Origin of the sequence: Streptomyces sp. Isolate_45 (assembly GCF_024721315.2) — a bacterium.
GTDB lineage: Bacteria > Actinomycetota > Actinomycetes > Streptomycetales > Streptomycetaceae > Streptomyces.
On sequence record NZ_JANFAK020000076.1, the window covers coordinates 1 to 40,643 of the forward strand.

At 71.8% G+C, this 40,643-nt stretch carries 39 protein-coding genes and 1 tRNA gene; 16 read left to right on the top strand and 24 right to left on the bottom strand.

The features are described 5' to 3' along the window. The 6 genes from NOD94_RS23280 to ssd all read right to left on the bottom strand — a co-directional run. Positions 1–212 (bottom strand): TadE family type IV pilus minor pilin (locus NOD94_RS23280; RefSeq protein WP_281208003.1); only part of this gene is annotated, 212 nt, incomplete at its 3' end. Continuing rightward, positions 199–396, bottom strand: a complete 198-nt coding sequence (locus NOD94_RS23285; protein ID WP_281208004.1) for a DUF4244 domain-containing protein — start codon at positions 394–396, stop codon at positions 199–201. The genes NOD94_RS23280 and NOD94_RS23285, both read right to left, overlap by 14 nt. A gap of 56 nt (positions 397–452) precedes the next feature. Next, entirely contained in the window at positions 453–1,232 is a 780-nt protein-coding gene (locus NOD94_RS23290; protein WP_281208005.1) for a type II secretion system F family protein, read from the bottom strand. Next, the gene (locus NOD94_RS23295) at positions 1,232–2,092 is read right to left on the bottom strand and encodes a hypothetical protein (protein ID WP_281208039.1); all 861 of its coding nucleotides are present in this window, start codon (positions 2,090–2,092) and stop codon (positions 1,232–1,234) included. Before NOD94_RS23295 ends, NOD94_RS23290 begins: the two co-directional genes overlap by 1 nt. A gap of 20 nt (positions 2,093–2,112) precedes the next feature. Next, on the bottom strand, positions 2,113–3,261 hold the full coding sequence (locus NOD94_RS23300; protein ID WP_281208006.1) for a TadA family conjugal transfer-associated ATPase: 1,149 nt from the start codon (positions 3,259–3,261) through the stop codon (positions 2,113–2,115). After that, on the bottom strand, positions 3,258–4,436 hold the full coding sequence (gene ssd / locus NOD94_RS23305; RefSeq protein ID WP_281208040.1) for a septum site-determining protein Ssd: 1,179 nt from the start codon (positions 4,434–4,436) through the stop codon (positions 3,258–3,260). The genes NOD94_RS23300 and ssd overlap by 4 nt, the downstream gene beginning before the upstream one ends. A gap of 491 nt (positions 4,437–4,927) precedes the next feature. On the opposite strand from ssd, the gene NOD94_RS23310 reads away from it, so the two are divergent. After that, a complete protein-coding gene (locus NOD94_RS23310; protein WP_281208007.1) occupies positions 4,928–5,785 on the top strand; it encodes an HAD-IB family hydrolase in 858 nt (285 codons plus the stop codon). A 519-nt stretch (positions 5,786–6,304) separates the two neighbouring features. Here NOD94_RS23310 and NOD94_RS23315 read toward each other — a convergent pair. Then, the gene (locus tag NOD94_RS23315) at positions 6,305–7,126 is read right to left on the bottom strand and encodes an oxidoreductase (RefSeq protein ID WP_281208008.1); all 822 of its coding nucleotides are present in this window, start codon (positions 7,124–7,126) and stop codon (positions 6,305–6,307) included. Between the two features lie 109 nt (positions 7,127–7,235). Here NOD94_RS23315 and NOD94_RS23320 point away from each other — a divergent pair, with 109 nt between their 5' ends. Continuing rightward, positions 7,236–8,267, top strand: a complete 1,032-nt coding sequence (locus NOD94_RS23320; RefSeq protein WP_281208009.1) for an ATP-binding protein — start codon at positions 7,236–7,238, stop codon at positions 8,265–8,267. Here the strand turns inward: NOD94_RS23320 and NOD94_RS23325 are convergent. After that, positions 8,224–9,531, bottom strand: a complete 1,308-nt coding sequence (locus tag NOD94_RS23325; RefSeq protein ID WP_281208010.1) for a hypothetical protein — start codon at positions 9,529–9,531, stop codon at positions 8,224–8,226. The genes NOD94_RS23320 and NOD94_RS23325 overlap by 44 nt on opposite strands. 235 nt (positions 9,532–9,766) lie before the next feature. Between NOD94_RS23325 and NOD94_RS23330 the strand changes: the two genes are divergently transcribed. The 5 genes from NOD94_RS23330 (at position 9,767) to NOD94_RS23350 (ending at position 17,647) form a co-directional block, all read left to right on the top strand. Further along, on the top strand, positions 9,767–12,352 hold the full coding sequence (locus NOD94_RS23330) for a SulP family inorganic anion transporter (RefSeq protein ID WP_281208011.1): 2,586 nt from the start codon (positions 9,767–9,769) through the stop codon (positions 12,350–12,352). Between the two features lie 178 nt (positions 12,353–12,530). Then, positions 12,531–14,528, top strand: a complete 1,998-nt coding sequence (gene acs, locus NOD94_RS23335; protein WP_281208012.1) for an acetate--CoA ligase — start codon at positions 12,531–12,533, stop codon at positions 14,526–14,528. A 213-nt stretch (positions 14,529–14,741) separates the two neighbouring features. Beyond that, positions 14,742–16,163: a Na+/H+ antiporter NhaA gene (gene nhaA / locus NOD94_RS23340; protein ID WP_281208014.1), complete on the top strand. Its 1,422-nt coding sequence runs from the start codon at positions 14,742–14,744 to the stop codon at positions 16,161–16,163. Between the two features lie 54 nt (positions 16,164–16,217). Beyond that, on the top strand, positions 16,218–16,679 hold the full coding sequence (locus tag NOD94_RS23345) for a phage holin family protein (RefSeq protein ID WP_281208015.1): 462 nt from the start codon (positions 16,218–16,220) through the stop codon (positions 16,677–16,679). Then, complete coding sequence (locus NOD94_RS23350) at positions 16,676–17,647, top strand: alpha/beta hydrolase (RefSeq protein WP_281208016.1); 972 nt, start codon at positions 16,676–16,678, stop codon at positions 17,645–17,647. Before NOD94_RS23345 ends, NOD94_RS23350 begins: the two co-directional genes overlap by 4 nt. Before the next feature lie 440 nt (positions 17,648–18,087). Here NOD94_RS23350 and NOD94_RS23355 read toward each other — a convergent pair whose 3' ends face one another. From NOD94_RS23355 to nth, 3 genes are all read right to left on the bottom strand, one after another. After that, positions 18,088–19,290: a MarP family serine protease gene (locus NOD94_RS23355; RefSeq protein ID WP_281208017.1), complete on the bottom strand. Its 1,203-nt coding sequence runs from the start codon at positions 19,288–19,290 to the stop codon at positions 18,088–18,090. Between the two features lie 13 nt (positions 19,291–19,303). Continuing rightward, complete coding sequence (locus NOD94_RS23360) at positions 19,304–20,020, bottom strand: CoA pyrophosphatase (protein ID WP_281208018.1); 717 nt, start codon at positions 20,018–20,020, stop codon at positions 19,304–19,306. A gap of 129 nt (positions 20,021–20,149) precedes the next feature. Next, positions 20,150–20,938 carry an endonuclease III gene (gene nth / locus NOD94_RS23365; RefSeq protein WP_281208019.1) on the bottom strand — a complete coding sequence of 263 codons (789 nt, stop codon included), beginning with the start codon at positions 20,936–20,938 and terminating at the stop codon, positions 20,150–20,152. A gap of 332 nt (positions 20,939–21,270) precedes the next feature. Between nth and NOD94_RS23370 the strand changes: the two genes are divergently transcribed. Together NOD94_RS23370 and NOD94_RS23375 are read left to right on the top strand one after the other, a co-directional pair. Next, complete coding sequence (locus NOD94_RS23370) at positions 21,271–21,945, top strand: Crp/Fnr family transcriptional regulator (RefSeq protein WP_003981529.1); 675 nt, start codon at positions 21,271–21,273, stop codon at positions 21,943–21,945. A gap of 192 nt (positions 21,946–22,137) precedes the next feature. Next, the gene (locus tag NOD94_RS23375; RefSeq protein ID WP_281208020.1) at positions 22,138–22,941 is read left to right on the top strand and encodes a nucleotidyltransferase domain-containing protein; all 804 of its coding nucleotides are present in this window, start codon (positions 22,138–22,140) and stop codon (positions 22,939–22,941) included. Positions 22,942–23,070: 129 nt separating this feature from the next. Here NOD94_RS23375 and NOD94_RS23380 read toward each other — a convergent pair whose 3' ends face one another. The 5 genes from NOD94_RS23380 to NOD94_RS23400 form a co-directional block, all read right to left on the bottom strand. After that, entirely contained in the window at positions 23,071–23,370 is a 300-nt protein-coding gene (locus tag NOD94_RS23380; RefSeq protein WP_281208021.1) for a hypothetical protein, read from the bottom strand. Beyond that, entirely contained in the window at positions 23,367–24,212 is an 846-nt protein-coding gene (locus tag NOD94_RS23385) for an MBL fold metallo-hydrolase (RefSeq protein WP_281208022.1), read from the bottom strand. The genes NOD94_RS23380 and NOD94_RS23385 overlap by 4 nt, the downstream gene beginning before the upstream one ends. Continuing rightward, on the bottom strand, positions 24,209–25,123 hold the full coding sequence (locus NOD94_RS23390; protein ID WP_281208023.1) for an NUDIX hydrolase: 915 nt from the start codon (positions 25,121–25,123) through the stop codon (positions 24,209–24,211). The genes NOD94_RS23385 and NOD94_RS23390 overlap by 4 nt, the downstream gene beginning before the upstream one ends. A gap of 168 nt (positions 25,124–25,291) precedes the next feature. Continuing rightward, positions 25,292–25,765 (bottom strand): RidA family protein, encoded by a 474-nt coding sequence (locus NOD94_RS23395; protein ID WP_281208024.1) that lies wholly within the window; start codon positions 25,763–25,765, stop codon positions 25,292–25,294. Then, the gene (locus tag NOD94_RS23400) at positions 25,762–25,923 is read right to left on the bottom strand and encodes a DUF4177 domain-containing protein (protein ID WP_007264966.1); all 162 of its coding nucleotides are present in this window, start codon (positions 25,921–25,923) and stop codon (positions 25,762–25,764) included. The genes NOD94_RS23395 and NOD94_RS23400 overlap by 4 nt, the downstream gene beginning before the upstream one ends. Before the next feature lie 72 nt (positions 25,924–25,995). On the opposite strand from NOD94_RS23400, the gene NOD94_RS23405 reads away from it, so the two are divergent. Next, the gene (locus tag NOD94_RS23405; protein WP_281208025.1) at positions 25,996–26,982 is read left to right on the top strand and encodes an ArsA-related P-loop ATPase; all 987 of its coding nucleotides are present in this window, start codon (positions 25,996–25,998) and stop codon (positions 26,980–26,982) included. Then, positions 26,979–28,217, top strand: coding sequence for an ArsA family ATPase (locus NOD94_RS23410; RefSeq protein WP_281208026.1), 1,239 nt, complete (start codon positions 26,979–26,981; stop codon positions 28,215–28,217). The genes NOD94_RS23405 and NOD94_RS23410 overlap by 4 nt, the downstream gene beginning before the upstream one ends. Before the next feature lie 40 nt (positions 28,218–28,257). Here the strand turns inward: NOD94_RS23410 and NOD94_RS23415 are convergent, their stop codons facing one another. Next, positions 28,258–28,608, bottom strand: coding sequence for a WhiB family transcriptional regulator (locus tag NOD94_RS23415; protein ID WP_281208027.1), 351 nt, complete (start codon positions 28,606–28,608; stop codon positions 28,258–28,260). A gap of 396 nt (positions 28,609–29,004) precedes the next feature. Between NOD94_RS23415 and NOD94_RS23420 the strand changes: the two genes are divergently transcribed. Then, the gene (locus tag NOD94_RS23420; protein ID WP_281208028.1) at positions 29,005–31,356 is read left to right on the top strand and encodes a transglycosylase domain-containing protein; all 2,352 of its coding nucleotides are present in this window, start codon (positions 29,005–29,007) and stop codon (positions 31,354–31,356) included. Positions 31,357–31,440: 84 nt separating this feature from the next. On the opposite strand, the gene NOD94_RS23425 is transcribed toward NOD94_RS23420, so the two are convergent. Beyond that, complete coding sequence (locus NOD94_RS23425) at positions 31,441–31,902, bottom strand: GatB/YqeY domain-containing protein (protein ID WP_281208029.1); 462 nt, start codon at positions 31,900–31,902, stop codon at positions 31,441–31,443. Positions 31,903–31,971: 69 nt separating this feature from the next. Between NOD94_RS23425 and NOD94_RS23430 the strand changes: the two genes are divergently transcribed. Together NOD94_RS23430 and NOD94_RS23435 are read left to right on the top strand one after the other, a co-directional pair. Next, positions 31,972–32,910 (top strand): metallophosphoesterase, encoded by a 939-nt coding sequence (locus NOD94_RS23430; RefSeq protein ID WP_281208030.1) that lies wholly within the window; start codon positions 31,972–31,974, stop codon positions 32,908–32,910. 113 nt (positions 32,911–33,023) lie between these two features. Then, positions 33,024–33,097, top strand: a tRNA-Pro gene (locus NOD94_RS23435). A gap of 69 nt (positions 33,098–33,166) precedes the next feature. Here the strand turns inward: NOD94_RS23435 and NOD94_RS41450 are convergent. The 4 genes from NOD94_RS41450 to NOD94_RS23460 all read right to left on the bottom strand — a co-directional run bounded on the left by NOD94_RS41450 (position 33,167) and on the right by NOD94_RS23460 (position 36,032). After that, positions 33,167–33,709 carry a hypothetical protein gene (locus NOD94_RS41450; RefSeq protein ID WP_348652350.1) on the bottom strand — a complete coding sequence of 181 codons (543 nt, stop codon included), beginning with the start codon at positions 33,707–33,709 and terminating at the stop codon, positions 33,167–33,169. A gap of 97 nt (positions 33,710–33,806) precedes the next feature. Then, positions 33,807–34,400 (bottom strand): HD domain-containing protein, encoded by a 594-nt coding sequence (locus NOD94_RS23450; protein WP_281208033.1) that lies wholly within the window; start codon positions 34,398–34,400, stop codon positions 33,807–33,809. Between the two features lie 9 nt (positions 34,401–34,409). Beyond that, on the bottom strand, positions 34,410–35,714 hold the full coding sequence (gene codA / locus NOD94_RS23455) for a cytosine deaminase (RefSeq protein ID WP_281208034.1): 1,305 nt from the start codon (positions 35,712–35,714) through the stop codon (positions 34,410–34,412). Between the two features lie 150 nt (positions 35,715–35,864). Continuing rightward, entirely contained in the window at positions 35,865–36,032 is a 168-nt protein-coding gene (locus NOD94_RS23460; RefSeq protein ID WP_281208035.1) for a hypothetical protein, read from the bottom strand. 108 nt (positions 36,033–36,140) lie between these two features. Here NOD94_RS23460 and NOD94_RS23465 point away from each other — a divergent pair, with 108 nt between their 5' ends. Together NOD94_RS23465 and NOD94_RS23470 are read left to right on the top strand one after the other, a co-directional pair. After that, positions 36,141–37,967 (top strand): prolyl oligopeptidase family serine peptidase, encoded by a 1,827-nt coding sequence (locus NOD94_RS23465; protein WP_281208036.1) that lies wholly within the window; start codon positions 36,141–36,143, stop codon positions 37,965–37,967. Positions 37,968–38,087: 120 nt separating this feature from the next. After that, positions 38,088–38,930, top strand: coding sequence for an SURF1 family protein (locus NOD94_RS23470; RefSeq protein WP_281208037.1), 843 nt, complete (start codon positions 38,088–38,090; stop codon positions 38,928–38,930). Here the strand turns inward: NOD94_RS23470 and NOD94_RS23475 are convergent. Beyond that, positions 38,908–40,065, bottom strand: a complete 1,158-nt coding sequence (locus tag NOD94_RS23475) for a hypothetical protein (protein WP_281208038.1) — start codon at positions 40,063–40,065, stop codon at positions 38,908–38,910. The two genes, NOD94_RS23470 and NOD94_RS23475, sit on opposite strands and share 23 nt — an antisense overlap. After that, positions 40,062–40,634 (bottom strand): SigE family RNA polymerase sigma factor, encoded by a 573-nt coding sequence (locus NOD94_RS23480; protein ID WP_281208041.1) that lies wholly within the window; start codon positions 40,632–40,634, stop codon positions 40,062–40,064. The genes NOD94_RS23475 and NOD94_RS23480 overlap by 4 nt, the downstream gene beginning before the upstream one ends. Positions 40,635–40,643 lie beyond the last annotated feature (9 nt).

Sequence of the window (40,643 nt, forward strand, 5' to 3'; positions counted from 1 at the left end):
GCGGCCACCGCCACCTCGGTCGGCTCGGACCGGGCCGCCGCCCGGGCCCCCGCCCTGGCGGCGTCCACGCAGCGGATCTGCGCCGCGGCCGCCATCAGCGCCCACACCAGCAGCGCCGCGAACAGGACCAGGGCGGGGATCACCATGGCCGCCTCGGCCGTCACGTATCCGCGGTCCGCGTTTCCCGGCGGCTTTCGCTCAGAACGGCGCATCGAGCGCCTTTCCGATGGTCGACTGGAGCGCCGCCGAGACCACGTCACTCGTCACCACCTTGTACAGAACAGCTGCGAACGCACACGCCGCGATCGTGCCCATGGCGTATTCCGAAGTCGACATTCCCGTGTCGCCACCGCGACTGCCCAAGGCCTTACGCAGCCGGAACCAGATGATCCTCATGACAAACCTCCTGTGGGATTACGTTCTTGATGTGATTTCAGGTTTCAATTCCTGCTTCAGCTTCCGGAGAGCAGCCCCGAGGCCATTCCGATCACCACCGGAGCCACTCCGATCGCAAGGAACGCGGGGAGGAAACAGAGCCCCACCGGCGCCGTGACGAGTACCGCCGCCCGCTGCGCCCTGGCGCCTGCCTGTCGCATCCGTTCCGCCCGCAGGCCGGCCGCCAGGCGCGAGACCGGTTCGGCGGCGGGTGCCCCGGTCCGCGCGGCCCGCTCCAGACACTCCGCCAGCCCCCGCGCCCCCGGTATGCCGGCCAACCTCCCCCACGCGGAACCCGGTTCGCCTCCGAGCCGCAACTCCGCCCCGGCCATGGCCAGCCGCTCGCCCACCGGGCCGCCCACCGACTCCCCCACCACCTCGGCGGCCTCGACCGGCCCGGCCCCCGCCGCCAGACAGGCGGCCAGCAGATCGGCGGCGAAGGGCAACTGCCGTTCCGCCTCACGGGAATCGACCCCGGACGGCTGCCGTGCGGCCCTGAGCAGCAGGCGCCTCGCCGCGAAGGCCGCCGCGCACCCCACCAGGAGTCCCGCCGGCCCGCCGACCACCCACCAGCCCGCCACCAGGACGCCGCCCGGCCCGGCCCACGCGGTGACCGCCTCCCTGGTCCCGGGTTTCCACCGCGGGCGGCGGCGCCCCTGCTCCCAACGGAAGAGGCCCGCGATCCTGCGCCGCGCCGCCCGGCTCCGCACCCCGGACCACAGTGCGGAGGTCGCCCACCACACCAGCGCCGCCAGGCAACACGCCGTCCCCAGCCTGTGGACATCCGGCCCGCCCATCACCGTTCCCCCGCCCGTACGATCCGTCGGCACCACAGGAGCCCCGACGCCTCCAGCACCCCGCCCGCCACCAGGCAGCCCCACCCCATCGACGAGTGCAGCAGGACGCGCAGCGGGTCCGCCCCCAGGCCCGTCCCGATCAGCAGCCCCACCAGCGGCAGCAACGCGAGCACCACCGTCGTGGACCTGGCTCCCGCCAACTGGGCCCGCAGCGACTCCTCCCGGTCCCGCTCGGCCCGCAACGCCCCCTCCAGCCGGTCCAGTCCGGCCGCGAGGCCGGCGCCGCCGTCCACCGAGACGTGCCAGCAGGCGGCCATCCCGGCCAGCCCTTCCGCGCCCGGTTCCCGCGCGGCCTGGCGCAGCGCACCGGGCACGTCCCCGCCGAAGGCCGCGGCGGCCAGCACGCCCGCCTCCGCCGCCCCCGGGCCCCCGGGCCCCGCCACCGTGCGGCGCATCGCCACGGTGAGGGCCTGCCCGGGCTGCGCCCCGGCCCGTAGTTCCCCCACGACGGCCCCGCACAGCGCCATCACCCCGGCGGCCCTGGCCGTACGGGCACGCTCCCGCTCCGCCGCCCTCAGCCACCGCCTCAGCAACGGCACGGACGCCGCCCCCAACAGCAGCGGGATCACCGACCCGCCCCACAGGGCGATCAGCAGTGCGGCCACCGGGACGGCCCACTCCCGCCACCGCCCCGCCCGTACTCGCACCGCGGCCACCAACCGCCTTACGCGCAACGGCCCTCCGGGTGCCACCAGGCCTCCCCCGGCGAGAACCAGCCGGGCCCGCCGTTGCCCTTGATCGCCCCCGGTCAACACCCAGGCAGCGGCCCCGGCGCACAACAGCCCGGCGAACACGGGCACGGAGCCGACCGGCACGGCACTCACCGCGCACCTCCCGGCAGCGGCCCCAGCCGAGCCCAGCCCTGCTCCCGCACGAAGCCCCGGACCCCCCAGCGCAGGGCGGGCACGGTCACCACCAGCCCGGCCGGATCCCGTTCCAGCACGTGTACCTCGGTGACCCGGCGGCGCCCGCTCCGGTCGCGGGTCAGGTGGACCACCAAGGTCAGCGCCGCGGCCAACTGGCTGTGCAGGGCGGTCCGGTCCAACCCGGCGGCCGTTCCGAGCGCCTCCAACCGGGCCGGGACGTGCGCGGCGGCATTGGCGTGCACCGTGCCGCACCCGCCCTCGTGCCCGGTGTTCAGCGCGGCCAGCAGGTCGGCGACCTCGGCGCCGCGCACCTCGCCCACCACGAGCCGGTCGGGCCGCATCCGCAGGGCCTGCCGGACCAGGTCCGCCAGTGTCACCAGTCCCGCACCCTCCTGGTTCGCCGGGCGGGTCTCCAGCCTCACCACATGGGGATGGTCGGGGCGCAGTTCGGCGGAGTCCTCGGCCAGGACGATCCGCTCCCCCGGCCCGACGAGGCCGAGAAGGGCGCTGAGCAGGGTGGTCTTGCCCGTTCCGGTCCCGCCGGAGACGAGGAAGGAGAGTCGGGCCTCGACCATCGCCCGCAGCAGTCGCTGCCCGCCGGGCGGAAGGGTCCCGGCGGCGACCAACTCCTCCAGGGTGAAGGCCTTCGGCCGCACCACCCTCAGGGACAGGCACGCCGAACCGACGGCCACCGGGGGCAGCACGGCGTGCAGCCGGGTGCCGTCGGGCAGTCGGGCGTCGACCCAGGGTCGGGCGTCGTCCAGGCGCCGCCCGGCGACGGCGGCCAGCCGCTGGGCCAGCCTGCGCACGGCCTCGGCGTCGGCGAAGGTCACCCCGGTCAGTTCGAGCCCGCCACCCCGGTCCACCCACACCCGGTCCGGGGCGGCGACGAGTACGTCGGTGACGTCGGGATCGGCGAGCAGTCGTTCCAGCGGCCCGGCGCCGACGAGTTCGGACCGCAACTCCGCGGCCACGCCCAATACTTCCGCGTCACCGAGCAGGCGGCCCTGGGCCCGCAGCGCCGCGGCGACCCGGGCCGGGGTCGGCTCGCCGCCGCTCTCGGCGAGGTGCTGGCGCACCGCGTCCAGCAGGACCGCGCTCATGCCGACGCCCCCTGGGCGGAACCGAGCGCGCGCTGCCAGAAGCCGTCGCAGAACCGGGCGAGCGTGCCCCGCGAGCCCGGTGGTTCCCCTTCGGCCACACGCCCCGGCAGCCCCACCTCGACCGGTACTTCTCCGGCCAGGGGCACTCCCAGCAGTCGCGCCACGGCTTCGGCGTCGAGCCCGTGGGCACAGCGGCCCCGTACGACCACGCGGACGTCCCGGGCCACCATGCGGACCCCGGCGGCCACCCGCCCCGCCGCGGCCACCGACCTCAGTTCGCCGGGCACCACCATCAGCACCAGGTCGAGCTGGGCCAGCACCTCGGCCACTGCCTCGTCGATCCGTCGGGGCAGGTCGACCACCACCACCCCGCCCCGGCGCCGGGCCGCGGCCACGACGGACCGCATCGCGGCGGGCGGCACCACCACCCGGTCCCCGCGGTCCCAGCTCAGCACCCGCAGCGCGTGCAGCTCGGGCAGGGACTCCTCCAGCGCTCCGGCGCCGACCCGGCCGCGGGAGGCGGCGAAGTCGGGCCAGCGCAGCCCTTCGGCGCTCTCGCCGCCGAGCAGCACGTCCATGCCGCCGCCGAGCGGGTCCCCGTCGATGAGGATGGTGCGCTCCCCGGCGCGGGCGGCCCGCAGGGCGAGGGCGCAGGCAAGGGTGGACGCCCCGGCGCCGCCGCTGCCGCCGATCACCCCGACGGCGAGGGCGGGCCTACCGGCCCCTTCCACCACGTCGGCGATGCGGTCGACGAGCAGGCCTTCGGCGTCGGGCAGCCGCAGCACCTCTTCCGCCCCGATCTCGACGGCCCGTTGCCAGACCTGGGGGTCGTCGAGTTCACGGCCGACGAGGAACACCCCGTCCCTGCGCGGCGCCGCGCGCACCCGGCGGGCGGCGTCGTCCCCGACGAGTACGAGCGGGGCGCTCTCCCAGCCGGTGCCTCCGATCGGGCCGGCCGGATCCCGGCCACCGTCCTCCACGCCTCCGCCGCCCCGGTCCGCACCGGCTCCGCTCCGCTCCGGCACCGCGTGGTGCACATGGGGCTCGGCGCCCGCGGCGGCGCACAGCCTCAGCAGGTCGTCGAGCAGCAGAGGATCCTCGGTGATGATCAACGGCCGGCCGCCACCGGGGCCGGCGCCACCGGTTCGGACGGATCCCCCGCCCCTGAGGGCCACCGAGGGTTCCGGTACTTCACACGACTTCGATCCAGCCACGATCTCCGCCCCCTTCTCACGCAAATCCAGGAACCGCGGACTTCGCGGCTGGAATCACGGTGCGGGGTTCTGAAAATTGAAGTGGATCTTGCGTGAAAACTGTGGACAAGAAGGCCGTTGTGAATAACTTCGCCACACCGTCAGGTGAGTTCCGGAGCGCGGCGGAACAACTACACAGAGTGACGAGTTCGAGGGGGTGAGGGCCTTCGCCAGGAAGGTCGACCACAGAGGAAGGACCGAAGAGATGGTCACTGAAGGTCGTGAGCACGGGACGCAAACCGCGTCCGGACATGCGACGACCCCCGCCGGGGGGGAGAGCGGGGGTCGTCCCCACGGTCCGACTCGGGGGGGGAGGAGCCAGACCGGGTTAGCACGGTCGCGAACGATCCGTGACTTCCATGGTGTACCCGAGAGCCTTCTCAAGCAAACCCACGCGCCGCACCTTACGCCGAATGGTGGGCGCATATGCTCGGGTCGTGGAAAATCAGCCCTTGCCGCACTCCTCGCCTCGGACCGCTGCCTTCTTCGACCTGGACAAGACGGTCATTGCGAAGTCCAGCGCCCTGACGTTCAGCAAGTCCTTCTACCAGGGCGGCCTGATCAACAGGCGGGCCGTGCTGCGCACCGCGTACACGCAGTTCATCTTCCTGGCCGGTGGCGCCGACCACGACCAGATGGAGCGGATGCGGGAGTACCTCTCCGCCCTCTGCAAGGGGTGGAACGTCCAGCAGGTGCGGGAGATCGTCGCCGAAGCCCTGCACGACCTGATCGACCCGATCATCTACGACGAGGCTGCCTCGCTGATCGAGGCCCACCACACCGCCGGCCGTGACGTGGTGATCGTCTCGACCTCGGGAGCGGAAGTCGTCGAACCCATCGGCGAGATGCTCGGGGCGGACCGGGTCGTGGCGACCCGGATGGTGGTCGGCGAGGACGGCTGCTTCACCGGCGAGATCGACTACTACGCCTACGGCCCGACGAAGGCCGAGGCAGTGCGGGAGCTCGCGGAGTCCGAGGGGTACGACCTCGCCCGGTGCTACGCGTACAGCGACTCGATCACCGACCTGCCCATGCTGGAGGCGGTCGGATACCCGCACGCGGTGAACCCCGACCGGACGTTGCGCCGTGAGGCGGTCGCGCGGGAGTGGCCGGTGCTGGTGTTCAACAAGCCGGTCCGCCTGAAGCAGCGGCTGCCCGGACTGTCGATGCCGGCACGACCCGCCCTGGTCGCCGCGGCGGCCGTCGGCGCGGCAGCGGCCACCGCCGGGCTGGTCTGGTACGCGAGCCGCCGCCGGGCGGCGTCGGCCTGACCTCCACCGGAGCCCCGCCGACCTGCGGGGCGCAAGGTGTCCGGATCGCCCTGGATCATCCCGGAAAGTAAAGAACTGTGGCCAGGGGTTTCGCTCCGCCCGGAAGCGGAGTACAAAGGAATCACGGCCCGCGAGACCAAAGAACATCCGAGAGGATCATCTTTAAAACGCAGTAAGGCCCACGGACCGAAGCACGAACGCCGAGCACCCACGCGACGTCGACCCGTCGATTACGGGCCAGCCGCACCAGGTGACGGGCAAAGCTCCCGACCTGATGGGCATTCATCGAGGACGCTTGGTAACTGGGCGCAAGTGCCAGCGGCGACACCAAAGCAAGACGGTGTCGCCGCAACCCATGTTCGGGGACGATTCACCCTCGCCGGACGGCCTCCACCGGACGGCCCCTACCGGACCGTCCGCCTCCCCGAGGCCCAAGGACCCGCGAGCCAGGCACCGACGCCGGCCCCCGGAGCACCGACGGACCCGAGCGCTCGGTCCGAAGTCGCCGAATCGCCGAGCTCAGGCCGCGCCGCGCTGGAGCGCTTCGCAGACGGCCGTCGACTCGCGCACGCCGAGCTCGATCGCGCGGCCGCAGTGCGCGATCCAGGCCGCCATCCCCTCCGGAGTTCCGGAAACGTACCCCTCGAAGGCCGCCAGGTACGCCTCGCGACCCTGTTCCGCGTGACCGGCCTCCGACGGGCAGATCGCCTTCGGGTCGAGACCGCTGTTGATCAGCACGATGCGCTCGGCGGCGCGCGCGACCAGGCCGTTGTAGGAGCCGAAGGGGCGCAGGGCCAGCAGTTCGCCGTGCACGACCGCTCCCGTGATCAGGGCGGGGGCGGAGCCGCCCGCGATGATCAGCCTCGACAGGCCGTCGAGGCGGCCGGCCACCTCCTCGGCGCTGGGCAGCGGGAGTTCCACCAAGGGCTCGTCCACCGCCTCCCCGGCCAGTCGGGGCCGACCCACGACGTCCCCCGCCTCCGTCGACCCGGAGGCGACGAGGTGGAGGCGGGCCAGGACGCGGAGCGGTGATTGGCGCCAGATGCTGAGCAGTTGCCCGGCCTCCGCCGTCAGACGCAGGGCCGCACCCACCGTCCGCGCCTCCGCCTCCGCGCCGAAGTCGGTCCGCCGGCGGACCTCCTCCAGCGCCCAGTCGGCGCCGGACAGCGCCGCGCTGCCCCGGGCGCCGCGCAGCGCGGCCTCCGAGGTGATCTCCCCGCTGCGGCGGCGCATCACCCGGTGCCCGTAGACCCGGTCCACTGCCTTGCGTACGGAATCCACGGACTCTGCGACACCCGGGAGCGAGCCCAGGGGCGCCAGCGGGTCAGAAGCGCTACTCATAAGTAGGGAGCCTACGCACTGCTCACCCATAGCACCGACCCCTCCTTGGAGTGGTCTTCTTCACTCACCTTGACCACTGAACGCGATCGACCCACTACCCTTGGTGAACATGAAGATCGCTTTCGTGGGAAAGGGCGGCAGCGGGAAGACCACGTTGTCCTCCCTCTTCATCCGCCACCTCGCTGCCAATGAAGCCCCCGTCGTCGCGGTGGACGCCGACATCAACCAGCACCTCGGCGCGGCCCTCGGGCTCGGCGAGGACGAGGCCGCCGCGCTGCCCGCCCTGGGCGCGCACCTGCCCCTGATCAAGGAGTACCTGCGCGGGTCCAATCCGCGCATCGCGTCCGCCGACAGCATGATCAAGACCACCCCGCCCGGGGCCGGCTCGCGGCTGCTGCGGATCACCGAGGACAACCCGGTCTACGAGGCCTGCGCCCACACGCTGCTGCTCGACGGGGACCCCGTCAGGCTGATGGCGACCGGGCCGTTCACCGAGGCCGATCTCGGGGTGGCCTGCTACCACTCGAAGGTCGGCGCGGTCGAGCTCTGCCTCAACCACCTGGTCGACGGACCCGACGAGTACGTCGTCGTCGACATGACGGCCGGTTCGGACTCCTTCGCCTCCGGCATGTTCACCCGTTTCGACGTGACCTTCCTCGTCGCCGAGCCGACCCGCAAGGGAGTCTCCGTCTACCGCCAGTACAAGGAGTACGCCCGGGACTTCGGGGTCTCGCTCAAGGTGGTCGGCAACAAGGTGCAGGGTCCGGAGGACATCGAGTTCCTCCAGGACGAGGTGGGCGAGGACCTGCTGGTCACCTTCGGGCACTCCGACTGGGTGCGGGCGATGGAGAAGGGCCGCCCGGCCGCCTTCGAACTCCTGGAGGCGACCAACCGGCTCGCCCTGCAGGCCCTCCAGGACGCGGCCGAGGACTCCTACGCCGGCCGGGACTGGGCCAAGTACACCGAGCAGATGGTGCACTTCCACCTGCGGAACGCGGAGAGCTGGGGCAACGCCAAGACCGGGGTCGACCTGGCGGAGCAGGTCGACCCCGGCTTCGTCCTGAACGAGGCCGTCGGTATCCGCGACGAGGTGCTGGTCAGCCCTCGTCCGACTCCGCGGCCCGCTCCTCAGCCGGCTTGACCCCGGCGGCACCCGACGGGGCGGCCGGTTCGGCCGGCGGCCCCGCGGTGAGGAACTTGTTCCAGCCCTCCTTGGGCGTCTCGCCCACGTCGAGGGTGCGCATCCACTCCAGGGTCTTGGGGTCCTGGGCGTCCAGCCAGTCGGCGAGCTCGCGGAACGGAACGCAGCGGACCTCCGGCTTGGTGCACATGCCCTTGATCGACTCCTCGACGGCACGCATGTAGGTGCCGCCGTTCCACGACTCGAAGTGGTTGCCGATGATCAGCGGCGCGCGGTTGCCCTGATAGACCCGGTCGAAGGCCTGGCGCAGGCCGTCGCGCATCTGGTCACCCCAGTACTGGTGCTGCGAGGGGTCGCCCTGGGACGTCGTCCCCGACTGGTTGACCATGTAGTTGTAGTCCATGCTCAGCGTGTCGAAGGCGCGGCCCGGCATCGGGACCAGTTGGAGCGGGATGTCCCAGAGCCCGTCCGTCTTCTTGGGCCAGATCTGCTTGCTGATGCCGCTCGAGTCGTAGCGGAAGCCCATGTCCTTCGCGGCCAGCATGAAGTTCTTCTGGCCTTCGAGGCAGGGGGTGCGGGCTCCGATGAGCTCCTTGTCGTAGTCGAAGGGCAGGGCTTCCATGTCCTTGAGGCCCGCGTTCGTCTTCCAGTTCTTGACGAAGGACTTGGCCTGGTTGATCTCGCTCTTCCACTCCTCCACGGACCAGGTGCCGACGCCCCCCTCGGGTCCGCAGAAGTGGCCGTTGAAGTGGGTGCCGATCTCGTTGCCCTCCAGCCAGGCGGCCCGGACCTGGGTAGCGGTGTCCTTGATGCCCTGCAGGTCGCCGAAGCCGATGTCGGAACGGCCGGAGTCGTGCTGCGGGGCGGTGTAGAGGGAACGTTTCTCCTCCGGCAGCAGGTACACGCCGCTGAGGAAGTAGGTCATCCGGGCGTTGTACTTCTTCCCGACCTCGCGGAAGTGCGAGAAGAGCTTCTGGCTGTCCTCGCCGGCCCCGTCCCACGAGAACACCACGAACTGCGGCGGCTTCTCGCCCGCCTTCAGCTTCTGCGGCTTGACCACGTGTGGTTGGGGACCGGTGTAGGCGGTGGAGCCGTCCCCGATCGGCCGCATGACGCTGCCGGGGGCCTCCGGGGCGGCAGCGCCCTTCTTGGCGTTCGGGCCACCGGCGGGCTTCACGCCCCCGGACGTACTGCACCCGGCGGCGCCGAGCACCAAGGCCGTGGCGACCAGGCCTCCGGCGATCTTCTTCGTGGCGGCGATCATCCGCACACCTCTCCCTCGCAGTTCCCAACGCAGGACTTCCGCGCCGCAACGTCCCACGGGGGCCGATTTGAGGAAGGTATGACAAGCCGGACAAAATGCTTATTCACCCCTGAGTGCTAATTCGTACGCCATTTGCCCGTAATATCCTCGCCTTCCCTTTACTCTCCATTACCATCCATTTACCGAGTGTTGAGACTCCCGCCGCTTCATCCCTCCTCAGAGGAGACGGGAACCTATGACAGCCCCCACCCCAGCCGTGCCGGGCCCGGCCACCCAGGCCGCCGCGGCACAGCACCCCACCACCACGAACACCACAAGCACGCACACCACCAGTACGACGCACGCCCCCACAACAGCCGCGGCCGCGGCGCCCGCATCCGACACCAAAAACACCGCGGGCGTCGAAGGCGTCAAGGGCGCCCCGGGCACCAAGGACTCCCAGGGGCCGCGCGGGAAGCTCGCCGCGGACCTCTCGGCCTCCATCGCCGTCTTCCTGATCGCCCTGCCGCTATCCCTCGGTATCGCGCTCGCCACCGGAGCACCCCTGCAAGCGGGACTGGTGGCCGCCGCGGTCGGCGGGATCGTGGCCGGACGGTTCGGCGGAGCCCCACTCCAGGTGAGCGGGCCCGCGGCCGGACTCACCGTCGTGACCGCCGAGTTGATCCAGCGCTACGGATGGCGCACCACCTGCGCCATCACGGTGCTGGCCGGCTGCTGCCAGCTCGGGCTCGCCTTCCTGCGGACCGCCCGGTCGGCGCTCATGGTGAGTCCGGCGATCGTGCACGGCATGCTCGCCGGCATCGGCGTGACCATCGCCCTGGCCCAGCTCCACATCGTGCTCGGCGGCACCCCGCAGAGCTCGGCCGTGGCCAACGTCCGGGGACTGCCGGGCCAGTTGGCCGACCTCCATCCGGCGGCGCTCGGCGTGAGCGCGCTGACCGTGTGCGTGCTGCTCGGCTGGTCCCGGATTCCCGGGCGGGCAGGCGCGGCCCTGCGGAAGGTGCCGGCGGCCCTGGCAGCGGTCGCCGCGGCCACGGCGTTCGCCGTCCTCGCCGGTCTCACCCTGCCCCGGGTCGACCTGCCCTCGTGGCGCAGCCACGCCCTGCCCGAACTCCCCGAGGGGCCGGTGCTCGGCCTGATCGCCGCCGTCCTGACGATCACCCTGGTCGGCAGTGTGGAGTCCCTGCTGTCCTCCGTGGCCACCGACAAGCTGATCGCCTCCGAGCGCGGTACGGAGAACCGTCCGCCCCGCGCCGACCTCGACCGCGAGCTGCGCGGTCAGGGCGCGGCGAACATCGTGTCCGGGGCACTGGGCGGGCTGCCGGTGACGGGGGTCGCCGTCCGCAGCGTGGCCAACGTCAAGGCCGGTGCCGTCAGCCGCAAATCGGCCATGTTCCACGGTCTGTGGGTGCTGGTCGCGGCCGGGCTGCTCGTCCCTGTCCTCGATCTGATCCCGCTCGCGGCACTGGCCGCGCTGGTGATGGCCGTCGGGATCCAGATGGTGTCCATCACGCACCTGCGTACGGTCACCCGGCACCGCGAGTTCCTGGTCTACGCGACGACCATCGTGGCCGTCGTGCTGGGCGGGGTCCTGGAAGGGGTGGCCGTCGGCATCGCCGTGGCCGTCGCGGTGGCCCTGCACAGGCTCGCCCGGACGCGGATCACCCTGGAGGTGTTGGACGGCGTCCACCACGTCCAGGCGCGCGGGCAGTTGACCTTCCTCGCGGTGCCCCGCTTGAGCCGCGTGCTGAACCAGATCCCGCACAAGAGCCGCACGGTGATCGAGGTCGACGGCTCCTTCATGGACCACGCCGCCTACGAGACCCTGCAGGACTGGCAGGACTCCCACCGGGCGCACGGCGGTTCGCTGGAACTCACCGGCCGCGGCGGCGCCGCGATCTCCGGGGACCACCCGGCCTCGGGGACGGGGCAGACCGGCCGGACGACCGACGGCCGGGACCGCGCCGCCGCCCCGCGCGGGACTCACCAGTGCTGCCGCCCCTGGACGCCCTGGCAGAACCACTGCGATCACCGCGCCGTGAGCGCGGCCACCGCCGGCGCAAGGGACGCCGACCGCCCGCAGGACTCCGGGAACACGAAGGCCCGTCCGCTCCCCGGGAGCGCCACGATGCCGGCCTCCGCCCGGCGGCGCGGCGCGGGTCAACTGGCCAGTGGCATCAGCGCCTTCCAGCGGGACACCGCGCCCCACGTCCGCGACGAGCTGGCCCGGCTGGCGCGCGAGGGGCAGCGGCCGTCGCAGCTCTTCCTGACCTGCGCCGACTCCCGTCTGGTGACCAGCATGATCACCGCGAGTGGCCCCGGGGACCTGTTCACCGTCCGCAACGTGGGCAACCTCGTCCCGCTGCCCGGTGCCGAGGCCACCGACGATTCCGTCGCCGCCGCCATCGAGTACGCGGTGGACGTGCTCAAGGTCGACAGCATCACCGTGTGCGGGCATTCGGGCTGCGGGGCCATGCAGGCCCTGCTGAACTCCCACCCCGAGGCGCCGATGACCCCGCTGCGCCGCTGGTTGCGCCACGGCCTGCCCAGCCTGGAGCGGATGGGCAGCCGGCACCACGCCTGGGCCCGGATCTCGGGGCGGCTCCCGGCCGACGCCGTGGAGCAGCTGTGCCTGACCAACGTGGTGCAGCAGCTGGAGCACCTGCGGGCCCACGAGTCGGTGGCCCGGCGGCTCGCCGAGGGCACCCTGGAACTGCACGGCATGTACTTCCACGTGGGCGAGGCGCAGGCGTATCTGCTCTCCGAGGGAGAGGACTTCTTCGACTGTCGGGTTTTCGACAGCGTCGGTCAGAGCGTCTGAGACGCGGCGCACCTGAACCGATACTCTCCCGGAACCGTGTAAGCGGATGGCCCTTTCCCGCGCTCTGCGGTGGGAAAGGGCCATTCGTGCGTCGTCCTCAGCACGGGCCCAGCCGTGGTATAGGTCTAAACCAATTTTCGGCTACCCCTTGTCACCTGGGCGTCTGAACTGATGAGCTATGCCCGGGGACACAACGGACACCCTGGGAAAGGGAGATGTCGTGAGCAATGACAGCCTGGCCAATCTGCTCAAAGAGGAGCGTCGGTTCGCACCGCCCGCCGCTCTGGCCGCCGCCGCCAACGTGACCGAGGCGGCGTACGCGCAGGCCGACGCGGACCGGCTGGGCTTCTGGGCCGAGCAGGCCCGGCGGCTGACCTGGGACACGGAGCCGACGGAGACGCTCGACTGGAGCAACCCGCCCTTCGCGAAGTGGTTCGCGGACGGCAAGCTCAACGTCGCGTACAACTGCGTGGACCGGCACGTCGAGGCCGGCAACGGCGAGCGAGTCGCGATCCACTTCGAGGGCGAGCCCGGCGACAGCCGCTCGATCACCTACGCCCAGCTCAAGGACGAGGTCTCGCAGGCCGCCAACGCCCTCACCGAGCTCGGTGTACGGGCCGGCGACCGGGTCGCCGTCTACCTGCCGATGATCCCCGAGGCCGTCGTCGCGATGCTCGCGTGCGCCCGCGTCGGCGCCGCCCACTCGGTGGTCTTCGGCGGTTTCTCCGCCGACGCCGTCGCCTCCCGCATCCAGGACGCCGACGCCAAGCTGGTGATCACCGCCGACGGCGGCTACCGCCGGGGCAAGCCCAGCGCCCTCAAGCCCGCCATCGACGAGGCCGTCGGCAAGTGTCCGCAGGTCGAGCACGTGCTCGTGGTGCGCCGCACCGGCCAGGACACCGCCTTCACCGAGGGCCGGGACGTCTGGTGGCACGACGTGGTCGCCCGCCAGTCGACCGAGCACACCCCGCAGGCCTTCGACGCCGAGCACCCGCTCTTCATCCTGTACACCTCGGGGACCACGGGTAAGCCGAAGGGCATCCTGCACACCTCGGGCGGCTACCTGACGCAGGCCGCGTACACCCACCACGCCGTCTTCGACCTCAAGCCGGACACCGACGTCTACTGGTGCACCGCCGACATCGGCTGGGTGACCGGTCACTCCTACATCGTCTACGGGCCGCTCGCCAACGGCGCCACCCAGGTGATGTACGAGGGCACCCCGGACACCCCCCACCAGGGCCGGTTCTGGGAGGTCGTCCAGAAGTACGGCGTCACCATCCTCTACACCGCGCCCACGGCGATCCGTACGTTCATGAAGTGGGGCGACGACATCCCCGCGAAGTTCGACCTGTCGAGCCTGCGCGTGCTGGGCTCGGTCGGCGAGCCGATCAACCCCGAGGCCTGGATCTGGTACCGCAAGCACATCGGCGGCGACCGCTGTCCGATCGTGGACACCTGGTGGCAGACCGAGACCGGCGCGATGATGATCTCCCCGCTGCCGGGCGTCACCGAGACCAAGCCGGGCTCAGCCCAGCGCGCGCTGCCGGGCATCTCCGCCACCGTCGTGGACGACGAGGCGCACGAGGTCGACAACGGCGGGGGCGGCTACCTGGTCCTCACCGAGCCGTGGCCGTCGATGCTCCGCACCATCTGGGGCGACGACCAGCGCTTCATCGACACCTACTGGTCGCGCTTCGAGGGCAAGTACTTCGCGGGCGACGGCGCCAAGAAGGACGACGACGGCGACATCTGGCTGCTCGGCCGCGTCGACGACGTGATGCTGGTGTCCGGCCACAACATCTCGACGACCGAGGTCGAGTCGGCCCTCGTCTCGCACCCCTCAGTCGCCGAGGCGGCCGTCGTCGGTGCGGCCGACGAGACCACCGGGCAGGCCATCGTCGCCTTCGTCATCCTGCGCGGTAGCGCCTCGGAGACGGACACCCTGGTCGGCGAGCTGCGCAACCACGTCGGTGCCACGCTCGGCCCGATCGCGAAGCCGAAGCGGATCCTGCCGGTGCAGGAGCTCCCGAAGACCCGTTCGGGCAAGATCATGCGTCGTCTGCTGCGCGACGTGGCGGAGAACCGCGCGGTCGGTGACGTCACCACCCTCGCCGACTCCTCGGTGATGGACCTGATCCAGAACAAGCTGCCGAGCGCCTCCGACGAGGACTGACGGACAGCGGGCGGAGAACACTCGGGGCGTTCGGCGCACAGCGCGCCGGACGCCCCCCTCCCGTTTAAGGTGAAGATCACCTGATACGACCGCGCACACCCTGTAAAGTAAGAGAAACGTCAATATTTGACGTCCGAAAGTCTCAGGGTGCGCCGGGAAGTCTGGTCGGCAACAGCATTTGCCATGCCGTCGACCACCCGGAGGTTCCCCACCGTGGCCACCCCCACGCCCACCCGCAAGTTCCTCGGCAGGCTCTCGCTCCCCGAGTCGCGGTTCGTCGCGAACGCGCTGCGCACCGAGACCGTCGGCGGCGTACTGCTCCTGGTGGCCGCGATCGCCGCCCTCATGTGGGCGAACATCCCCGGAATCTCGGACAGCTACAACAGCGTCCGCTCCTTCCACATCGGACCCGCCTCCCTCGGCCTGGACCTCTCCCTCCAGCACTGGGCGGCCGACGGCCTGCTCGCGATCTTCTTCTTCGTCGCCGGCATCGAGCTCAAGCGCGAACTCGTCGCAGGCGACCTCAGCGACGCCAAGGCGGCGGCCCTCCCGGTGATCGCCGCCCTCTGCGGCATGGCCGTACCCGCCCTGGTCTACGTACTCGTCAACACGCTCGGCAGCGGCTCGATGGACGGCTGGGCGGTCCCCACCGCCACCGACATCGCCTTCGCGCTCGCCGTCCTCGCGGTCATCGGCACCTCCCTGCCGTCCGCGCTGCGCGCCTTCCTGCTGACCCTCGCCGTCGTCGACGACCTCTTCGCCATCCTGATCATCGCCGTGTTCTTCACCAACGAGATCAACTTCCTGGCCCTGGGCGGAGCCGTCGTCGGCCTGGTCCTCTTCTGGTTCCTGCTCCGCACCGGCGTCCGCGGCTGGTACGTGTACGTCCCGCTCGCCCTGGCGATCTGGGCCCTGATGTACAACAGCGGCGTCCACGCCACCATCGCGGGCGTCGCCATGGGCCTGATGCTCCGCTGCACCCGCAAGGACGGCGAGGAGCACTCCCCCGGCGAGCACATCGAGCACCTGGTGCGGCCCCTGTCCGCCGGACTGGCCGTCCCCCTCTTCGCCCTGTTCTCCGCCGGGGTCTCGCTCTCCGACGACTCCATCGCCCAGGTCTTCACCCGCCCCGAGACCCTCGGCGTGGTCCTCGGCCTGGTCGTCGGCAAGACGGTCGGCATCTTCGGCGGCACCTGGCTGGCCGCCCGCTTCACCAAGGCCGAGCTGAACGAGGACCTCGCCTGGCCCGACGTGCTCGCCGTGGCCTCGCTCGCCGGCATCGGGTTCACCGTGTCCCTGCTGATCGGCGAACTCGCCTTCCCCGGGGACGCCGTCCTGATGGACGAGGTCAAGGCCGCGGTCCTCATCGGCTCCCTCATCGCCGCGATCGTCGCGAGCGTCCTGCTGAAGATGCGCGACCGCAAGTACCGGGCCCTGACCGAGGCCGAGGAGCTCGACGAGGACCTCGACGGCATCCCGGACATCTACGAACAGGACAAGCCGGACTACCACCTGCGGATGGCGAAGATCTACGAGGAGAAGGCCGCGGAGCACCGCCGCAGGGCCGCCGCGGCCGCTCCCATCGACTCCGAAGCGGCGGGCGGGTCCAGCGCGGGCGGCAACCGTCCGGCATGATCTGTCTGACGACGGAGGACAGCCGCCGGAAGCAGACGACAGAGGGAGTCAGAGATGAGCGCAGTGGAGGACCAGGGGACCCCGGGAGCCGAGCGCACGCTCGGCCAGCTGGTCGCCTCGGCCACCGCCGAGATGTCGGCCCTGGTGCACGACGAGATCGCCCTCGCGAAGGTGGAGATCAAGCAGGACGTCAAGCGCGCGGGCATCGGCAGCGGCGCCGCCATCGTCGCGGGAGTGCTGCTGCTCTTCTCCCTCCCGGTGGGAAGTTTCGCCGCGGCGTACGGCATCCACAATCTCGGGCTGGGTCTCGCCTGGTCCTTCCTGATCGTCTTCGGCGCGTTCGTGCTGCTCGCGGCGCTGGTCGGGCTGGTGGCCATGAGGATGCTCAAGAAGATCAAGCCGCCGGTGAAGACCATCGACTCCGTCAAGCAGACCGCCGCCCTCGTCGGTACCGTCAAGCCGCACCCGCGCCCGGTCAGTGACAACGTCGTGGGTGTGGCACGCTCGACCTCATGACAGCCCCCTCGCCCGACGCCGGTACCCCGCCCACCGCCGCCACGGCGGTCCGGCTCGACCTGCCCGGAGGGCGGCCGGTGACCCACCGGGACGTCGCGGCGAACGGCGCGAGGTTCCACGTCGCGGAGGTCGGTGACGGCCCGCTGGTCCTCCTGCTGCACGGGTTCCCGCAGTTCTGGTGGACGTGGCGGCACCAGCTGACCGCCCTCGCCGACGCCGGGTACCGCGCGGTCGCCATGGACCTGCGCGGCGTCGGCGGCAGCGACCGCACCCCGCGCGGCTACGACCCGGCGAACCTCGCGCTCGACATCACCGGCGTCGTGCGGTCCCTCGGCGAGCCGGACGCCGCGCTCGTCGGGCACGACCTGGGGGGCTACCTCGCCTGGACGGCGGCCGTGATGCGGCCCAAGCTGGTCCGTCGCCTGGTCGTCTCCTCGATGCCGCACCCGCGTCGCTGGCGCTCGGCGATGCTGGCCGACTTCGGTCAGACCCGGGCGAGTTCACACATCTGGGGCTTCCAGCGGCCCTTCATCCCGGAGCGGCAGCTCGTCGCCGACGGCGGGGCCCTCGTCGGGCAGCTGATCCGCGACTGGTCCGGTCCGCGCGTCCAGGAAGACGGCGCCGACGAGGAGGCCCTCGCCGTGTACCGGCGGGCGATGTGCATCCCGTCGACGGCCCACTGCTCGATCGAGCCGTACCGGTGGATGATGCGGTCGATGGCCCGTCCGGACGGACTGCAGTTCAACCGGCGGATGAAGCGGCCCGTACGAGTACCGACCCTGCACCTGCACGGCTCCCTCGACCCCGTGATGCGTACGCGCAGCGCGGCCGGATCCGGCGAGTACGTCGAAGCCCCGTACCGCTGGCGGCTGTTCGACGGACTCGGGCACTTCCCGCACGAGGAGGACCCCGTGGCCTTCTCGACGGAGCTCGTGAACTGGCTGGGAGATCCCGAACCCGACCGCTGATCGGCGCTCGCGCACATCGGCGTTCGGACCGACGGCCCTTGACGGAACGTCCGGTACCGGTGACGGGCCGACAGACGATTCGTATGCCTGTCTTACGAGCATTCAATTGCCCGGCGCATAGGCCAATTGGCCGCCCCGTACGGGATTACCGACCTTGGGCCCCGGGCACAGCTCGTTGTATGGGCTGGACGCACGACTACGGTGACACCGCACGCGAACGCCGCTCGGCCACAGCGCCGGGCGATCACGACAGGACCGGCCGGGACGTTCACGATCCCCGGCTCGGAATCCCACGCATCCTGCGCCGCCGGGCCCGATGGGTCTCGGCCAGGCTGCGCCACCCGCGCATGTAGAGACGGCGCCGGGACACCGCGAACCCAACAGGGGCACCGCGCTCGGCGGTGCCCCCTCACACGTCCTCGCACATCGGACGGCGGCTGCTACAGGGCGCAGCCCTGGCTGTCGGCCCGCCGGTCGGCGGTCTTGCCGATGCGGATGTCATCGCGGATCTCGTCCGCCGTCAGCGCGTACCCGGTGTTCGGGTCGTCGAGCGACTTCGCGAAGACGACCCCGTACACCTTGCCGTCGGGCGTGAGCAGCGGGCCGCCGGAGTTGCCCTGACGCACGGTCGCGTAGAGCGAGTAGACGTCGCGCTGGACGGTGCCCCGGTGGTAGATGTCCGGGCCGTTGGCGTTGATCCGGCCGCGGACGCGGGCCGCGCGGACGTCGTACGCGCCGTTCTCCGGGAAGCCGGCGACGATGGCGTCGCTGCCGCTCGCCGCGTCCTTGTCGGCGAACTCCAGTACCGGCGCCTTCAGCTTGGGCACGTCCAGGACGGCGATGTCGCGCTCCCAGTCGTAGAGCACGACCTTGCCGTCGTAGAGCTTGCCCTCGCCGCCGACCTGGACGGTCGGCTCGCCGACGCCGCCGACGACGTGCGCGTTCGTCATCACCTTGCCGGGGGCGAAGACGAAGCCGGTGCCCTCCAGGACCTTGCTGCAACTGGGCGCGGTCCCGACGACCTTCACGATCGAGAGCTTCGCCTGCTCGGCCACGCCGCTGCTGGCCAGGTCCGGGTCGGGTGCCTTGACCTCGGTGATCGGCTCGTTCGAGAACGGGCTGAAGACCTGCGGGAAGCCGTTGCGGGCGAGGGTGGTGCTGAAGTCCGAGAACCAGGTGTTCGCCTGGGCGGGGAGCACCTCCGACACGCCGAGGAGGATCTTGGAGTTGCGGACCTCCTTGCCCAGCGTGGGCAGTGAGGTGCCGGCGAGCAGCAGCCCGATCAGCCAGGCCACCAACAGCATCGCGACGACGTTGACCAGCGCGCCGCCGGTCGCGTCGACGGCGCGGGCCGGTGACCAGGTGATGTGGCGTCTGAGCCGGTTCCCGAGATGGGTGGTCAGGGCCTGGCCGATGGAGGCACAGATGATGATCACGACAACGGCGATGACGACGACGGTCGTGGTCACCTGGCTGCCGTTGTCGGTCACCCGGTCCCAGATCAGGGGCAGCAGGGACACGGCGATGAGACCACCGCCGAGGAAGCCGATCACCGACAGGATGCCGACGACGAACCCCTGGCGGTAGCCGACGATCGCGAACCACACGGCGGCGAGCAGCAACAGGATGTCCAGCACGTTCACGTGGGCCACCGTCTCACGCACGCCAGTCGAGCGGGACGTGACGTGAGCGGTCCCACGGCAGCTCCCAGCCCGCGAAGTGCAGGATCCGGTCGATCACCCCGGCGGTGAAGCCCCAGACCAGGGCCGATTCCACCAGGAACGCGGGGCCCTGGTGGCCGCCCGGGTGCACCACGGTGACCCGGTGCTCGGGGTTCGTGAGATCCGCCACGGGCACCGTGAACACCCGGGCCGTCTCCGCCGGGTCCACCGCGCCGACCGGGGAGGGCTCGCGCCACCAGCCCAGAACCGGGCTCACCACGAACTCGCTGACCGGGATGTAGAGCCGGGGCAGCACCCCGAACAGCTGGACCCCGGACGGATCGAGGCCGGTCTCCTCGACGGCCTCGCGCAGCGCGGCGCGCAGCGGGCCGGTGGTGTGGGGGTCGCCGTCCTCCGGGTCCAGGGCGCCGCCCGGGAAGGAGGGCTGGCCCGCGTGCGAACGCAGCGTGCCGGCGCGCTCCTGGAGCAGCAGCTCCGGGCCGCGCGGGCCCTCGCCGAAGAGGATCAGCACGGCGGACTGGCGGCCCCTGCCGTCCTCGGGGGGCAGGAAGCGGCTGAGCTGGCGCGGCTGCACGGTCCGGGCCGCCGCCGCCACGGGGTCGAGCCAGGCGGGCAGGCCGGTGGTCGTGAGGGTCAGGCCCTCGCGGGCGGCCGGGGCCGCCGTGGTCTCGTCCCGTGTCCCGCGCGTCATAGGCACCCCTGTCCGTGTTCTCCCACACCGCTGAACGCGGTCCGGGTACCGATTCGTTCCGCGAATCCCCGTACGGCGGTACGAGGGCCGGCGGAGCTCCCGCTGCCTCCGTACCCGTCACACCGGCGCTCAGGCCTCCGTACGGGCCCCCAGCGGCGGCGCCGGGAGGCCCGGGTAGTCCGGGGGCGGGGTCAGGCGCTGGCCGGGCCGGCCGCCCTTCTCGTACTTCAGCAGCTCCCTGGCCTTCTCCGGGTCCGTCTCGCCCTCTCCGTAGGCGGGGCAGAGCGGGGCGATGGGGCAGGCGCCGCAGGCGGGCCTGCGGGAGTGGCAGATGCGGCGCCCGTGGAAGACGACCCGGTGCGAGAGCATCGTCCACTCGCTCTTGGGGAAGATCGCGCAGATCTCGGCCTCGACCTTCTCCGGGTCCTGCTGCTCGGTCCACTTGAAGCGGCGCACCAGCCGTCCGAAGTGGGTGTCGACGGTGATCCCGGGGACTCCGAAGGCGTTGCCGAGGACCACGTTCGCCGTCTTGCGGCCGACTCCGGGAAGGGTGACGAGGTCTTCGAGGCGGCCGGGCACCTCACCGCCGAAGTTGTCCCGCAGGGCCTGGGAGAGGCCGAGGAGGGACTTCGACTTCGCCCGGAAGAACCCGGTCGGCCGGATGATCTCCTCCAGGTCCTCGGGCGCGGCGGCCGCCATGTCCTCGGGCGTGGGATAGGCGGCGAAGAGGGCAGGCGTCGTCTGGTTCACCCGCAGGTCGGTGGTCTGCGCGGACAGCACGGTGGCGACCAGCAGCTCGAACGGATTGCGGAAGTCGAGCTCCGGATGGGCGTACGGGTACACCTCGGCCAGTTCCCGGTTGATGCGGCGGGCCCGCCGGACCATCGCCAGGTGGGATTCCGGCTTCGCGGCGGCCACCGGCCTCGGTTTCTTGGCCGAAGCTTTGCCCTGGGGGGCGGGTGGGGCCTTCCTGGGCGGCGCCACGGGGGCTTGTTCGCCCACGGCTGAATTCTGGGTCGCCGTCACTCCTGCGGACCCCTTGGCCTGTGCTCTCACCGGCTTATTGGACACCCGGCCAGCCTAAGGGCGGGCGCCGACACCCGCCCGGACCTCAGGTAACACCACTTCGATTGGTCCCTCGCCGCACAGCACGGCCGTCCGTCCGGCATCCTTGTGATTGATCGCACTGTTTGAGCCGTCCGGCAAAATGGGGAGCGGTCCCCAGGCTGGTCGACATAGGAGAGAGACTCGTGGACGACGTTCTGCGGCGCGCCCCGCTCTTCGCGGCGCTCGATGACGAGCAGGCCGCGGAGCTCCGCGCCTCCATGGGCGAGGTGACCCTCGCACGCGGTGACGCCCTGTTCCACGAGGGCGACCCCGGTGACCGGCTGTACGTGGTGACCGAGGGCAAGGTGAAGCTGCACCGCACCTCCCCCGACGGCCGCGAGAACATGCTGGCCGTCCTCGGCCCCGGCGAGCTGATCGGCGAGCTGTCGCTCTTCGACCCGGGCCCGCGCACCGCCACCGCCACCGCGCTGACCGAGGTCAAGCTCCTCGGCCTGGGCCACGGTGACCTCCAGCCGTGGCTGAACGCCCGGCCCGAGGTCGCGACCGCGCTGCTGCGCGCCGTCGCCCGGCGCCTGCGCAAGACCAACGACCAGATGTCCGACCTGGTCTTCTCCGACGTTCCGGGCCGCGTGGCCCGCGCGCTCCTCGACCTGTCGCGCCGCTTCGGCGTGCAGTCCGAGGAGGGCATCCACGTCGTCCACGACCTCACGCAGGAAGAGCTCGCGCAGCTCGTCGGCGCCTCCCGCGAGACCGTGAACAAGGCCCTGGCCGACTTCGCGGGCCGCGGCTGGCTCCGCCTGGAGGCCCGCGCCGTGATCCTGCTGGACGTGGAGCGGCTCGCCAAGCGCTCGCGCTGACGCACCGCGCCGCGCACCGCGGCAGTCGTCGTGAAGGGGTCCTGCCCGGCCGGGCGGGGCCCCTTCACGCGTTCGGACGTACGCGGCGGGCCCGTGTGACCGCCGGCCCCGCAGGAGCGCACAGGACGGGAGCGCGGGACGGCTCCGGGCAAACGTGTCGGACACCGGCCGACGGAAGGGCAGAGTGGGGTCATGGAGCACAGAGGGCTGGACGCGGACGGCTACTTCGAGCGGGAGGGCTCGCTGGGCCGGGTGCAGCCCGAGTTCACCGCCCTCGTCGCGGCCACCCGCCGCCGGATCGCCGAGGCGTACGGGCGCCGGCTGCACAGCGCCTACCTGTACGGGTCCGTACCGCGCGGCACGGCCCGCCCGGGGCGCTCGGACCTCGACCTGCTGATCGCCCTGCACCGGGAGCCGACCGACGACGACCGGGACACCGCCGAGGTGCTGGGGCGCGGGCTCGACGAGGAGTTCGGCGAGATCGACGGCGTCGGCATCCTGCTGTTCGGCAAGGACCGCCTGCTGAGCGATCGGGAACGTTACGACCTGGGGTGGTTCCTCGCCTGCCTGTGCACCCCGCTGCTCGGGGCCGACCTGGCCGAGCACCTGCCCCGGTACCGTCCGGACGCCCTGCTGGCCCGCGAGCTGAACGGCGACCTGGCCACCCTGCTCCCCCAATGGCGCAGCCGGGCCGAGGACGCCTCCACGCCCGCCGAGTACCGCAGGATGAATCGTTTCTTCTCCCGGCACCTGGTGCGCACCGCGTTCACCCTGGTGATGCCCCGGTGGGGCGGCTGGAGCAGCGACCTGCGCGAGTCCGCGGAGGTTTTCGGCCACTACTACCCCGAGCGCGCCGCACAGCTGCGGGAGGCCGCGGAGGTGGCCCTGGAGCCCGTCGGGGACCCGGCCGTGGCGCGCCGGTACGTGGAGGACCTGGGCCCGTGGCTCGCGGACGAGTACACGGCCCGGCTCGGCACGAAATCGCCCCGGCCCTGAGGCGTCCCTGAGGCCTCCCTGAGGCGCGGTGGGCGTCGGACCGGCGCGGGGGCATCGGGGCACCCCCGGGCCCGCTGCGCGAGGTGCGGGGGCCTCGGGCGCGCGGCGCCGGCGTGGCGCCGGGGCCCCTCAGGTCCGCTGCGCGAGGTCGAGGGCCTCGACGGCCCTCTTGGCCTCGGCCAGGCCCGAGCCCGTGATGCCGCGGTAGGCCTTGATGGCCGAAACGGTGCGGCCGTCGCGCATCAGGGCGCGCACCTCGTCCAGCCCGGCCGGCTCCGGCTCCTCGATGCCGAGGTGGTCCAGGACCAGCCCGAGCCGGCGCTCCAGCCGGTCGACCTTGTCCTCCAGGGCCCTGGACCGCAGCGTCGCGGTCGAGGTGATCCACCCGGCGGTGGCCAGTACGGCGAGCAGCACGAAGAGCGTGTTCATTCGGGTCCCCCAGGAATCAGGCCGTGATCCTGAAGGTATTCCAGCTGCGCCCGTACGGACCACTCCGCGGCCGGCCAGAGGGACCGGTCCACGTCCGCGTAGACCCGGGCGACGACCGCTTCGGGGGTGACGAAGCCGTCCTCCACGGCCGTCTCGACCTGTGCGAGCCGGTGGGCGCGGTGGGCCAGGTAGTACTCGACGGCGCCCTGCGCGTCCTCCAGGACCGGCCCGTGGCCCGGCAGCACCGTGTGCACGCCGTCGTCGACGGTGAGGGAGCGCAACCGGCGCAGGGAGTCCAGGTAGTCGCCGAGGCGGCCGTCGGGGTGGGCGACGACGGTGGTGCCGCGGCCCAGGATCGTGTCACCGGTCAGGACGGCCCGGTCGGCGGGCAGGTGGAAGCAGAGCGAGTCGGAGGTGTGTCCGGGGGTGGCCACGACCCGCATCTCCAGGCCGCCCGTGCGGATCACGTTCCCCGCGGCCAGTCCCTCGTCACCCAGGCGCAGGGCCGGGTCCAGGGCGCGGACCTTCGTACGGGTGAGCTCGGCGAAGCGGCCCGCGCCCTCGGCATGGTCCGGGTGGCCGTGCGTGAGCAGGGTCAGCGCGATCCGCTTGCCGGCCTGCTCGGCGGCGGCGATGACGGCCTTCAGGTGGGCCTCGTCGAGGGGGCCGGGGTCGATGACGACGGCCAGCTCGGAGTCCGGTTCGCTGACGAGCCAGGTGTTGGTGCCGTCCAGGGTCATCGCGGAGGCGTTGGGGGCCAGGACGTTGACGGCACGGGCGGTCGCCCGCCCCGAGGAGACCACTCCGCGGGGCTGGCCGGGCAGGGCCGCTGCATCGGTCATGCGGGGCCTCCCGGGCGGCCGGAGCGGACGCGCTTGGTGAACTCGTCGTGGCCCGGCCAGCTGAGCACCAGCTCGCCGTCCTCCAGGGTGGCCCTGGCCACGATGGCGGTCAGGTCCTGCGCGGCGGCGCCCGCGAGCGCCTCGGCGGCGCTCCCGTACGGCTCCAGCGACCGCAGCGTGGCGATGGTGGGCGGCATCATCAGCAACTCGCCCTTGTCGTACCCGTCGGCCGCGACGGCGGGAGCGATCCAGACGGTCCGGTCGGCCTCGGTGGAGGCGTTGCGCGTGCGCTGCCCCTCCGGGAGGGCGGCGACGAAGAACCACGTGTCGTAGCGGCGGGGCTCGAACTCCGGGGTGATCCAACGGGCCCAGGCACCGAGCAGGTCGGAGCGCAGCAACAGGCCGCGCCGGTCGAGGAACTCGGCGAAGGACAGCTCCCGGCCCACGAGGGCCTGCCGGTCGGCCTCCCAGTCGTCCCCGGTGGTGTCACCGACGACGGTGTCGGCGGTCCGCCCCGCGAGCAGGACCCCGGCCTCCTCGAAGGTCTCCCGGACGGCTCCACACACGATGGCCTGCGCGGAGGCGGCGTCGGTGCCGAGGCGCGCGGCCCACGCGTCCTGGTCGGGGCCGGCCCAGCCGATGCGGTGGTCCTCGTCGCGGGGGTCGACCCCGCCGCCCGGGTAGGCGTACGCACCGCCGGCGAAGGCCATGGAGGAGCGGCGGCGCAGCATGTGCACGGCGGGTCCGGCGGGGGTGTCGCGCAGCAGCATCACCGTGGCGGCGCGTCTGGGCGCGACCGGGGTGAGCGAACCGTCCGCGAGCGCGCGGATGCGGTCGGGCCACTCCGGGGGGTACCACTGGCCCCCGGCGGGCTGACTGGGCGACGACTGACCGTGCTGACCGTTCGGCATGGCCGGATGCTACGACCATCCGGCCCGATGTTCGAGGGGCACCCGCTGTGACCTGCCCCGACGGCGGGCCCCGACGGGGCGTGCGGTCGGGGCGGTGCTCCGGACCGGTCCGGTCCGGAGCACCGGAAAGCGGAAGGGCCGCTGCCGGGGCAGCGGCCGAAGTCCGCGTCAGGCTCCGGGGACCAGCTCGACCTGGATCTCGATCTCGACGGGGGCGTCGAGCGGGAGGACCGCCACGCCGACCGCGCTGCGGGCGTGGACGCCCTTCTCGCCGAGGACGGCGCCCAGCAGCTCGCTCGCGCCGTTCAGCACGCCCGGCTGGGCGGTGAAGTCCGGTGCGGAGGCGATGAAGCCGACGACCTTGACGACGCGGGCGATCTTGTCGAGGTCACCGACCACCGACTTGACGGCGGCCAGGGCGTTCAGCGCGCAGGTCGCGGCGAGCTCCTTGGCCTGCTCCGCGGACACCTCGGCGCCGACCTTGCCGGTCACCGGCAGGCTGCCCTTGACCATCGGCAGCTGGCCCGCGGTGAACACGTAGGAACCCGAGCGCACGGCCGGCTGGTAGGTGGCCAGCGGAGGGACGACCTCCGGCAGCGTCAGGCCGAGCTCGGCCAGCCTCGCGTCGACGACGCCGCTCATGCCTTCTCCCGCTTGAGGTAGGCGACGAGCTGCTCGGGGTTGTTCGGGCCGGGCACGACCTGGACGAGCTCCCAGCCGTCCTCGCCCCAGGTGTCCAGGATCTGCTTGGTGGCGTGGACCAGCAGGGGGACCGTCGCGTATTCGAACTTCTTGGTCATGGGGGCGAGCGTAATGCCTGTCGTGCGGGCCTCATGCGCGGCCCGTGGACCGAGTCGTTAGGCTCGGACGCTGTGAGCAGGCTCCAGGTGGTCAGCGGCAAGGGCGGCACCGGCAAGACCACGGTCGCCGCGGCACTCGCGCTCGCCCTCGCACGCGAGGGCAGGCGGACACTTCTGGTGGAGGTCGAGGGCAGGCAGGGCATCGCACAGCTTTTCGGCGCGGAAGCGCTCCCCTACGAGGAGCGGAAGATCGCCGTCGCGCCCGGCGGGGGCGGGGGTGAGGTGTACGCGCTCGCCATCGACGCCGAACGGGCGCTGCTGGACTACCTCCAGATGTTCTACAAGCTCGGCTCGGCCGGCCGCGCGCTGAAGAAGCTCGGCGCGATCGACTTCGCGACGACCATCGCGCCCGGTCTGCGTGACGTCCTGCTGACCGGCAAGGCGTGCGAGGCCGTGCGGCGCAAGGACAAGGCCGGCAGATTCGTCTACGACCACGTGATCATGGACGCCCCGCCGACCGGGCGGATCACCCGCTTCCTGAACGTCAACGACGAGGTCGCGGGCCTCGCCCGGTTCGGGCCGATCCACAACCAGGCCCAGGCCGTCATGAAGGTGCTCAAGTCCCCCGAGACCGAGGTGCACCTGGTGACGCTGCTGGAGGAGATGCCCGTCCAGGAGACCGCGGACGGCATCGCGGAACTGCGGGAAGCGGGCCTTCCGGTGGGCCGCGTCGTCGTCAACATGGTGCGCCCGCACCATGTCGACGAGGACACCCTGCGCTCCGCGGCCGGCGAGCACCGGGCCGAGATCGCGCAGGCGCTGTCCCGGGCGGGCCTGGGCGGCGCCCGACGCGGCGGGCTGGCCGAACGGCTGGTGGACCCGCTGCTCGCGCAGGCCGCGGAACACGCGGGCCGGGTGCGCCTGGAGCGGGAGCAACGCGCGACCCTGGCGGGGCTGGACCTGCCGACGTACGAACTCCCCCTGCTCGGCTCGGGGATGGAGCTGGCCGGGTTGTACGAGCTGGCCGCGGAGCTGCGCAAGCAGGCGGACGCCGAATGAGCGAGGGTGTGGACACCATGGGCCTGGACACGCCGCCGAGGCTGGCGGTCGACGCGCTGCTGGACGATCCGAGGATCCGGATCGTGGTGTGCTGCGGCTCGGGCGGCGTCGGCAAGACCACCACGGCCGCGGCGCTCGGCGTACGGGCGGCCGAACGCGGCCGCAAGGCGGTCGTGCTGACCATCGATCCGGCCCGCAGGCTCGCCCAGTCGATGGGGATCGACTCGCTGGACAACACCCCGCGCCGGGTCCCCCTGGAGGGGGGCGGGGGTACGGGCGAACTGCACGCCATGATGCTGGACATGAAGCGGACCTTCGACGAGATCGTCGAGGCGCACGCGGACGGCGAGCGGGCGCGGGCGATCCTGGCGAACCCCTTCTACCAGTCCCTGTCGGCCGGTTTCGCGGGCACGCAGGAGTACATGGCGATGGAGAAGCTGGGCCAACTCCGGGCCCAGGACGACTGGGACCTGATCATCGTCGACACGCCGCCGAGCCGGTCGGCGCTGGACTTCCTCGACGCGCCGAAGCGCCTCGGGTCCTTCCTGGACGGGAAGTTCATCCGGGTGCTGATGGCTCCGGCCAAGGTCGGCGGCCGGGCCGGGATGAAGTTCCTCAATGTCGGCATGTCGATGATGACGGGCACGCTGAGCAAGCTGATGGGCGCCTCGCTGCTGAAGGACGTCCAGACCTTCGTGGCCGCGATGGACACGATGTTCGGCGGGTTCCGCACCCGCGCGGACGCGACGTTCAAGCTGCTCCAGGCGCCCGGTACGGCCTTCCTCGTGGTCGCGGCGCCCGAACCGGACGCCCTGCGCGAGGCGGCGTACTTCGTCGAACGGCTGGCGGCGGAACGGATGCCGCTGGCCGGCCTGGTGCTGAACCGGGTCCACGGGAGCGGAGCCGGCCAACTCTCCGCGGAACGGGCCCTGGCCGCCGCAGAGAATCTTGAAGAGGGTGGCATTGTCGATCAGGAGTCCGGGAAAGCTGGACTTCGTGACGCCGCCGACGACGGCTCCCCCGACGTGGACGAGGTCACCGCAGGACTGCTGCGCCTGCACGCGGAACGGATGCAGGTGATCGCGCGTGAACGGCGCACACGCGATCGCTTCACCTCGCTGCACCCCGAAGTGGCGGTGACGGAAGTGACCGCCCTGCCCGGCGACGTGCACGACCTCGCCGGGCTACGGGCCATCGGAGAGTGCCTCTCGGCCGGGGTACCGGCCGGAGGATAGGCGTTCGCACGGTTCGCGTACGACGTGGTGCCCTGGTGATCTACCCGGCCGCCGCGTACGTCTCGTACGGAACGTCGATCTCCGCTTCGACATCCATGGTGAGGATGCCCGTACTGCGTTCGTACTCGGTGCGGGCGGTTTCGAGCAGCCGTCGCCACGAGGTGACGGTGGGACGCCGGCGCAGCAGCGCGCGTCGTTCCCGCTCGGTCATTCCGCCCCACACTCCGAACTCGACACGATTGTCGAGCGCGTCGGCCAGGCACTCGGTCCGCACCGGACATCCGGTGCACACCGCCTTGGCCCTGTTCTGTGCCGCTCCTTGAACGAACAGTTCATCCGGATCGGTAGTGCGGCAGGCTGCCTGCGCACTCCAGTCGGTAACCCAGCCCATCCCGGCGCCGTCCTCTCCCGAATCGAGGCTCCCCCACGGCGGTAGCGGCATATTCACCGCTGCCAGTTGAGGACGTTACGGAAGGTGGGCACAGTGCAACACCCCCGACGGGCCCAATCTTGAATGGTCCGAACGGACTATGGGTAAGCGGCAGATCACCCGACGGAGTGATCCGGCGACATGCCCGACCATTCCGGCGATTCGGGTGAAATCGGGGGCTGCCGGTAAGCGGCCGACAGAGCGAAGGGCGAGATTCGGACATGTGTCCACCCCATTCGGGAAGGGTGAAAAACAAGCCGAGGGGTTGATGTCGCACCACACTGCTGTGACAGTTGGGGTCAGCTTAGGCCAAGGCATTCGCGTGTGTCCGGTGAATGAGAACGTAGGCTGCCCTCCATGGGTAAGAAGCGCTCGGGCGGCGGGCTCACGGGGCCACAGCAGGCCGCCAAGTTCCTCGGGGTGTCCGTTCTCTCCGGAGTCGTACTGGCCGGCATCGCGATCCCGGGCGCCGGCGCGCTGGGACTCGCGGCCAAGGGCACGGTAGAGGGATTCGACGAGATCCCGGCCAATCTCAAAACGCCTCCGTTGAGTCAGCGCACCACGATTCTGGACGCGGAAGGTGGCCTGATCGCCACCGTCTATTCACGTGACCGGCAGGTCGTCCCCCTGACGGCCATCTCCCCGTACATGCAGAAGGCGATCGTCGCCATCGAGGACTCGCGCTTCTACGAACACGGCGCGGTCGACCTCAAGGGCATCCTGCGCGCGGTGAACCGCAACGCGCAGGAGGGCGGCGCCGCGCAGGGCGCGTCGACGCTGACACAGCAGTACGTGAAGAACGTCTTCGTCGAGGAGGCCGGCGACGACGAGACGAAGGTGCGCGAGGCACAGGAGAAGAGCCTCGGCCGCAAGATCCGCGAGCTCAAGTACTCGATCCAGGTCGAGGAGGAGCTCGGGAAGAAGAAGATCCTCGAGAACTACCTCAACATCACCTACTTCGGCCAGCAGGCCTACGGGATCGAATCGGCGGCGCAGCGCTACTTCAGCAAGCCCGCCAAGGACCTCACCATGGACGAGTCGGCGCTGCTGGCCGGCCTGGTGCAGTCGCCGAGCCGGTACGACCCCGTCAACGACACGCAGGAGGCGATGAAGCGCCGCAACACCGTCCTCCAGCGGATGGCCGACATGAAGGACATCTCGCAGGCGGAGGCGGAGGAGGCGAAGAAGAAGCCGGTCCAACTGAAGGTGACCCGGCCGAAGAACGGCTGCATCACGGCGGTCAAGGGCGCGGGCTTCTTCTGCGACTACGTGCGCAACACCTTCCTGTCGGACCCGGTGTTCGGCAAGACCCGCGAGGACCGGGCCAAGATCTGGAACCAGGGCGGCCTGACCGTCCGCACGACGCTGGACCCGCAGTCCCAGGAGTCGGCGAACGCCTCCATCAAGGACCACGTCAACGAGGACGACTCGATCGCCACGGCCGTGACCATGATCCAGCCGGGCACCGGCCGGGTCCTGGCCATGGGGCAGTCCAAGCCCTACGGCTTCGGGAAGAACGAGACGCAGATCAACTACTCCGTCGACAAGCGGATGGGCGGCTCCAACTTCGGCTTCCAGGTCGGTTCCACGTTCAAGCCGTTCATCGCGGCCGCGGCGATCGAGCAGGGCATGGCGCCGACCAAGGTCTACTCCGCGCCCAACAAGATCGACTATCCGAGCCCGATCCCCAAGTGTGACGGCAGCCAGTGGGTCAACCTGCCGGAGGGCAAGAAGAAGCTCGCGACGGCCGAGAACGAGACCGAGGACGAGGTCGGTCCCTACGCGCTGCGGACGGCGATGGAGAAGTCCATCAACACCTACTTCGTGCAGATGATCGGCGAGATCGGGCTCTGCCCGGTGGCCGAGATGACGCAGAAGCTCGGCGTGATCCCGGCCGACGGCTCCAAGCTGCCCGAGGCCCCCTCCATCGCGCTCGGCTCCGCGGAACTGTCCCCGCTGACGATGGCCAACGCGTACGCGACCTTCGCCAACCGGGGCACCTACTGCACGCCGATCGCCCTTGAGTCGATCACCGACGCCCACGGCAAGGCCCTCGCGGTGCCGAAGACCAAGTGCGAGCGGGCGATGTCCCAGGACACCGCCGACACGATCAACACCCTGCTGCGCGGCGTGGTCGACTCCGGTACGGGTGAGAAGGCCGGCCTGAGCAACCGCGACAACGCGGGCAAGACCGGTACGACGGACTCCCGTTACAACGCCTGGTTCGTCGGCTACACCCCGAACATGTCCGGCGCGGTGTGGGTCGGCTCGGGCGGCGCGAAGAAGATCTCGATGGAGGACATCACCATCGGCGGGCGGTACTACCCGAAGGTCTTCGGTGGTGGCCTGCCCGGCCCGATCTGGCGGGACGCGGTCTCCGGCGCCCTGTCCGGGCGCGAGGCCCCCGACTTCGCCACCGTCAGCATCCCGGAACCGCAGCTCCCGAGCACCGGCAACGGCAACAACGGCGGCCGGGGCAACGGCACCGGGACCGGCAGCCCGACCCCGCCGACCCCGAACAGGCCCGGAAAGCCGAACAAGCCCGGCGGTGACGGCAAGCCCGGCGACAGCCGGCCCGGCGGCGTGACGGCCGCAGGGGCCACCGGCGGCGCGGGCGCCACGGACGGCGGCACCGGCGACTCCCCCAAGCCCCCGTTCGGCGGGATCACCGGGGAGCCCGGCCTGATCGGCGGCCGGGAGGAACAGTAGGACCCGTAGTACGAAGGGGAGGGCCCCGGCCGGATCATCCGGCCGGGGCCCTCCCCTTATTCCCGTTCTGCTCGGTCCCCGGGGTCAGGAAAGCTGACGCTTGACGACGGCGGCGACCCGGCCGCCCTCCGCCAGGCCCGCCACCTTCGGGTTCACGATCTTCATGACGGCGCCCATGGCCCGCGGCCCCTCGGCACCCGCCGCCTTGGCCTCCTCGACCGCCTGCGTCACGATCGCGACGAGCTCGTCGTCGCTCAGCTGCTTGGGCAGGTAGGCATCGAGGAACTCACCCTCCAGGGTCTCCCGCGCGGCCTGCTCGGCGCGGCCGCCCTGGGCGAAGGCCTCCGCGGCCTCGCGGCGCTTCTTCGCCTCCTTCGCGATCACCTTGAGGACTTCGTCGTCGGAGAGCACGCGCGCTTCCTTGCCCGCGACCTCCTGGTTGGTGATGGCGGACAGGGTCAGGCGCAGCGTCGACGAAGCGAGCTCGTCGCGTGCCCTGATGGCGTTGGTGAGGTCTTCCTGGAGCTTGGCCTTGAGCGTGGTCATGCCCATGAGTCTGCCAGGTGAGGGGACGGTGGCGCCCGCCGGTTTTCCGCGTCTGCGACGATAGGGGGCATGCGCGCGCGTTACGGAGTCCCCCTCAAAGTCACTGCCTCGATCGCGGCGGTCGGGGCCGCCGGACTGGCCTATGCCGCCGGATTCGAGGCCCGTTCCTTCCGCCTGCGCCGGGTCACCGTGCCCGTGCTCCCGCACGGGATGCGCCCGTTGCGCGTGCTCCAGGTCTCCGACATCCACATGGTCGGCGGGCAACGCAAGAAGCGTGCCTGGCTGCAGTCCCTGGCCGGGCTGCGCCCCGACTTCGTCGTGAACACCGGCGACAACCTCTCCGACACGGAGGGCGTGCCGGAGGTCCTCGACGCGCTGGGCCCGCTGATGGACTTCCCGGGCGTGTACGTCTTCGGGTCGAACGACTACTACGGGCCGCGGCTGCGCAACCCCGGGCGGTACCTGATCGAGAAGACCCAGGGCCGGCACGGGCTGAACGGCAACAAGCCGGTCGTCGGCGCCGTCCACAACCCGTGGGAGGGGATGCGGGACGCCTTCGACGCGGCGGGCTGGCTCGACCTCACCAACACCCGGGCCCGGCTGAAGCTGGAAGGCCTGGAGCTCGCCTTCACCGGTCTCGACGACCCGCACATCAAGAGGGACCGCTACGAGCGGGTCGCGGGCGGTCCGGAGGCGGACGCCGACTTCTCGATGGCCGTCGTGCACGCCCCGTACCTGCGCGTCCTCGAATCGTTCACCGCCGACCGGTACCCGCTGATCCTCGCCGGGCACACGCACGGCGGGCAGCTGTGCGTCCCCTTCTACGGGGCCCTGGTCACCAACTGCGACCTGGACACGAAGCGGGTGAAGGGCCTCTCGACGTACGAGGCCGGCGGCCACCGCTCGTACCTCCACGTCTCGGCGGGCTGCGGCACCAACCGCTACACCCCGGTCCGCTTCGCCTGCCCGCCGGAAGCGACCCTCCTGACCCTGACCCCGAAGGCCTGACGACCGGGCCGCGCCGCCCCGGCGGCGCCCCGTGAAAACCGGATTTCGTCTCCGGGCGAGGGTCCGCTAAAGTAATCGATGTCGCCACGGCAGCAAGACGCCAAAGCGACGATCGGGGTGTAGCGCAGCTTGGCAGCGCGCTTCGTTCGGGACGAAGAGGTCGTGGGTTCAAATCCCGCCACCCCGACACTGTAGTACCAGGTCAGGTGGCCTACTCATTGAGTAGGCCACCTGACCTGTTTTCATGTCCGGGCGGTCAGTTCGGGGGCGGGGTGATGTCGACGCGGAGGGCGTTCAGGGCCGCGTCCAAGGAGGCGGTCACCGCGGGGGTGTCGGGGCCGGTGGCGATGACGTGGCCCAGGCGGTCGTAGGCGTTCTCGGCCGGGCGGACCGGGGTGCCCGGTGCGGCGGTGACCGTGACGCCGGCCGCGCCGAAGCCTCGGTCGCCGTGGACCTCGTCGCCCGCTTCGGCGACCGGGACATCGGCTACGGATGGGACTTCACCATCGCGCGCACCCACGTCGAGGCCCTCCGTGAGGTGCTCGCCCGGCTGGAGTGCGCGGCCGACATCCACGAACGCGTCGGGAAGGTGTCCCTCGTCGGCGCCGGGCTGCTGAGTCAGCCCAGGACCACGGGCCGCATGCTGGCCGCGTTGGGCAAGGCGGGCATCGAGGCCTACTCGGTGTCGACCTCCCAGGTCCGTACCTCGTTCACGCTGGCCAAGGCGCACTGCGGGCGGGCCGTGGACCTGCTGCACCGCGAGTTCCAGCTGGACCGACCCCTGGAAGCGGTCGAGCACGCCGTAGCCGTGTAGCCCGGGCGGCCGTGGTGACAGCGTCCCCGCACCCCGATCCCGTCGGCTGAAGGCCCAGGTCGTCGACCTGGGCCTTCGCCGTTCAGCGGTCCAGCGGGTTCGACCCGATCCGGGCCGCAGCTCCGCCCGCGACGTAGCCGGCGGCCGCGCACGCCGGCTTGCGCACGGCCTGGTCCTCGACGAGCGCGAGGAAGGCCGCGCCGAAGCCCAACCGCGGGTGCGCGGCCAACAGTCCGGCCGTGAACGACGGGTCGAACTCCGTGACGCGCAGCCCCGAGACGTCCGCGCTCGTGCCCACCTGGAGGAGGTGGCTCTCCGCGTCCTCGGCGGCGCCGACGTCGTCCCGCATGTGCAGGACGATCACCTCCTGAGCGCGGGCCCGGCGGGCGGGCGCCCAGCCCAACCCCGCCGTGAACACCCGGGCCACGTGCCCGCCGGCCTCCTCGAAGGGCAGGGTGTGGCTGTCGAACGGCGCGGCCAGGCCCAGGTCGTGCAGCAGGGCGCTGACGTAGAGGAGTTCCGCGTCGTACGCGATCCCCTGCTCGCGCGCGTACTCGACGGCGAAGGCGTAGGAGCGGACGGAGTGGTTGAGCAGGGCCGCGTCCGCGTACTCGGAGGCGATCTCCAAGGCGGAACGGGCCGCGCGGGAGTCGGGTTCGTACTGGGTCCGTGTCATGGCCGCACCTTAGGTTCCCCGGGTGAAGTCCACCTCCGACGGGGGCTCGCCCGGCCAGTTCAGCAGGGCCGGCTGCGGACGCGTCTGCGCGAGGACGCTGCCCCGGGCGACCACGTACCGGGGCCGGACCTGACGGCGGATCGCCTCCTCCGGAGTGGGGGCGGGCAGCAGCACGAAGGACGCCGGGGCGCCCTCGTGGATCCCGTACTCGGACGCGTCGAGGCCCAGCACCCGGGCCGCGCGGTCCGTCACCATCGAGAAGGCGAGCGGGATCTCGTCCGCTCCGGTGAGTTGGGCGGCGTAGACCCCGACGAGGGCGGTCTGGAGCGGGTTCGCCGTGCCCAGCGCGTTCCACGGGTCCATGACGTCGTCGTGGCCGAAGGCCACGTTGACCCCGGCCGCCAGCATCTCCTTCACCTGGGTGAGGCCGCGCCGCTTGGGATAGGCGTCGAACCGGCCCTGGAGGTTGAGGTTCGCGAAGGGGTTGGAGACGAGGTTGATGCCCGAACGGGACAGCAGTCGCCGGAGCTTGAACGCGTAGGCGCCGTTGTAGGAGCCCATGGCCGTCGTGTGCGAGGCGGTCGCGCGGTCGCGCAGCCCCGATCGCATGGCCAGGGTGGCCAGCGTTTCCACGAAGCGGGACTGTTCGTCGTCGATCTCGTCGCAGTGGGCGTCGACGCGCAGCCCGTGTTCCTCGGCCAGCGCGAAGGCCTTGCCCAGCGAGGCGATCCCGTCCTCGCGGGTGTCCTCGAAGTGCGGGATGGCCCCGACGACGTCCGCCCCGCGGGACACGGCCTCGCGCAGCAGCGCCGCCCCGTCGGGGAAGGACTCGATGCCCTCCTGCGGGAAGGCGACGATCTGGAGGGTCATGACGTCCCGCACCCGGTCGCGGACCTCCAGCAGCGCATCGAGCGCGGTGAGGGAGGGGTCGGTGACGTCGCAGTGGGTGCGGACGTGGAGCACCCCGTTGGCCGCCTGCCAGCGCAGCACCTCGGTCGCCCGGTCGATGACGTCCTCGCGGGTCAGGGTCCGCTTGCGGTCGCTCCAGCAGGCGATGCCCTCCCAGAGCGTCCCGGAGGCGTTGGGGCGCGGCTGCCCGGCCGTGAGGGCCGTGTCCAGGTGGATGTGGGGCTCGACGAAGGGCGCGGTGAGGAGGCCGCCGTGGGCCTCGATCAGCACCCCGGTCGCCGGTGGTTCCTTCTGGTCGTCGTACGGGACCACGCGCGCGATCCGGCCGTCCTCACCGACTTCCACGTCGGAGAGGGCATGCGCTGGTGTGTCGAGCAGCCGGGCACCCCTGACGATCATCCGCATGCGGCCAGCGTACGGACGCGGGTCTTCGTTTCACGTGAAACGCCGCATGCGCGCGGCAGGTCGTTCCACGTGAAACGGGCACACGCGGCCCGCTGTTTCACGTGGAACGGCGGGCCGTGACCGGTGCGGAGACTCGGGGGCGTGGACGTCTCAACCGCGCTTGGCCTGGGCCTTCTGCTGCATGCCTCTCGTCTTCGCGGCGACCGACTGCACGTCTCTGACCGCGGCCTTGGCACGCGCCTCGGCCGCCGTGTTCTTCGCCATCGCACGCTCGGAATCCTGGTGGGCGTGGTGACCGCCGCGCGCCTTCTTGGCCATGATCAACACCCTCTCGTCAGCGATCGCGTACGCCCACCACCATGCGCCCGTTCGGCCCGGTCGGCATCTCGACGCGTCAGCGACGCCGGTGCGGCAAGAATGGAGGGCATGACCAGCGACAGCGATGTGACCCCCGGCGACACCCCCGAGACGCGAGAGATGCCCGACTGGGAGAAGCGCTTCCGGGCTCCACGCGTAGGCCTGCCCGAATGGGCCGAGGACGCCCCGGACCGCTCGCTCTTCGTCTCCAACGCGACCGGCACCTACGAGCTCTACGCCTGGGACCGCGCCACCGGAACCCAGCGCCAGGCCACCGACCGCCCCAACGGCACCACCGACGGCACCCTCTCGCCCGACGGCGAGTGGATCTGGTGGTTCTCCGACACCGACGGCGACGAGTTCGGCACCTGGGTCCGCCAGCCCTTCGCGGGCGGCCCGGACGAACCCGCCACCCCCGGCCTGGAGCCCTCCTACTCGGCAGGCCTCGCCATCGGCCGGGACGGCACGGCGGTCGTCGGCCGGTCCACGGACGAGGACGGATCGACCATCCATGTCGTCCGGCCGAACGGCGGCGCCCCCACCGTCGTCTACCGGCACCGCGAGTCCGCCGGTGTCGGCGACCTCTCCCGCGACGGCACCCTCCTGGCCATCGAGCACACGGAGCACGGCGACGCCATGCACTCGGCGCTGCGCGTCGTCACCCTCGACGGGGCCACCGTCGCCGAGCTCGACGACTCCCGCGGCGGCACGGAGGAGCTCGGCCTGGAGGTGCTCGGTTTCGCGCCCGTCGCCGGGGACACCCGCCTCCTCGTCGGCCACCAGCGGCGCGGCCGTTGGGAGCCGATGGTCTGGGACGTGAGCACCGGCGCCGAGGAGGACCTGGCGATCGACCTGCCCGGAGACGTCAGCGCCGAGTGGTACCCGGACGGGTCCGCCCTGCTGATCGCGCACAGCTTCGAGGCACGCAGCGAGCTGTGGCGCTATGACCTGGCCGCGCGGGAACTCGTACGGGTGGACACGCCCCCGGGGTCGGTGTCGGGCGCGACGGCCCGCCCGGACGGCACCGTCGAGTACCAGTGGTCCTCGGCGGCCGAACCGGCCTCCGTCCGCTCCACCGCCGGCGTCGTCGTACTCGACCCGCCCGGTTTCCGGCCGCCGGGCTCGGTGCCGGTGGAGGACGTGTGGGTGGACGGCCCCGGCGGCCGCATCCACGCCCTCGCCCAGCGTCCGACGGGCCACGGCGAGGGCCCCTTCCCGACGATCTTCGAGATCCACGGCGGGCCCACCTGGCACGACAGCGACTCCTTCCTCGCCACCCCGGCCGCCTGGCTGGACCACGGCTTCGCGGTGGTCCGGGTCAACTACCGCGGATCCACCGGCTACGGCCGGGAGTGGACCGACGCCCTCAAGCACCGCGTCGGCCTGATCGAGTTGGAGGACGTCGCGGCCGTCCGGGAGTGGGCCGTGGCCTCCGGCCTCGCCGACCCGGACCGCCTCGTCCTGTCCGGCGGGTCCTGGGGCGGCTACCTGACCCTGCTCGGCCTCGGCACCCAGCCCGACGCCTGGGCCGTGGGCCTGGCCGGCGTACCCGTCGCGGACTACGTCACGGCGTACCACGACGAGATGGAGGCCCTGAAGTCCCTGGACCGCACGCTGTTCGGCGGAACCCCGGAGGAGGTCCCCGAACGCTTCGAGGCGTCCTCGCCGCTGACGTACGTCGACGCCGTCACGGCTCCCGTGCACATCGCCGCCGGGGTCAACGACCCGCGCTGCCCGATCCGTCAGATCGACAACTACGTCGACCGCCTCGCCGCCCGCGGTGCGGTCCACGAGGTGTACCGCTACGACGCCGGGCACGGCTCTCTGGTCGTCGAGGAACGCATCAAGCAGGTACGGATGGACCTCGAATTCGCCCTCAAGCACCTGAAGCGGTGAGACCGGGGCCCTCCGGGGCGCCGCGGCACCCTCCCCGCCCCGCCGCCCCTGGGCGGCGGGGCGGGTTGCGGGCCCGGCCCCGGGGGCCGGTCGGCCCCGCACCCCCCGTACCGTGGTGGCGTGCACCGGTTTCTCCTGACCCCGCGCTGGTGGGGGATCAACGTCTTCGTCGCGCTCGCCATCCCCTTCTGCCTGTTCATGGGGTCCTGGCAGCTCGGCCGTTTCGAGGATCGCGTCGGCAGCCACCGGGAGGCGACCGCGGAGCGGCCCGCCGACCTGGCGACGGCCCCGCTGGACTCGCTGCTGCCGGTGACCACGGAGACCTCCGGCCGGCTCGCCTCCACCGCCGGGGAGTACGGGCGCCAGCTGCTCGTCCCCGAGCGGCGGCTCGACGGCGAGCAGGGCTTCTACGTCCTGACCCTGCTGCGCACCGACTCGGGCAGGACCGTCCCCGTCGTACGGGGCTGGCTGCCGGGACCGGCCGACGCGGCGAAGGCCCCGGCACCGCCGACCGGCCGGGTCGAGGTCAGCGGAGCCCTGCAGTCCTCGGAGAACTCCGGGACCAAGGGCGTCCACTCCCAGGGCGGCCTGCCGGAGGGGCAGCTCGGGGTGATCGGGTCGGCCACGCTGGTCAACCTGGTGCCCGATCCCCTCTACGACGCCTGGCTGACGGTGCAGACCCCCGTCGACGGGATGACCCCGGTCCCCGCGAAGGCCCCGAACAACACGGGCCTCGACCTGAAGGCCTTCCAGAACCTCGGCTACACCGGTGAGTGGTTCGTCTTCGTCGCCTTCGTCATCTTCATGTGGTTCCGGCTGTACCGCCGCGAGGTGGAGACCCTGCGCGACGCCGAGGCCGGCCTGCTGCCGTCCACCCCGGTCGCCTCCGCGCGGGTCACGACCGGTGAACCCGGCCCCGACGTCCCGGACGCGTCCTCCGCTACGGCGCGGCCGGCGCGATGATGCCCGTCCTGTAGACCGTCCCGCCGCAGGCCGCCGGGATCGTGGTGTGCGTGACCGGGGCCCCCGCCAGCGGCGTGCTGGGCGTGTGGGACACCTCCACGCCGGCCGGGTCGGGCGCCGTGGAACCGCTGAGCGGGTCCGCCTCCGCGGCCGGGCTCGCGCCGGCCTCTCCCGCCGCCGCAGGATCCGTCGAACCGGCCGGACCCTGCGCCGGGCCGCCCTGCTCGACGGGCTTCCCCGAGGGGTTCGGCGTCGCCGCGGGGCAGGACTCGGCGGTCGGCACCCAGGCGAAGCGCACCTCGTAGGCGCTGTTCGGGTCGAGGACCAGCTGGGGCGTCTCGGCCGACGGGGCCGGCAGCAGCCCGCTCGCGGGATCCCCCTCCCGGTGGCCCGTCACCGTCACCGCGGGGCCCTGCGCGGGCGGCGTCGTCGCCAGCGAGGCGGCCGTCACGCGGTCCGGGCCGGTGACCGTGCAGCCGCGTGCCGACACGTTGGTGACCTTGAAGCTGCCGTACACCTTGCCGTCGCTCTCGGGAGCACGGGCGCTGCCCCGCACGCCCAACTGCTCGGAGGTGCAGGCGGGGACCGCTCCGGAGGCCGCCGCCGGGGGCGTCTGCTCGATACCCGGACCGCTGCCGGTCGCCGCGCCGGCCGTGGCCCCGGTGCCGGACGGGCCGGCCGTGACGCCGCCGGACGCGGACCCGCCGGCCGACGGGGACGGTTGTTCGCCGGTGCCGTCCTCCAGTGCCGGGCCGGTGGACCGCGTCGGCCTCGGCTGGTTGCCGGTCCCGGCCCCGTTGTGGCGGGGCTCCGCCGGGTCCTCGGTCTTCCCGCTCTGTGCCTGACCGTGCCCGGCCATCGCCGAGTGGTCCGTGGTGGTTCCCTGCTCGCCCCCCAGGTGCAGGGCCGCCGGAACCGCGGTCGCGGCCAGCAGTACCGCCGCTGCCGCCCCTACGACGGCCTGGCGTTTACGGGCCCGGCGGGCGGGCACCGCCCGGCGCAGCCGCTCCAGCGCGTCCTCGGAGGGCTCCAGGCCCCGGACGGCCCCGGCCAGCAGGCTCCGTAGGGCCTGTTCGTCACCGTCGTGCCCGGCGGTTCCCGCCGGGTCCGTCGGATTCTTGTGGTCGTCCGTCATGACTGCGCAGCCTCCATCGCCACCCTCAGCGCGGCAATGCCCCGCGAACCGTACGCCTTGACCGAGCCGAGCGATATGCCGAGCGTCTCGGCGACCTGGACCTCCGTCATGTCCGCGAAGTAGCGCAGCACCAACACCTCACGCTGTCGGCGCTGGAGTCCCCGCATCGACTTGATCAGGTCGTCGCGTTCCAGCTGGTCGTACGCACCCTCCTCCGCGCTCGCCATGTCCGGCATGGGCTTCGAGAGGAGCTTCAGGCCGAGGATGCGGCGGCGCAGCGCGGAGCGCGAGAGGTTCACCACGGTCTGGCGCAGGTAGGCCAGGGTCTTGTCCCGGTCCCGGACCCTGTTGCGGGCCGAGTGGACGCGGATGAAGGCCTCCTGGACGACGTCCTCGCAGGAGGCGGTGTCGTCGAGGAGGAGCGCGGCCAGGCCGAGGAGCGAGCGGTAGTGGGCCCGGTAGGTCTCGGTGAGGTGATCGACCGTGGTCCCCGCGACGACGGGCTTCTCCGCGGCGGCGGCCTGCTCGGCGGCCGACGCCCCGGCCGCGGACTCCCCGGTGGCGGGCACCCCGGCCGC

What these genes read in the sequence shown, in the direction of transcription:
- NOD94_RS23385 (WP_281208022.1), bottom strand. Translation starts at nt 24,212, where the DNA reads ATGACCGATGCAGCGGCCCTGCCCGGCCAGCCCCGCGGAGTGGTCTCC.
- NOD94_RS23430 (WP_281208030.1), top strand. Translation starts at nt 31,972, where the DNA reads ATGCGCGCGCGTTACGGAGTCCCCCTCAAAGTCACTGCCTCGATCGCG.
- NOD94_RS23410 (WP_281208026.1), top strand. Translation starts at nt 26,979, where the DNA reads ATGAGCGAGGGTGTGGACACCATGGGCCTGGACACGCCGCCGAGGCTG.
- NOD94_RS23390 (WP_281208023.1), bottom strand. Translation starts at nt 25,123, where the DNA reads ATGCCGAACGGTCAGCACGGTCAGTCGTCGCCCAGTCAGCCCGCCGGG.
- NOD94_RS23350 (WP_281208016.1), top strand. Translation starts at nt 16,676, where the DNA reads ATGACAGCCCCCTCGCCCGACGCCGGTACCCCGCCCACCGCCGCCACG.
- NOD94_RS23300 (WP_281208006.1), bottom strand. Translation starts at nt 3,261, where the DNA reads ATGAGCGCGGTCCTGCTGGACGCGGTGCGCCAGCACCTCGCCGAGAGC.
- NOD94_RS23320 (WP_281208009.1), top strand. Translation starts at nt 7,236, where the DNA reads ATGAAGATCGCTTTCGTGGGAAAGGGCGGCAGCGGGAAGACCACGTTG.
- NOD94_RS23465 (WP_281208036.1), top strand. Translation starts at nt 36,141, where the DNA reads ATGACCAGCGACAGCGATGTGACCCCCGGCGACACCCCCGAGACGCGA.
- NOD94_RS23360 (WP_281208018.1), bottom strand. Translation starts at nt 20,020, where the DNA reads ATGACGCGCGGGACACGGGACGAGACCACGGCGGCCCCGGCCGCCCGC.
- acs (WP_281208012.1), top strand. Translation starts at nt 12,531, where the DNA reads ATGCCCGGGGACACAACGGACACCCTGGGAAAGGGAGATGTCGTGAGC.
- NOD94_RS23330 (WP_281208011.1), top strand. Translation starts at nt 9,767, where the DNA reads ATGACAGCCCCCACCCCAGCCGTGCCGGGCCCGGCCACCCAGGCCGCC.
- codA (WP_281208034.1), bottom strand. Translation starts at nt 35,714, where the DNA reads ATGCGGATGATCGTCAGGGGTGCCCGGCTGCTCGACACACCAGCGCAT.
- NOD94_RS23460 (WP_281208035.1), bottom strand. Translation starts at nt 36,032, where the DNA reads ATGGCCAAGAAGGCGCGCGGCGGTCACCACGCCCACCAGGATTCCGAG.
- NOD94_RS23450 (WP_281208033.1), bottom strand. Translation starts at nt 34,400, where the DNA reads ATGACACGGACCCAGTACGAACCCGACTCCCGCGCGGCCCGTTCCGCC.
- NOD94_RS23395 (WP_281208024.1), bottom strand. Translation starts at nt 25,765, where the DNA reads ATGAGCGGCGTCGTCGACGCGAGGCTGGCCGAGCTCGGCCTGACGCTG.
- NOD94_RS23325 (WP_281208010.1), bottom strand. Translation starts at nt 9,531, where the DNA reads ATGATCGCCGCCACGAAGAAGATCGCCGGAGGCCTGGTCGCCACGGCC.
- NOD94_RS23400 (WP_007264966.1), bottom strand. Translation starts at nt 25,923, where the DNA reads ATGACCAAGAAGTTCGAATACGCGACGGTCCCCCTGCTGGTCCACGCC.
- NOD94_RS23345 (WP_281208015.1), top strand. Translation starts at nt 16,218, where the DNA reads ATGAGCGCAGTGGAGGACCAGGGGACCCCGGGAGCCGAGCGCACGCTC.
- NOD94_RS23310 (WP_281208007.1), top strand. Translation starts at nt 4,928, where the DNA reads ATGGTGGGCGCATATGCTCGGGTCGTGGAAAATCAGCCCTTGCCGCAC.
- NOD94_RS23415 (WP_281208027.1), bottom strand. Translation starts at nt 28,608, where the DNA reads ATGGGCTGGGTTACCGACTGGAGTGCGCAGGCAGCCTGCCGCACTACC.
- NOD94_RS23420 (WP_281208028.1), top strand. Translation starts at nt 29,005, where the DNA reads ATGGGTAAGAAGCGCTCGGGCGGCGGGCTCACGGGGCCACAGCAGGCC.
- NOD94_RS23375 (WP_281208020.1), top strand. Translation starts at nt 22,138, where the DNA reads ATGGAGCACAGAGGGCTGGACGCGGACGGCTACTTCGAGCGGGAGGGC.
- NOD94_RS23425 (WP_281208029.1), bottom strand. Translation starts at nt 31,902, where the DNA reads ATGACCACGCTCAAGGCCAAGCTCCAGGAAGACCTCACCAACGCCATC.
- NOD94_RS23380 (WP_281208021.1), bottom strand. Translation starts at nt 23,370, where the DNA reads ATGAACACGCTCTTCGTGCTGCTCGCCGTACTGGCCACCGCCGGGTGG.
- NOD94_RS23475 (WP_281208038.1), bottom strand. Translation starts at nt 40,065, where the DNA reads ATGACGGACGACCACAAGAATCCGACGGACCCGGCGGGAACCGCCGGG.
- NOD94_RS23290 (WP_281208005.1), bottom strand. Translation starts at nt 1,232, where the DNA reads ATGGGCGGGCCGGATGTCCACAGGCTGGGGACGGCGTGTTGCCTGGCG.
- NOD94_RS23285 (WP_281208004.1), bottom strand. Translation starts at nt 396, where the DNA reads ATGAGGATCATCTGGTTCCGGCTGCGTAAGGCCTTGGGCAGTCGCGGT.
- NOD94_RS23315 (WP_281208008.1), bottom strand. Translation starts at nt 7,126, where the DNA reads ATGAGTAGCGCTTCTGACCCGCTGGCGCCCCTGGGCTCGCTCCCGGGT.